General features: G+C 41.6%; 54 protein-coding genes and 1 other annotated feature (1 of these 55 only partly in view). Of the genes, 15 read left to right on the plus strand and 39 right to left on the minus strand.

Annotated features, from left to right (window positions below; all coding sequences use genetic code 11):
- Positions 1–29 precede the first annotated feature (29 nt).
- Entirely contained in the window at positions 30–515 is a 486-nt protein-coding gene (locus PV403_RS16525) for a YqhR family membrane protein (protein ID WP_213529748.1), read from the minus strand.
- A gap of 151 nt (positions 516–666) precedes the next feature.
- Between PV403_RS16525 and PV403_RS16530 the strand changes: the two genes are divergently transcribed.
- Positions 667–1671, plus strand: coding sequence for a DUF1385 domain-containing protein (locus PV403_RS16530; RefSeq protein WP_213530247.1), 1005 nt, complete (start codon positions 667–669; stop codon positions 1669–1671).
- 9 nt (positions 1672–1680) lie between these two features.
- The gene (locus tag PV403_RS16535; RefSeq protein WP_332085303.1) at positions 1681–2016 is read left to right on the plus strand and encodes a hypothetical protein; all 336 of its coding nucleotides are present in this window, start codon (positions 1681–1683) and stop codon (positions 2014–2016) included.
- A 99-nt stretch (positions 2017–2115) separates the two neighbouring features.
- Here PV403_RS16535 and PV403_RS16540 read toward each other — a convergent pair whose 3' ends face one another.
- Positions 2116–3696, minus strand: coding sequence for a family 10 glycosylhydrolase (locus PV403_RS16540; protein WP_332085305.1), 1581 nt, complete (start codon positions 3694–3696; stop codon positions 2116–2118).
- Positions 3697–3828: 132 nt separating this feature from the next.
- Positions 3829–4254, minus strand: coding sequence for a transcriptional regulator MntR (gene mntR, locus PV403_RS16545; protein ID WP_160033477.1), 426 nt, complete (start codon positions 4252–4254; stop codon positions 3829–3831).
- Positions 4255–4453: 199 nt separating this feature from the next.
- Here mntR and splB point away from each other — a divergent pair, with 199 nt between their 5' ends.
- Positions 4454–5524: a spore photoproduct lyase gene (splB, locus tag PV403_RS16550; protein WP_213529753.1), complete on the plus strand. Its 1071-nt coding sequence runs from the start codon at positions 4454–4456 to the stop codon at positions 5522–5524.
- A gap of 99 nt (positions 5525–5623) precedes the next feature.
- Here the strand turns inward: splB and PV403_RS16555 are convergent, their stop codons facing one another.
- The 16 genes from PV403_RS16555 to adhE all read right to left on the minus strand — a co-directional run bounded on the left by PV403_RS16555 (position 5624) and on the right by adhE (position 27976).
- Positions 5624–6337: a cytochrome c biogenesis CcdA family protein gene (locus tag PV403_RS16555; RefSeq protein ID WP_213529755.1), complete on the minus strand. Its 714-nt coding sequence runs from the start codon at positions 6335–6337 to the stop codon at positions 5624–5626.
- 45 nt (positions 6338–6382) lie between these two features.
- Positions 6383–7186, minus strand: coding sequence for a metal ABC transporter permease (locus PV403_RS16560; protein WP_213529756.1), 804 nt, complete (start codon positions 7184–7186; stop codon positions 6383–6385).
- Between the two features lie 21 nt (positions 7187–7207).
- On the minus strand, positions 7208–7957 hold the full coding sequence (locus tag PV403_RS16565; RefSeq protein WP_213529758.1) for a metal ABC transporter ATP-binding protein: 750 nt from the start codon (positions 7955–7957) through the stop codon (positions 7208–7210).
- A gap of 58 nt (positions 7958–8015) precedes the next feature.
- Entirely contained in the window at positions 8016–9032 is a 1017-nt protein-coding gene (locus PV403_RS16570) for a metal ABC transporter substrate-binding protein (RefSeq protein WP_442951769.1), read from the minus strand.
- Between the two features lie 230 nt (positions 9033–9262).
- Entirely contained in the window at positions 9263–11263 is a 2001-nt protein-coding gene (metG, locus tag PV403_RS16575) for a methionine--tRNA ligase (RefSeq protein ID WP_332085309.1), read from the minus strand.
- 81 nt (positions 11264–11344) lie between these two features.
- Positions 11345–11614, minus strand: a binding site (T-box leader).
- Between the two features lie 83 nt (positions 11615–11697).
- Positions 11698–11931 carry a membrane protein insertion efficiency factor YidD gene (yidD, locus tag PV403_RS16580; RefSeq protein WP_213529764.1) on the minus strand — a complete coding sequence of 78 codons (234 nt, stop codon included), beginning with the start codon at positions 11929–11931 and terminating at the stop codon, positions 11698–11700.
- Between the two features lie 2 nt (positions 11932–11933).
- Positions 11934–12401 (minus strand): Fur family transcriptional regulator, encoded by a 468-nt coding sequence (locus PV403_RS16585; RefSeq protein ID WP_213529766.1) that lies wholly within the window; start codon positions 12399–12401, stop codon positions 11934–11936.
- A 159-nt stretch (positions 12402–12560) separates the two neighbouring features.
- Positions 12561–14831: a stalk domain-containing protein gene (locus tag PV403_RS16590; protein WP_332085311.1), complete on the minus strand. Its 2271-nt coding sequence runs from the start codon at positions 14829–14831 to the stop codon at positions 12561–12563.
- Positions 14832–14998: 167 nt separating this feature from the next.
- Complete coding sequence (locus PV403_RS16595) at positions 14999–16606, minus strand: response regulator (RefSeq protein WP_332085313.1); 1608 nt, start codon at positions 16604–16606, stop codon at positions 14999–15001.
- Positions 16603–18429 carry a cache domain-containing sensor histidine kinase gene (locus PV403_RS16600; RefSeq protein WP_332085315.1) on the minus strand — a complete coding sequence of 609 codons (1827 nt, stop codon included), beginning with the start codon at positions 18427–18429 and terminating at the stop codon, positions 16603–16605. The genes PV403_RS16595 and PV403_RS16600 overlap by 4 nt, the downstream gene beginning before the upstream one ends.
- Positions 18430–18469: 40 nt before the next feature.
- Positions 18470–19297 (minus strand): carbohydrate ABC transporter permease, encoded by an 828-nt coding sequence (locus tag PV403_RS16605; RefSeq protein WP_332085316.1) that lies wholly within the window; start codon positions 19295–19297, stop codon positions 18470–18472.
- A gap of 1 nt (position 19298) precedes the next feature.
- Positions 19299–20183, minus strand: a complete 885-nt coding sequence (locus PV403_RS16610; protein ID WP_332085317.1) for a carbohydrate ABC transporter permease — start codon at positions 20181–20183, stop codon at positions 19299–19301.
- A 129-nt stretch (positions 20184–20312) separates the two neighbouring features.
- Positions 20313–21692, minus strand: coding sequence for an ABC transporter substrate-binding protein (locus tag PV403_RS16615; RefSeq protein ID WP_332085318.1), 1380 nt, complete (start codon positions 21690–21692; stop codon positions 20313–20315).
- A gap of 190 nt (positions 21693–21882) precedes the next feature.
- On the minus strand, positions 21883–22632 hold the full coding sequence (gene pflA / locus PV403_RS16620) for a pyruvate formate-lyase-activating protein (protein ID WP_213530249.1): 750 nt from the start codon (positions 22630–22632) through the stop codon (positions 21883–21885).
- 47 nt (positions 22633–22679) lie between these two features.
- Positions 22680–24941: a formate C-acetyltransferase gene (pflB, locus tag PV403_RS16625; protein ID WP_213530251.1), complete on the minus strand. Its 2262-nt coding sequence runs from the start codon at positions 24939–24941 to the stop codon at positions 22680–22682.
- A 422-nt stretch (positions 24942–25363) separates the two neighbouring features.
- Entirely contained in the window at positions 25364–27976 is a 2613-nt protein-coding gene (adhE, locus tag PV403_RS16630; RefSeq protein WP_332085320.1) for a bifunctional acetaldehyde-CoA/alcohol dehydrogenase, read from the minus strand.
- Between the two features lie 315 nt (positions 27977–28291).
- On the opposite strand from adhE, the gene PV403_RS16635 reads away from it, so the two are divergent.
- Positions 28292–29014: a Crp/Fnr family transcriptional regulator gene (locus PV403_RS16635; RefSeq protein ID WP_213529781.1), complete on the plus strand. Its 723-nt coding sequence runs from the start codon at positions 28292–28294 to the stop codon at positions 29012–29014.
- A 79-nt stretch (positions 29015–29093) separates the two neighbouring features.
- Here PV403_RS16635 and PV403_RS16640 read toward each other — a convergent pair whose 3' ends face one another.
- From PV403_RS16640 to PV403_RS16675, 8 genes are all read right to left on the minus strand, one after another.
- Complete coding sequence (locus PV403_RS16640) at positions 29094–29804, minus strand: hypothetical protein (protein WP_332085321.1); 711 nt, start codon at positions 29802–29804, stop codon at positions 29094–29096.
- A 178-nt stretch (positions 29805–29982) separates the two neighbouring features.
- Entirely contained in the window at positions 29983–30711 is a 729-nt protein-coding gene (locus tag PV403_RS16645; protein WP_332085323.1) for a hypothetical protein, read from the minus strand.
- Between the two features lie 178 nt (positions 30712–30889).
- Complete coding sequence (locus tag PV403_RS16650; RefSeq protein ID WP_191799125.1) at positions 30890–31207, minus strand: winged helix-turn-helix transcriptional regulator; 318 nt, start codon at positions 31205–31207, stop codon at positions 30890–30892.
- A 269-nt stretch (positions 31208–31476) separates the two neighbouring features.
- Positions 31477–32205 carry a ThuA domain-containing protein gene (locus PV403_RS16655; RefSeq protein WP_213529786.1) on the minus strand — a complete coding sequence of 243 codons (729 nt, stop codon included), beginning with the start codon at positions 32203–32205 and terminating at the stop codon, positions 31477–31479.
- Between the two features lie 21 nt (positions 32206–32226).
- Positions 32227–33195, minus strand: coding sequence for a sugar phosphate isomerase/epimerase family protein (locus PV403_RS16660; RefSeq protein WP_332085325.1), 969 nt, complete (start codon positions 33193–33195; stop codon positions 32227–32229).
- Between the two features lie 147 nt (positions 33196–33342).
- Complete coding sequence (locus PV403_RS16665) at positions 33343–34425, minus strand: Gfo/Idh/MocA family protein (RefSeq protein ID WP_332085326.1); 1083 nt, start codon at positions 34423–34425, stop codon at positions 33343–33345.
- On the minus strand, positions 34418–35185 hold the full coding sequence (locus PV403_RS16670) for a sugar phosphate isomerase/epimerase family protein (protein ID WP_332085327.1): 768 nt from the start codon (positions 35183–35185) through the stop codon (positions 34418–34420). Before PV403_RS16670 ends, PV403_RS16665 begins: the two co-directional genes overlap by 8 nt.
- Before the next feature lie 40 nt (positions 35186–35225).
- Entirely contained in the window at positions 35226–36341 is a 1116-nt protein-coding gene (locus PV403_RS16675) for a Gfo/Idh/MocA family protein (protein WP_332085394.1), read from the minus strand.
- 162 nt (positions 36342–36503) lie between these two features.
- On the opposite strand from PV403_RS16675, the gene PV403_RS16680 reads away from it, so the two are divergent.
- The gene (locus PV403_RS16680; protein WP_332085328.1) at positions 36504–37325 is read left to right on the plus strand and encodes an AraC family transcriptional regulator; all 822 of its coding nucleotides are present in this window, start codon (positions 36504–36506) and stop codon (positions 37323–37325) included.
- On the opposite strand, the gene PV403_RS16685 is transcribed toward PV403_RS16680, so the two are convergent.
- From PV403_RS16685 to PV403_RS25320, 3 genes are all read right to left on the minus strand, one after another.
- On the minus strand, positions 37322–37633 hold the full coding sequence (locus tag PV403_RS16685) for a hypothetical protein (protein ID WP_213529791.1): 312 nt from the start codon (positions 37631–37633) through the stop codon (positions 37322–37324). The two genes, PV403_RS16680 and PV403_RS16685, sit on opposite strands and share 4 nt — an antisense overlap.
- A gap of 33 nt (positions 37634–37666) precedes the next feature.
- Complete coding sequence (locus PV403_RS16690) at positions 37667–38617, minus strand: Gfo/Idh/MocA family protein (protein ID WP_332085329.1); 951 nt, start codon at positions 38615–38617, stop codon at positions 37667–37669.
- A 127-nt stretch (positions 38618–38744) separates the two neighbouring features.
- Positions 38745–38819, minus strand: coding sequence for a hypothetical protein (locus tag PV403_RS25320; protein WP_374705773.1), 75 nt, complete (start codon positions 38817–38819; stop codon positions 38745–38747).
- Positions 38820–38842: 23 nt separating this feature from the next.
- On the opposite strand from PV403_RS25320, the gene PV403_RS16695 reads away from it, so the two are divergent.
- Both PV403_RS16695 and msrA read left to right on the plus strand, forming a co-directional pair.
- Complete coding sequence (locus PV403_RS16695) at positions 38843–39394, plus strand: TVP38/TMEM64 family protein (RefSeq protein ID WP_374705774.1); 552 nt, start codon at positions 38843–38845, stop codon at positions 39392–39394.
- Positions 39395–39488: 94 nt separating this feature from the next.
- On the plus strand, positions 39489–40451 hold the full coding sequence (msrA, locus tag PV403_RS16700) for a peptide-methionine (S)-S-oxide reductase MsrA (protein ID WP_213529797.1): 963 nt from the start codon (positions 39489–39491) through the stop codon (positions 40449–40451).
- 56 nt (positions 40452–40507) lie between these two features.
- Here the strand turns inward: msrA and PV403_RS16705 are convergent, their stop codons facing one another.
- On the minus strand, positions 40508–41305 hold the full coding sequence (locus PV403_RS16705; protein ID WP_332085330.1) for a lipid II flippase family protein: 798 nt from the start codon (positions 41303–41305) through the stop codon (positions 40508–40510).
- A 147-nt stretch (positions 41306–41452) separates the two neighbouring features.
- Here PV403_RS16705 and PV403_RS16710 point away from each other — a divergent pair, with 147 nt between their 5' ends.
- On the plus strand, positions 41453–41902 hold the full coding sequence (locus tag PV403_RS16710; protein ID WP_213529801.1) for a DUF2188 domain-containing protein: 450 nt from the start codon (positions 41453–41455) through the stop codon (positions 41900–41902).
- Here PV403_RS16710 and PV403_RS16715 read toward each other — a convergent pair.
- The 6 genes from PV403_RS16715 to PV403_RS16740 form a co-directional block, all read right to left on the minus strand.
- Positions 41899–42834, minus strand: coding sequence for an ROK family protein (locus tag PV403_RS16715; protein WP_213529802.1), 936 nt, complete (start codon positions 42832–42834; stop codon positions 41899–41901). The genes PV403_RS16710 and PV403_RS16715 overlap by 4 nt on opposite strands.
- Before the next feature lie 270 nt (positions 42835–43104).
- Positions 43105–43968: a DUF421 domain-containing protein gene (locus tag PV403_RS16720; protein ID WP_332085331.1), complete on the minus strand. Its 864-nt coding sequence runs from the start codon at positions 43966–43968 to the stop codon at positions 43105–43107.
- Between the two features lie 185 nt (positions 43969–44153).
- Entirely contained in the window at positions 44154–45569 is a 1416-nt protein-coding gene (pyk, locus tag PV403_RS16725) for a pyruvate kinase (RefSeq protein WP_213529804.1), read from the minus strand.
- Positions 45570–45752: 183 nt separating this feature from the next.
- Positions 45753–46019: a CD3324 family protein gene (locus PV403_RS16730; protein WP_191799110.1), complete on the minus strand. Its 267-nt coding sequence runs from the start codon at positions 46017–46019 to the stop codon at positions 45753–45755.
- Positions 46020–46756: 737 nt separating this feature from the next.
- Positions 46757–47227, minus strand: coding sequence for a hypothetical protein (locus PV403_RS16735; RefSeq protein WP_213529805.1), 471 nt, complete (start codon positions 47225–47227; stop codon positions 46757–46759).
- 137 nt (positions 47228–47364) lie between these two features.
- Positions 47365–48201 carry a YitT family protein gene (locus PV403_RS16740; protein ID WP_249716840.1) on the minus strand — a complete coding sequence of 279 codons (837 nt, stop codon included), beginning with the start codon at positions 48199–48201 and terminating at the stop codon, positions 47365–47367.
- Between the two features lie 647 nt (positions 48202–48848).
- Between PV403_RS16740 and PV403_RS16745 the strand changes: the two genes are divergently transcribed.
- The 4 genes from PV403_RS16745 to cysK all read left to right on the plus strand — a co-directional run bounded on the left by PV403_RS16745 (position 48849) and on the right by cysK (position 51838).
- Complete coding sequence (locus PV403_RS16745; RefSeq protein WP_160033542.1) at positions 48849–49886, plus strand: nucleotide-binding protein; 1038 nt, start codon at positions 48849–48851, stop codon at positions 49884–49886.
- Entirely contained in the window at positions 49883–50113 is a 231-nt protein-coding gene (locus tag PV403_RS16750) for a hypothetical protein (RefSeq protein ID WP_213529808.1), read from the plus strand. The genes PV403_RS16745 and PV403_RS16750 overlap by 4 nt, the downstream gene beginning before the upstream one ends.
- A 255-nt stretch (positions 50114–50368) precedes the next feature.
- Positions 50369–50761: a hypothetical protein gene (locus tag PV403_RS16755; protein ID WP_213529810.1), complete on the plus strand. Its 393-nt coding sequence runs from the start codon at positions 50369–50371 to the stop codon at positions 50759–50761.
- A 156-nt stretch (positions 50762–50917) separates the two neighbouring features.
- Positions 50918–51838, plus strand: a complete 921-nt coding sequence (gene cysK / locus PV403_RS16760; RefSeq protein ID WP_213530256.1) for a cysteine synthase A — start codon at positions 50918–50920, stop codon at positions 51836–51838.
- A gap of 151 nt (positions 51839–51989) precedes the next feature.
- Here cysK and PV403_RS16765 read toward each other — a convergent pair whose 3' ends face one another.
- Positions 51990–53966 carry an ATP-dependent DNA helicase gene (locus tag PV403_RS16765; RefSeq protein ID WP_213529812.1) on the minus strand — a complete coding sequence of 659 codons (1977 nt, stop codon included), beginning with the start codon at positions 53964–53966 and terminating at the stop codon, positions 51990–51992.
- A 204-nt stretch (positions 53967–54170) separates the two neighbouring features.
- On the opposite strand from PV403_RS16765, the gene PV403_RS16770 reads away from it, so the two are divergent.
- Positions 54171–55142, plus strand: a complete 972-nt coding sequence (locus PV403_RS16770) for a GNAT family N-acetyltransferase (RefSeq protein ID WP_213529813.1) — start codon at positions 54171–54173, stop codon at positions 55140–55142.
- A gap of 93 nt (positions 55143–55235) precedes the next feature.
- Here PV403_RS16770 and PV403_RS16775 read toward each other — a convergent pair whose 3' ends face one another.
- A complete protein-coding gene (locus PV403_RS16775) occupies positions 55236–56180 on the minus strand; it encodes a substrate-binding domain-containing protein (protein WP_213529814.1) in 945 nt (314 codons plus the stop codon).
- 139 nt (positions 56181–56319) lie between these two features.
- Here PV403_RS16775 and modA point away from each other — a divergent pair, with 139 nt between their 5' ends.
- Positions 56320–57171: a molybdate ABC transporter substrate-binding protein gene (modA, locus tag PV403_RS16780; protein ID WP_332085336.1), complete on the plus strand. Its 852-nt coding sequence runs from the start codon at positions 56320–56322 to the stop codon at positions 57169–57171.
- Between the two features lie 12 nt (positions 57172–57183).
- Positions 57184–57671 carry the 5' portion of a molybdate ABC transporter permease subunit gene (gene modB, locus PV403_RS16785; RefSeq protein ID WP_213529816.1) on the plus strand. Its footprint extends 178 nt past the window's final position, so 488 of the gene's 666 nt are visible here — the first part of the coding sequence; the start codon lies at positions 57184–57186; its stop codon lies off the right edge, out of view.

A 57671-nucleotide genomic window follows, 5' to 3' on the forward strand; every position in this document is an offset into this window, starting at 1 on the left:
GGGATTGAGAAGTTTTTTTGATTGCAGCCTTATGCCATTTCTGGCTCCCGTTTCCTTTCGTTGGTATACTCGACGGCTATAGAATAACCGATAAATAATCCCCACAATAAAAACAAACAGAATTCTGCGTAAATCGTGTCCCAGGTCACTTCTGTAATTGGCTTTACCATACCGAGGTTTGGACCCGGCCAGATGAAAATAAGAAACCACCATACGATACCGTATAGTAATCCAGGAAGTGGTCCCCTAAGTTTACGCAAAATGAGGATGTACAATAAGGTGGCAAGGATCGAAAATCCGATAAAAAACACCCATCCCAGCCATTGTCCCGGTAGTGAATAAATAAAAGAGTGTTTGAAAAAAGGTTCTGCTATAAATCCGGTTGGAATCACCGTAAAATGAAAAATATAAAAAACCCACTGAATTCCTCCCCAAAATAATCCGGCAAAAAATCCAATTTCCAAACCGAAAAGCAGCGGATTGGTTCGTTTTGTTCTTTTCTGCTGATGGTTCACCCTAAGATCGTCTCCTTATTAATAATATCGTCATGTAAATTCATCCTATAGCATGTAGTATGTGCAAATTCCAAATCGTTACTCAAAACTAGAAATTGCTGGCTAAAAAAGATACAATAGAGGTAATGAAGAGAATAGGAAGGTGAAACTTTTGCCTCAAGAATCAAAACCAGTAGCTTACGGCGGCCAAGCAGTCATAGAAGGCGTAATGTTTGGCGGGAAGCATGTAAATGTTACAGCAGTAAGACGAAAAAACCAGGAAATTGCTTTTTTAGAAGTCCCGAAACAAGATAAATCCTGGGTTAAAAAACTAAGAAAAATCCCTTTTTTACGCGGGATTGTTAGTCTAATTGACTCGAGTGCCAAAGGAACCAAACATCTTAACTTTTCTGCTGATGCTTACGCAGATGACGAGTTAACAGAAGAAGAACGACAAGAACAGAAAGATAACGAAAATACCGGTTGGAGCCTGTCCATGGTCATTGGAGTAGCGGCTGTCGGTGTACTGTCTTTTGTATTTGGCAAGGTCGTTCTCACCGCTGTGCCTGTATTTATTGAAGATTTTCTATTTGGTAACACGGGGTTGAGTAAATTTAGTCACACCTTTATTGAAGGTATTATTAAAATATTGCTAGTATTTTTATACTTGTATGTCATATCGCTTACACCGACGATTAAGAGACTGTTCCAATATCATGGAGCAGAGCATAAAGTAATCAGTGCTTATGAAGCAGGGGTAGAGCTTACGCCTGCCAATGTACAGAAGTTCAGTCGTCTTCACTATCGCTGCGGCAGTAGTTTTCTTGTTCTGAGTGTTATTGTTGGGGTACTGGTCTATTCTTTATTCTCCATCCCTTTCCCATATGATAATGTGTGGGAACGTGTAGGTCAGCGTTTGATTCTCTTACCAGTCGTGCTAGGGCTGTCTTTCGAAGTTCTGAAGTTTACGAATGCAGTTCGTGATATTCCTGTCCTCCGTTATCTGGGATACCCTGGTCTATGGCTTCAGCTGTTAACTACAAAAGAACCAACAGATGATCAGGTGGAAGTGTCTATTGCCTCCTTCAATCGGATGCGTGAACTTGATGCAGAACTTGAGAATGCTACTGTAAACGTATCTTATGCAAGCGGAAATCTGGATCCTGTGAAAGGATGAGGGTGGAAGATGTTGAAACACGGTGTTATTTTCTTTTCAGTCATGGCCTTAGCCATTTTTCAGTTCATTGTATTTGCAGCGAGCGGCGCTTGGAATCAACTCATATTTCCTATCATTCTAGTCGGTTTGATGTTGTGGTTTTATCTGAAGCCACCGGCTGGTTATGCTAACAGCAGGAAGAAACATCCGAAAGTCAAACCGTCAGCGGCAACCATGGCAAAGCTTGGCCAATCCAAAAATGGAGCAAAGTCAACAACAACCAAAAAAAGAAAAGATTATCCTTTCCACGTAATCGAAGGAAATAAAAGAGATAAAGATGATCCCGATCTTCCTAAATATCATTAAAGATCACAAAAGAACCCCGCAGACTTAAGTTCTGCGGGGTTCTTTTGTATCCTTTTTAATTGTAATTCTCAGGAGTAAAGTCTGATCCGTTTCAATTTGCTATTTGGTATAGTATGAGGTTAATGATTGAATTAATCCAAGCGGATTTTTGGTGAGATACTGACTGCTGAAAAATATAGATCCTGTGATATCCTCATACTGCTCATTATATTTAAGTTGATTGATGATCTCTTGTGATGTCTGCCAGCCAACTTCTGCTGTTCCGAGCTTATATGGAGCATGACCGATAATAAGATCTACGTCTGTTCCTTTTACTTCGTTAGCCCACCAGTCTACCAGCACATCATATCTTGCAGCGGTATACGACATACTCCAATAGATCTGTGGAGCCACATAATCGATCCAGCCTTCTTTTATCCATGTTCTAACATCAGCATACATATCGTCATACGCGGCACTTGCTTTCGTGTTAGACCCTGTCGGATCTTTCGCTATGTTTCTCCATACACCAAAAGGACTGATACCATACTCTACTGACGGCTTAGACTGTTTAATACTTTGTCCCAAACTCTGAACAAAAAGATTAATGTTATCTCTTCTCCAGTCACCAATATTACTGATTTTTCCTGCGTTATATTGCTTATAAGCAGCATTGTCATTAAACGTCGTGTTTGATGGATAGAAATAATCATCAAGATGAACACCATCAATGTCGTAGTTATTTACCACTTCCATAATTGCATCAACAATATGCTGTCTTGCCTCCGGGATACCTGGGTTAATATACATTTGGTTTTTAGCGGTTACGATCCATTCCGGATGCTGTTTTATGACATGGTTTGCTGCCAGCGCACTTGTATTCGTTGTGGTATTTGCACGAAAAGGATTAAACCAAGCATGGAATTCCATTCCCCGTTTATGTACTTCCTCAACCATGAACGCAACGGGATCATATCCTGGATCCAGCCCTTGTGTCCCGGTCAGTACTTTATTCCATGGAACCAGAGTCGATGGATATATAGCATCGGAAGCTCCGCGAAGCTGAACATATACGCTGTTAATCCCCATAGACTGAAGAGAATCTAACTCTTTGATAAAATCTTGCTCTTGTTTTGCGATATTTTTAGTAGAGCCTGATTTAGGCCAATCTCCATTAATCGTAGATATCCAGGCCCCTCTTATTTCCGAACTTGGTTCACCTGGCACACTTGGAATCTCAGGGTCCGCAGGCCATAAATTGGTTGTGGTCAGTTTAATCGTTTTAGCTGATTGATTCCAGGTCACCTGTAAGCCTAGATGCTCACTTACAAACCGTAGAGGAACCATAACTCGTCCCTTAATAATTTCTACTGATGTTGTTAAATTTACGGACTTCCCGTCAACAATCCCGGTTGTCTTCCCATTCGTCAAGGAAATAGAAGTATATAGCCCTTGAATGTTTACCGTTTTTGTAGCCTGATTCCATTTAGTTGCAGCGCCGATTCCCTCACTGATTACTCGCAGCGGAACCATCGTTACATTATCTTTCGGTTTCAAATACGGTGCTACATCGGTCATGAGCTGACTTCCATCCAAATAAATCGTAATTTCACTCGAACTTGCCGCCGATATATTCGGGGCTCCTTGCAGTACAAGTAATACAACCAGTAACAAAGCAAGGCACTCTTTAACTTTCCTCATAAAACGTTGTCCTCCAAGCATATAAATTTAGAAAAATAACCCATTTGTTATAGTTATAGACGTTTTTATATGCTGAAAGTTGCGACTGAATGTAAAAACACCATCCTATGAAACTAGAATGGTGTTTTTTCTTTAAGATTCGTTTGTTAGTTCCTTATGGACGTTTCGAAGATCCTGCAGCCTTGCATCATCACGGCGGAAGTACTCCACGAGAGTCTCAATACAAGTTATGGAATCCCAACTAAGGTGATGCTCAATCCCTTCCACGTCTCTGTATATATTCTCGTCCTGTACCCCGATAATGGTCAAAAACTCTTCAAGCAGCTCATGGCGATCCATCAGTCTTTTTCCGATTTTTTTACCTTTTGGAGTAAGGATAAGGCCTCGATACTTCTCATAGATTAAATACTCGTCTTTATCCAGCTTCTGTATCATTTTCGTTACTGAGGATGGATGTACTTCGAGTCCTTCCGCAATATCGGATACACGCGCATACCCTTTTTCATCGATTAACTTATAAATTCGCTCCAAATAATCTTCCATACTGGGCGTTGGCATGTGCCTAACCTCATTTCATTAATGAACTAGCGTCCTTGCGGCCGAGTAAGTTTGCTCTTGTTATGATACATGTTATTCAATAGGATTTGCAAGTCCTGAAGGGCATAGCATCCCGTTTAATACGTAATGTTTCCATGCTTAAGAATACAGTTATCAAGGCAAAATACATAGTGAATTACAATGTGAGAGGAGCTTTTTCATGCCGACTCAAGTCTTAGAAAGACCTGAACGCAAAGTTAGGCCCACTAAAGCTTTTGTCCCTGATCTTGTTTATTTTGAACCAAGTTCCCTCGACTATCCAAAAGGACAGCGCATTCTGGAATGGGTAAAAGAAAAAAACATCGAATATCATATGACGACTTCCCATAACCGAATTACGAATTTGCCTGGAGAAACGGACTTGGAGAAGTATCGGATCGCCAAGCGAACACTCGTAGTCGGAATTCGCAGAACCTTAAAGTTTGATCAATCCAAGCCATCAGCTGAATATGCAATCCCCATCTCTACTGGCTGTATGGGCCATTGTCATTATTGTTACTTACAAACAACACTCGGGGCAAAACCCTATGTTCGCGTATATGTGAATACGGATGATATTCTTCTAGCAGCAAAAGACTATATTGAAGAACGTAAACCCGAGATTACTCGGTTTGAAGCTGCCTGTACTTCAGATCCGGTAGGTCTAGAGCATATTACAGGGAACCTAGCTGACCTGATTACCTTTATGGCTGACGAAGAGTTCGGCAGATTACGATTTGTAACCAAATACCACCATGTAGAACCTCTGCTTTCCTTGAAGCATGGTGGAAATACTCGCATTCGATTTAGCGTTAATGCAGATTATGTCATTAAAAATTTTGAACCTGCTACCTCTCGTTTTGAGGAGAGAATTGAAGCAGCCGGAAAAATTGCTCATGCGGGATATCCATTAGGGTTTATTATCGCTCCTATTATATGGCATGAGGGATGGGAAGAAGGATACGGCGATCTTTTAAAACGATTAGCGAACACCCTGCCTAAAGATGCTACCAAAGATTTAACTTTTGAAATGATCCAGCATCGTTTCACAAAGACAGCTAAAAATCTAATTGAACAACGTTATCCAAAATCTAAGCTGGAGATGGATATTGCTAAACGAGAGACCAAATGGGGCAAATATGGGCAATATAAATATGTGTATCCAAAAAACCAACAACAAGCCTTACGCGAATTTATTACGGAACGAATTTTTGAATATTTCCCTGAATCAAAAATTGAGTATTTCACGTAAGTACTTTTCACTTATATATAATAAAAAGGTGCTTTCCTATACTCCGTCAAAGCTGACAGCTATAGGGAAGCACCTCTCTAAATTTAAACGAATTCAATTCTAAATGATCATCCAATCGGGAGTAATTCGCTGCAGCCAAATCGTAATCTGGGTCATTCGATCAGTAAAGAGTAAAATTCCCATCAAGATCATGATACTGCCTCCGACTTTCATTAAAATCCCAGAGTATTTCGTAATCCATCTTGTTGTACCTACAAAGAAAGCAAGCACGAAAAATGGGACTGCAAATCCTGCCGTGTAACCTGTAATGAGACCAATCCAGGCGCCTGGCTCCGTTGCTGCCATAGCGATAATTGCGGTGAGTATAGGTCCGATGCAAGGAGACCATCCGGCAGAGAACCCAATACCAAAAATAAAAGATCCGAGATATCCCGCCGGTTTCCACTTCATCTCCATCTTACGTTCCTTCATCAGAAACTGAGGCTGAAAAAGCCCAATTAACATCAGTCCCATGACGATGATGAGTACAGCCGATAACATTCGAATCAAATCTTTATACTCATGAAAAAACTCTCCAAACACTCCTGCTCCAAACCCCAAAGTATAGAACACAACGGAAAAACCAAGGATAAAAGCAAGCGTGTGACTTAAGGTTCGTAAACGTATTTCTCTCTTATTTTGCTCATTCTTCAGCTGCTGTACAGACAAACCGGTTATGTATGACAAATACGAAGGATACAGCGGCAAGCTGCAAGGGGACAGAAACGAAGCAATACCTGCCCCAAAAGCAAGCCATACGTTTACATCAGGCATTGAAGGAACGCCTCCTCATGAGTTAGGGATTCGAACAGGTAAGTCTTAAGCCCGAACCCCTTTTTTCCCAAGCATAATGACAATAAGCAATCCAATCAGCAATAATACAATGGTTGCTCCTGGTGCCAGATTCCATATCCCTGCGATCACAAGCCCTGCTATTACAGCAATCTCCGAGATGATAACAGATAAAATAATGGATGCCCGAAAGCTTTTTGCTAGGAGTAAACTAATCGCTACCGGAATCGTTAATAAAGCAGATACGAGCAGCGCCCCAACAATTTTAATGGCGGTACTGATAACCAGAGCCGTCATAATGGTAAGCAGCATATTTAGAATTTTCACAGGAAGGCCGGTAACGGCTGCTGCATCCTCTTCAAAACTGAGCAAAAAGAATTCCTTGTGAAATAAAGCAACCACCAAGATGACTATCGCAGTAACAACACCCACAACCATAAGATCCGTACGATCAAGTGTGTAAATGCTGCCGAATAAGTAACTCATCACATCCGCGTTATAACCCCTGCCTAATGTGAAAAACAAGGAAGCCAGTGCTACCCCGCCTGACATTATAATCGCAATGGATAATTCCGCATAACTTTTATAAGCTTTTCGCAATTTCTCAATTCCAAACGATGCAATTACAGCAAAGACAAGCCCTGCCGCAATCGGATACACCCCGATCAGGAAACCAAAAGCCACACCTGCGATCGTAACGTGAGACAATGTATCCCCAATCATGGAGAGTCTACGCAGTACTAAGAACAAACCAATCAGCGGTGCGGTGACTCCGATAAGAATCCCCCCGACTAATGCCCGCTGAAAAAAATCACTCGTTAAAATTTCCAATCTTCACGACTCCTTTGACCCCTATAACACCGAATGTTGCAAATCTGTCTGAACACAGTTCTCCAGATCATGGGAATGACGAACATAGAAATTAATTTTACCGTTCACCTGCTGAGGTTCGTTTCCAAGATATCCTTTGATCATCTCAATATCATGCGATACCATCAGGAATGTCATATGATGATGTTTATGCATGTGAGTAATCAGTTCAAAGAAACTTGCCTGTGTCTCAGCATCAATTCCTACCGTAGGTTCATCTAAAATCAGCAGGTCAGGGTGATTGATCAGCGCCCGGGCCAAAAATGCACGCTGCTGCTGACCTCCGGATAGCTGTCCTATTCTTTTATCCGCCAAATCCTGGATCCGCATCACTTCGAGAGCATCATCACATTGCTGCTTATGCTTTTTCGTCATTTTACGGAAAATATGTTTGTTATTATAAAGCCCGGAAAGCACAACTTCCCGAACGGTTGCTGGAAAGAGCGGATTAAAAGCGTTCTTCTGCGGTACATATCCGATCCGTTCCCAGTCCTTAAATTTAGCGATGGGTTGACCGAATAAACGAATCTCGCCATCGCCTGGAGGTAACAATCCGACCAGCATGCGCATGAGCGTCGTTTTTCCCGCTCCGTTTGATCCAATAACGCCAACAAAATCTCTTTCCTTCACCGTAAGGTTCAGATTTTCGATGACCTGCTGCTCACCGTATGAAAAACAGAGATTCTTTATTTCAAGAACCGGATCATGACATAAATTAGTAGCTTTTTGCATGGTCTTCCTTCCTTCTTCTTAAGCTAACCTTGATAAAGTTATCAAGTATGATCACATTCTATTGTAAAGCTGTTACGAGATTTTGCAAATTTTTCTCCATCAGCGTGAAATAGTTATCTCCATTCTGCAATTGTTCTTCGGTAAGCCCTTCTACCGGGTTAAGAACCATCGTTTCTACGCCTGCCTCAGATGCAAGAGTTTTTGCCAATTTATCAGAGACCAACTCTTCAAAGAAAATATAGCGGATTCCTTCTTCTTTCACCAGCTTAGCAAGTTTCACAATATCTTGTCCTGTTGGTTCTGCATCAGGGGAAAGTCCCATAATTGAATGTTGTGTGAGTCCATAGTCACGTGCTAAATATCCAAATGCCTGATGAGAAACAACAATTTCTTTTTGAGATACGTTAGAAAGTTGTTCTGAAAACTTCGCATCCAGATCTTCTAGTTGTTGTTTAAGTTCACTATATCTCTCTTCGTAACCTGCCTTATGTTCTGGGTCGGCTTCGACAAGACTGTTCTTAATGTTCTCTGCCATAACAAGCGCTGACTTTGGACTTACCCATGTATGAGGATCAATAGAACCATGATTATGCCCATCGTCTTCGTGATCATGTGCATGATCATCATGCGCTTCACCTTCATGTGTATGGTCTTCCTCTTCCGAATCAATCAGATTAATACCTGCACTTACTTCCACAGCTTTCACATCGGAGTCTTTATCTAGAGCTTTCAGAAAATTTGGAACCCATGCTTCAAGCCCTGCACCATTATATAAGAACAAACCAGCTTTGGATGTATTCACAATATCTTGACTTCGTGGTGTCCAGTCATGCGGTTCAACACCCGTTGGCAGCAGATTAATCACATTAACATCATCTCCGCCAATCGCCTTCGTAAACTCATAAATCGGATAAAAACTAGTCACTACATTAAAATGGTCCTCCGAAATTTTCCCTTGAGAAGAACTACCCGAATTGCTTCCGCATGCGGATACAATCAACATCATGATACTGCATAAGGTAACCGTCATAAAAAAACGTGACCTTTTTGCTGAATTCGTAAGCCTGTTTTTCATTTCATCCACTCCATATTTACATTGTTTTATCCTGTCTTTAATCGTAATCGTAACGATTACTACTAAATAGTAGTATAGGTATCCGCCTATTGGTTGTCAATACTTTTTCAAATGGAAAAAAGCGCCCCCGAAAGGACGCCTCTTCCGCATATCGTATTCTGAAATGACATAAGCCCTTCATCCTACGAGTATGCTCTTTTTCATTTATTATATAAGTCTGTATAAAAAGCTTACTTCACAATAGCCCCGTTCGGCATATTTTCTGGAACGGTAGCAAGGGTCAGCTGATCCCCATGAGACGCAGCCAAAATCATCCCTTGGGATAATTCACCCCGAAGTTTCACTGGTTTTAGGTTCGTTACACAGATTACTTTACGGCCGACCATTTCCTCAGGAGTATAGAATTTAGCAATACCAGATACAACCTGGCGCTGTTCGTAACCAAGATCAAGCTGCAGTTTCAGCAGTTTATCCGCTTTTTTCACCGGCTCGCAAGCAATTACCTGTGCCACGCGAAGTTCCACTTTAGCAAAATCTTCAATTCCGATCTCAGGTAAGCCTTCAGGAGCAGGGACTTCTTTGGCTTCGGTTTCTTTCGCAGCTTCTGGTTTGGATCCACCTGTCATCGCATTCGCGATATACGCTACTTCCTGCTCTACATCCAGTCTAGGGAAGATCGGCTCTCCTTTACGAAGCTCATTGCCTTCCGGGATAAGCCCTGCTTGTTTTGTGCTGTCCCAAGCAGTCAGTTCGCCCTCTTCAATATTGAGCTGTTCCCAAATTTTACGCGGTGCTTGCGTTAAGAACGGCTGAAGTAAAATGGACGCTACACGAAGGGATTCCACAAGGTGAGCCATAACGGAAGCCAGTTCCTCTCTTTTCGCTTCATCTTTCGCCAGAACCCAAGGCTGAGTCTCATCAATATATTTATTGCAACGGCTAATAAATTGTCCAATAGAAGTAAGTGCTATAGAGAATTCTAAATTCTCCATCGCTTCTTCTACTTTTTGTACCGTCGTAAGTGCCAATTCTTCCAATGTTGCATCAAATGGCGTCACTCCTGAGCGGTATGCCGGCGTTTTTCCATCAAAATATTTATGAACCATGGCTACCGTTCGATTCAATAGGTTACCTAGATCGTTCGCCAAATCGGAATTCACACGTTCTACAAAACTTTCAGGAGTGAAGGTACCATCTGAACCAAATGGAACTTCGCGAAGCAGATAGTAACGCAAGGAATCCAGACCATAACGATCAATCAAAGTAACGGGATCTACTACGTTCCCTTTGGATTTGGACATTTTACCGTCTTTCATAAGCAGCCAGCCATGTGCAAATACTTTCTTCGGCAGTGGAAGATCCAGAGCCATCAGCATAATCGGCCAATAAATCGTATGGAAACGTACAATCTCTTTACTCATGAGATGAACATCAGCCGGCCAGAATTTATCATATAGTGATGTATCATCGGTACCATATCCGAGTGCTGTAATATAGTTAAGCAGCGCATCAATCCACACATAAATTACGTGTTTCGGATCGCTTTTCACTTTTACTCCCCAATCGTAACTTGTACGAGAGACAGCCAAATCTTCAAGTCCTGGTTTGATAAAGTTGTTTATCATCTCATTTTTACGAGACTTCGGCTGAATAAATTCTGGATTTTGTTCGTAGAAAGCTAAAAGACGATCTGCATATTTGCTCATTTTGAAGAAATAACATTCTTCTTTTACAAGTTCTACAGGATGTCCGCTATCTGGGCTTTTTCCTCCAATGATATTACCTTGGTCATCTTTGACTGTATCCACAAGCTGGGTTTCTGTGTAGTACGTTTCATCAGGAATACTGTACCATCCTTCATATTCCCCTTTATAAATATCACCTTGCGCTACTAAACGTTCAAATATATCTTGAACAACCTTTGTATGTCTTTTTTCACTTGTACGGATAAAGTCATCGTTAGAAATATCGAGTTTCTTCCATAGATCCTGGATACCTGCAACAATTTCGTCTACAAATTCAATCGGCGTTTTACCCGCTGCTTGCGCTTTTTGTTCGATTTTCTGTCCGTGTTCATCCGTACCTGTTAAATAACGAACATCGTAACCTCTTAATCTTTTGTACCTTGAAATCGCATCTCCTGCTACCGTTGTGTACGCATGCCCAATATGCAGTTTGTCACTTGGGTAGTAGATTGGTGTTGTGATGTAAAATGTTTTTTTCTCCGTCATTATAATACCTCCTGTAAAATAATTGGTGCCCTGTCATTCTGCAAAAAATACCAGAAGACAATACAAAAAGACCCTCATCCCCTATGGGACGAGAGTCTGTTATTCTCACGTGGTACCACCCAAATTCCCTGGATCCTCACGGATCACAGGCTCAACCGGTTATGTTGTGTCATCAACCGGACCCATTAACGCTGGAACACGCCACTCCCTTACCTCTTCCTTTGTATATAGAAGACGGCTCGAAAGTGGTTCCTCCAGGACCATTTTCCAGTGATCTACAGACCGGTTTGCAGCTTCCCCGGCTCTCTGTACTGCAGATGTTAACTGTACTTATCCCTTCATAAGAAACATATGAATTTATCAAAATAATACTAAACGAACGCAATCCATGTCAAGGTTATCACATGCCTATAAGCCTATGATGTGGAAGAATTCTAACTTCCTTTTTTGGGTGGAACCAAATCCACGCCTCCTGGATGAAAGGGATGACATTTCATAATCCGTTTAGCAGAGAGCAATGAACCTTTTACCGCACCATGAACTTCGATCGCTTCTAGTGCATAAGCCGAACAAGTCGGATAAAACCGACAACTCGGAGGTTTCAGTGGCGATATAAATTTCCGATAAAATGTAACAGGTGCTTTTGCAATCGTACGAGTAACCTTCATCTTTACTGACCCTTTGAAGAAGCTTGATTCTGATCTGTCTTAGGCGACACTTTGCCAGATACTTGACAGTCTTTACAATAACCAAAGATTTCAAACTTATGCTCCACCACTTGAAATTGATCTGGTGTATCCGTAAGCTGCATTGGACAAAACTCAATAGGAAGCGTCTTTTGACACTGAAGGCAGATCAGATGGTGATGGTGATGTCCCGAGCTGCAAGAAGCCTTGAATTTCACTCCATCCTCAAAGATGACTTGTTCAAGTACACCTAGTTCCTGCATGACCCTGAGATTTCGATAAACCGTATCAAAACTGAGCCCGCTGTATGTCCGGCCCATATATTCGTATACATCCTTTGGTGACAAATAACCTTCTGTTTCAGCAAAAAGTCTAGCGAGCGTCTTTCGTTGATCCGTAATACGAAGTCCTTGGCTAGACATGGCTTCAATAATCTGATTCGTTGACAGCATGACTTTTACCCTCCCGTCATACCAAATCTGTCTATATATCTATAATGCCTGAAATGGTGTACCACGTCAACGAACATAGAACGACCTTTTATCTCTGCAGAAAAAAAGAACTCTTTATGACTTAAAGAGTCCTTTTCCATCCTACTATTGTGTTAATCCTTAATTCTTACTTGGTAAAGGTGCAATCAGCAGGTTAACGGGAAGGCTGCTTGCCGGTGCTGCTGTGAGTAAAATTTCTACTTTACGTTCATATTCTCCCGTACGATATAATACGGCCTGTTCATTAGGAGCTCTAACCGCGCCATCTGTATAAAGAGGAGTTATCTCTCCATTTACCATGGCGTAACCCGTATACGTACCTCCTCTTGGATTAAAGGAAATCAAAGTATTAGGTGCAACGCGCTCCAGCGTTATTTTATAAAGCACCCCAAAGTTACCAGAGTTAGAAGCTTCCACGCCGACCATCGGGTCCATTCCCGTTACATTCGGGTCATCCTTATTATCCCCTATCACGAGTCGTTCTGGCTTTTCTCCAAGTCGGTCACTGTAAGTAATCTCCCGGGTTGCATTTGGATAGGTGCCCCGATTATGCACTCCATCCCGATCCAGAATAGGAAGTCGATAAAGTACCTTCAGCGGATTTAAATTTTCGTCAATAATAACAACGTTATACTCAATCGGATAATCACTATACACATCGGATAGTAAAGAAACGATCTCCTGCTGCTTCATGCTTGTTTTGCTCATATCCGTCAAGATTAGCTTGCTTTCCCCTGGTTTCAATGTAGTCGTTGTACGTTTTGAATCATCCTGAATCGTGGTAAAGTAACGCTCAACCGCTTTTTTTCCAGCTGCTTGTGCGATTGTGCTTGGTCCAGCAAATCCTAGATTCTCTGTACGCAGGATCGCTGTTGCAGAATTCTTGTTTGTCGCTACAACGTACATTTTCACTCTTTTTCCCGTATTATTCTTATGGTGAATTAAGAAACGAGTGTTGCCTACTGCTGTATCTTTGTATACGATACCTTCCTTATACACCGTTTCCGGGCTGTTACTGCGAAGTAACGTACTCGGATAATCCGTATACGTATAATTCACTTTTGCCCACGTGGGCACGGCCGATCCGTCAAAGGAGAACTTTTCTCCGATGGGCGTAAATAGCTGATTAAACTCGGTTAACGAATAGAGCGTTTCATTCGTAATGATAATCGTTTTTTGGTAGGTATTTGTTAATCCTTTATTATCCTTCACTGTCAGGCTGATTGTTTTTGGACCTGGCGTAAAAAAGGCAAGTGCATTATTATTCCATTCTGTTTTCACAATGGCTTCATCATCTGAACTTTGATCTGTGTACGTAATGAGTTCGCCCATTTTATATTCTTCTTTATCCGTTACAAACAAAGCTGCCGGCGGCTGATTAGGACGCAGGACATTGACCGTGAGTGAATAAGGGTCACTCCAAGAACCACTAGAGTCTTGTACATAGTATTTGATCGTATATCTCCCTGGAGCATCAAATACGTCTTTTTTTCCTTCCCAACGTTCATTTATGATGGAAAGACCTTTTGGAGAAACCCCTTCTGCCTTGTATGTAACAGCTTGTCCTGCATACACTTCAGAAGGTGATATGCTGAAGCTAGCAATTGGTTTTGTAGATAAATTCATAACGATGCTTTTATTCACTAAACTATACTTGATCCCAAGTGCTCCAGTGATCGCTGTTAGAGGCACCATAAAAGTATTTTGAGTCTGATAGGAGGTTCCTTTCATTGTTTTTGAAACTCCGTTGACCTTGTATTTATTGCTGTTCGTTTTGAACTTCAGTTCATTATTCCCTTGAATGATACTCGTTTCTTTTGTGGTGTTGTTATATGAAACCCGGTACCCGACCCGGTCAACCAAAGCGCGAATCGGTACATAAGATACACCGCTTTTCACTTGCATCGGCTGCGGCGCATAATAAGTTACACCGTCTTGCACCATTTTTTTACTATTATAATAGAGGATCAACTGACTGCTGCTGCTTAGCGGCTGTACCTCTGGAACTTCGGGAACTTCTGGAACCACTGGAGCTTCGGGAACCACTGGATTTTCTTCTGTTTGAACAGGAGTCTTATGATCCTCTGGATTAGATGTAACATCTTCTACAGTACCCGTAACCGTTCCTCCTGTGATCACAGTAGCTTCTTCTGTAGTGGCCTCTTTCGTTCCACTGATGGTGTCTTCTTCTTGTTCTGTTACACCAGATACATCCGTTTTTCCTTCCACTTTCACTTCTTCGTTAGCTGTTTCTTCAAGCTGTGATTTTTCCTGAACAATCGTATTTGAAACGGGTTCATTCATGGCCATTTCTGCGCTTGCCGTGTATGCTGGTACCACTTGTGAAAATAGAGCTAATATGGTGAGCAGCGTTAATTTCTTGAATTTCATTCTCCGACTCCCTCTGTATCTATTTTGTATAAATTCCTTATCATGTCATTGTATTAGACGCACCTAGTCCTGAAAAGTTGCTCTCTACTTTACGAGAAACAACAAAAAACAGCATCCTTTGACAGTTAACCGGCATCAAAGAAATGCTGTTTATACGTTTTTTTAAATTATTGATTATTACGATCAGCAGTGACCGGTGGATTCGAAGCTGCCATCTCACGATACTCTGATGGTTTCATCCCATAATATTTGTGGAATACCTTGGAGAAATAGCGTCTTTCTCGGTATCCAACCGAAGCGCCAATCGATGCGATACTGCGATCTGTTCTGGCAAGCAGTTTTTGGGCTGATTCCATTCTTTCTTTTGTAATATATTCAACAAATGTCACTCCAAAATGGCTTTTGAACAACTGACAAAAATAGCTGGGGCTAATATTCAATTGATCTGCCATTTCTTCTATGCCCAAATCCTGATCAAGGCGCGAGGCAATATAATCTTTAGCAGAAGCTACCAGTAAACCTGCTGACTTTTTGGGCTGCTCTTCACCACATCTTTCTGTCAACGTAAGGGCGAGTTCATATAATTCTCTGAGTGTTAGAGGTTGAAGCATCACATTCCAGAACTTCTCTTCATCCTCTGGCTTTAATATACGCATTTCATGCATTTCACGCAGCATATGAACAACCACATAGTGAAAATATTTCACTGCCTTGCCTGGTATCTCTTCGGGTTGAAGACAGATTTTATTATATAACTGATGTAAAATATTCGAAATCTCGTCCTTGTTCTGATGCCTTATTCCTAAAGTGAGTCGATCTGACCAAGCACGGGACATCCAATCATTCTCTTCATCTAATAAATCCTTACGCATCGTAAGGAGCTCCGAATGTTCCATGTGTATCACCGCCTGTTGCGCTTTTCGGTACTGCTCGGCTAGCAATGAGAAGACAACCTCTTCTCCCTCGGAGTATAAACGTACGGACATCCCTGCTACTTCTTCGAAAGTTTGTTTTAATTCACTCAGTCCCTCTTGATTGAGACCTGATCTATTAAAAACAGAGCTTTGCTCAATAACAATGCACCATTCGCCTTCTCTTGTTTGAATGACAATGCCAGGGGGGACAAGCTTCTCCAGTTTCCTTTCTAAAGCTTCTCGCACCTCTTCATGCCAGGTCTTACGCTCCTGGTCGCTCCAAAACATTGCTCTGCGAAAATAATCCTGAGCATCCAGAAGGATGAGGGTATACCGATTCTTCTCTTCATGTACTTCAGACTGAGGAACAAGAGGATATGAACTTTTTGACTCGCCAAGAAGTAATTCCAGCAACCATCTTCTCCGAATCCAGTTACTCATTTGTTCTTGCTGTAAACTTCCTTCCTTTTCCTTCCTCCTTTTCTTCATAATATAATCAGCTAACTGGCTGATTGTCTGTTCCAGCTCTATATAATCGATAGGCTTGCATATGTACTCTCTCACTCCCTGCTGAAGGGCAAACCTTGCATATTCAAATTCCTGATACCCGGTAAGCAGCAAAATTTCAGCTTTTCCATCCCGTTCACGATACTGCTTAATAAAAGAAAGACCATCCATGATCGGCATACGAATATCGCATAAAATTAAATCAGGGTCAAATTCAGCAATCTGCTCAAGCGCTTCACGGCCTGTTCGTGCAGTTCCAGCAACTTCAATTCCTATTGTTTCCCAGGAAATAAATTCAGTCAGGTTATCCAGAATCGGTTGTTCGTCATCTACAAGCAGCACCTTCAGATTCAAGGCCGATCCCCCCAATCGTTTTTAGGCAGTATGCACCGGATCACCGTTCCATGACCTTTTGAAGAGCAGATAAAAATCCCATAGTGATCCCCATATTGAATTCGAATTCGATCTGCTACACTTCTTACCCCAAGACCACGTCTTTCGGACATAACCGGACTTTTTAAAATCGCTTTATGATCAGGCCAGTTGGAAGATTCTTTTAACATATATTCAAACCTGCTGAGAACTTCATTATCCATGCCGAGTCCATTATCCTCTACTTGTAGGATCACTTTCCCCATATCTTCCCATGCACTAACTTTAATCTTACCTTTGTAATCAATTCCTTCAAATCCGTGCTGAATGCTATTTTCCACTAATGGCTGGAGGGTAAGCTTGAGCATTGGAAAAGATTCGAGCCCAGAGGGAATATCCATTTCATATTCAAAAAGATCTGGAAAACGGTACTTCTGAATTTCAAGATAGCTTTTCAGATGTTTAACTTCTTCTTGAATCGTTATTTCTTCTTTATCCTGAATACTAATCCGCAAAATGCTGCCGAGTCTCGTTACCATCTCACTCACTTTACGGCCTTCTCCTCGAAGGGCAAGACCATTAATCGATTCGAGTGTATTAAATAGAAAATGCGGCTTAATCTGTGCTTGAAGAACCCTTAGCTCTGCACTTGTTTTTTGCATTTGTTCAGCCTTCACCCTGGAGAATAAACTGCTTATTTTATCCATCAGATCATTAAATCCCTGAGCTAACAGCTGCATCTCATCATAACCTTTACCTTCCACTCTAGCGCTAAAATCACCTCGTTCCACTCTGCGCATAAACCGAACAAGTACAGCAATCGTACCTGTAATTCGGTTCATAAACAGAATATTGAACATGAGGGCTGCGAGCAGACAAGCCATGATAATAATGACATACCACTTCGCCAGTACCGTCGTTTCCTGTGATAAAGACTTCCACGAAGTAACCGATATTAAATGCCAAGGAGAATCCTTCATCTGATAGGACGAAACGATACTCTCCCTGCCATTAAATCCTACTTTTAAACTTTCATACCCTTTCGAAAAAGGCTTTTCTTGTTCCACCAGTTCTGACATATACTGCCCTTGGTAGGTACTCGAAGGATCATAGACAATGAGTCCATCCTCATTTACCATCATGAAATGCGTATCTTGCGCACCGCTTATACTGAGATTTCGAAAAATACGATCGATCTCCCAGTTCTTAATTTGCACAACAAGAATACCGATGTTTTGAAAAAAGCTCAGTTCCTTTATTAATCTGATCTGTGTAAATACAGGTTCGCTTCCTGTAAACTCCGGGTATTCAAATGGTGCAATCCACCGGGGAACTCCGTTCAACTCCATCACTTCATTGTATAAGGAATGCCTTTTAAACTTGTCAAAGGGTAAGGCATTAAAATTTTCTTTAGTAAAAATAGATACAATCCGGTTACTAGGCGCTGGTTGAAGGTTATATAGGAATGCATAGCTGATTGCCGGGTAATTATATAGAAGACTGCGGAAGTTCCGCTGACTTGCATTCAGAGATAATTGATCTCCTTCTCCAAGATTCACTGGATTATCTGCGATAAGAGCCATATGAAAGACGGAGGATGCAACTCCACTATCCGTTACATTATTCATCTCGCGAAACACATTTTCTATACTGTAGCTGATGGATTTAAGGGAATACTCGGCCTGCTCGCTATACTTTTTCTCAATGGTATGAGATGTAACGAGAAAAGTTCCGATCCCCATCGCACACATGGGAATGACAATGAGAGAAAGAAACGCCATATATAGTTTCATCCTTAGATTCATTCGGCATTTCTCCCTATATCATCTTTGCGAATGTTACCCTTCAGCCTTTTACGCTGCCTGCTGTTACGCCCTCAATAATTTGTTCTTGTAAGATAGCATAAATAATAATGACAGGCACTACACTGTACACAATACCTGCAGACATTTGAGCATAGTTCATCTGATACTGATCTCGGAACTGAACCATACCTACTGGAAGCGTGCGGAGCGTGTCTGTAGATAAGAAATAGTTAGCCAGCAAAAACTCATTCCAATTACCAAGAAAGTTAACAATAAAAACGGTAACAATGGCAGGAATAGTAAGAGGTAACACTATCCTAGCAAAAATACCAGGCGCTCTCAACCCATCCATAACCGCTGCTTCTTCAATTTCACTCGGAAGTGATCGCATGAATGCCGCTAGGATAATAATTGTAAAAGGCAGAGCATTTGCGATGTAAGGAATGATGAGCGCTAAGTGCGTATCCAGAATGTTCATTTTTCGTACAAGTAAATAGATAGGCAGCATAAGTGAGTTGTTCGGAATCAGCATGCCTACGAGAATAAGACTGAAAAGGGCAACATTCCATTTGCCATGTTTCATCCGTGTTACTGCGAAAGCAAACATAGCACCAAGCAGAATGGATATAACCGAAGCTAAGATGGAGATATACATACTATTGAAAAAATACGTTCCAATCTTGGCATTCACCCAAGTTTCTACATAGTTGGTAAATACGAATTCTTTTGGAATTCCAAACGGATTCAGTGCAATCTCATTATTATCTTTCTTAACAGAAGAGAAAATAACGAACAAAAATGGAAATAGAATAACTAGTAAATAACTTAATAAAAAGAGATGAGGGATTGATTTTTTTAGTTGGGTCATCTTAGTATTCAATCCTTTCACTACGGCGAGCGATGAGCAACTGATAAAGTGCCGTCAGAATCAATGTAAAGATAAAGATGAGCACTGCAATCGTGTTACCATAACCGTATTTAAAGTTTGTGATTGCATACTTGATCATATAAGTTGCCAGGACATCGGTGGAGCCTGCCGGGCCGCCTTTGGTCATAACGATAACGATATCCGCAGCTTTCATTGCCCCTGCAATAGATAACATAATCACCACTGATATAATAGGTTTAATTAAGGGAAGAGTTATAGAGAGCGCACGTTGCAGCCGCGTTGCACCATCAATTTCTGCAGCTTCATCCAAATCACGCGGTATCGACAAAATGGCCGCGAGTACCATAATGATATAAAAACCCGTCCACTGCCAAGCATTCGTTAACAGAATAGAGAACATGGCGTACTTTTCATCAGATAGCCAGTACAAAGGTTCGATCCCAAAAAGGCCAAGCAGCTTGTTTAAGAGGCCAATATTCGGTTCGTATATAAATCCCCACAGGATTCCAATGACGGCAGTAGACATAATGGAAGGCAGAAAAACGGCTGTTTTATACAAACCTTTTAGTTTCTTGACGTTTGCAATTAACAGGGAGAAAAAAATAATTAGCGGTACTTGGATAAAGCAGGAGAATACGATAAACCACCCATTATTCTTCGCTGACTCCCAGAACCGTTCATCACCGAGGGCTTTCAGATAATTAGAAAAACCGATAAACTTCGGATTTGCGGAAACCCCGTTCCAGCTTGTGAAGCTGTAATAAATGGAGCTAAAAATGGGATATATGAAAAACATGAAAAATAAGAGTAGCGCCGGAAAAATAAATAAGATATATACTAGCGGATTACGAAGTGATTTGTTCATGCTGGACCTCCAATAAATAGAGCCTTTATTCAGATTCTACTTGATGACCTTTATGTCACTACATTCTACATACTAAATAAAAAAATACCCCGGACGCCGTCCGGGGTACGTAGCCCTTTGTTTTATCCTTTATTCAACTGCTGAGTTTGCTTCTTCCTGAACTTTTTGCAGATCCTCTGCCATTTTTTCAGGAGTCGTTTGACCACCAATCAGTTTTTGAATTTGAATATTACTGATCTCCGTCGTCACATCAGCCTGAACAAGAGAATCAAATGCCGGGAAAGAGGTTTCCGATGCATTGAGTACGGCTACGATTTCTTTCATCAGATCATCCGTAATGTTTTTCGTTAATACCTCTTCATCAAACTTCATAGCAGGCAGTACGCCATCCTCTACCAGACCTCTGATTTGCATCTCTTCATTGTAAAGATTTTTGATAAAGGATTTTACGGCTGCGAGTTTTTGCGGATCTTCTGCTACAGAAGCGGCAAAACCATATCCGTTGTTCACATCACGCATTAATGATGTTTGGTCCCCTGCTCCACCATCAACAGCAGGTAAGTTAAAGAACCCTACTTTTCCGATCAGTCCTTCACCGGATTGACCTTCTTTAAATACGGAGGATTTCCAAGTACCGTCGTACATTAGAATCGCTTCACCGCTAGTGAACTGAGTCGTGTATTCAGCATATTCAAATCCAAGCTCACCTTTTTTGAAATATCCGTTGTTAACCCATTCCTGATACTTTCCAAATGCTTCGACAACCGCCGGATCTGTCCATTTTGCTTCTCCTGTTGCGAACTTGTTTGTCACATCAGAACCCGCATAACGGGACCAGAGATGGTTAGTCAGCATAAGCGGGACCCATCCTGCTTTGGATGCACCAGCAAGAGGTACTTTTCCGTCTGCTTTGATATCTGCAAGCTGTTGTTCCAACTCAGCGAACGTTGAAGGCGCTTTCCAACCTTTTGATTCATAGTACTCTTTGTTATAGAAGAATCCTTCACCGGAACCCCCGATAGGAAGTCCGTATACGTTTCCTTCATATATAAACGGTTCTAGCGATGAAAACTTATCTGAGATGCCTAGCTCATCTAAAATTGGTGTCAGGTTAAGCAGCATTCCTTCTTTAGCGTATACTTTCGCATCCGGGCTTCCAAAAAGGTCGAAAATATCTGGCGGGTTTCCTGCAGCCATTTCGCCGCGAAGCTTCTCTTTACGGTTTACATCAGAGTCAACTCCATCGAGTGTAAAGGATGCCCCCTCAACTTCTTCTTCTACCTTTTTAATCACATCTTGCAGAATGGCGAGACGTCTTTGCTTGTCAGCCCCAACTTGCGTATGACGCAGTGTCATTTCAAAAGGTTCCGTAGAAGCAGCCGGCGGTGTTTCCCCCGAAGTACCTGGGTCGGCAGCTGGTGGTGTTTCTTTACCACTACTACACGCTGCCAGAGTTAGTGATGCAGCAAGCATAATAGACATCATCGAACCAAATTTTTTCTTCAACATTTTGTGACCCTCCCCCTAAGTCCCTCTGTCCTGGATGAAATTTACATCCGCTTTACAATTTTCATTATAAAACTTTTTATTTCGAACGTAAGGACGACATTTTAGTAATGGAGGGATAAAATCTTCGAATAACAAAAAAAGATCTCCCTACGAGTTAAAGTAAGGAGATCTTTTAAATATCTTAAGTTTTTTAGTAAGAAAAATGAAGATTCTGTGATTCCGTACGTCCTTCTTCAATAATGCGGTATGCACGATCCACTTCTTCCTGTGTTGGAGATGGTACTCCTTCTAGCGGGTACTCTTTGCCTAGAAGTTCCCATTTATAAATACCCATTTGGTGATAAGGCAGAATCTCGAACTTTTCGACGCCTTTCAGTGTCCCGATAAATCGTCCCAAGTTACGCAAATCTTCTTCATCATCATGAATACCAGGTACATATACATGTCTAATCCACATTTTCTTACCATGATCTGATAACCAGCGTGCTGTCTCCAGCATCCGTTCATTGGATTTTCCAGTCAGCACTTTATGCTTTTCATCATTGAAATGCTTTAAATCAAGAAGAACCAAATCCGTTGCATTAATTAATTCTTCTATACGGTTCATATCATTGAATCCATTGCTATCCAGTGTGGTATGAAGGTTCCAACGTTTTTTCACTTCTTGAAAAAGGCTTGCTACAAACCCTGCTTGAAGTGTCGGTTCTCCACCAGAGACCGTCAGACCACCACCAGAACTTTTATAGTAATTCAAGTAAGGCTCAATTTCACTTAGAACTTCTTCCAGTGTCATTGTCTTCCCGCCGTCAAGTGCCCAGGTATCTGGGTTATGACAATACTGGCATTTGAGATGACAGCCTTGCATAAAGAGCACAAAGCGGATGCCTGGCCCATCGACAGTGCCGAAAGTTTCCAATGAATGAATATGTCCTTTTATCATCATTTCATCATCCTTCCACGCACCCGCTTGTGCGTACTTATTTTTACTTACATGCTGCCGTGGAACGTACGGTTGATAACATCAAGTTGCTGCTCTTTCGTCAGTTTGATGAAGTTAACCGCATAACCGGATACACGAACTGTAAGCTGCGGATAATCTTCTGGGTGTTCCATTGCGTCAATCAATTGTTCGCGGTTAAATACGTTAACGTTCAAGTGATGCGCGCCACTTCCAAAATAACCGTCCATCATGGAAGTCAGGTTTGTTTTTTGGATTTCTTCTTCTTTACCCAGCGCTTTTGGAACAATGGAGAACGTGTTAGAGATTCCATCTAAGCTGTGCTCATATGGCAGTTTCGCTACCGAGCTAAGACTTGCGAGTGCACCTTTTTTATCGCGTCCATGCATTGGGTTCGCACCTGGTGCAAATGGTTCGCCTGCTTTACGTCCATCTGGTGTAGTTCCTGTTTTCTTACCATATACAACGTTAGAAGTAATCGTAAGAATGGATTGCGTAGGCATCGCATTACGATAAGCTTTGTGCTTACGAATCATCGTCATGAACGATTCAACCAGTTCAACAGCGATTTGGTCTACACGATCATCGTTGTTACCGTAGCAAGGGAAGTCGCCTTCGATTTCAAAATCAACTGCAATACCGCGCTCGTCACGGATTGGACGTACTTTTGCGTATTTAATTGCACTCAAGGAGTCAGCTGCTACAGACAGACCAGCGATACCGCAAGCCATTGTACGCAGAATGTCGCGATCATGCAGCGCCATTTCAATACGCTCGTAGCTGTATTTATCATGCATATAGTGAATCACATTCAGTGTGTTCATGTAAAGTTTAGCCAGCCATTCCATCATTGGTTTGAAGCGTTTCATGACTTCGTCATAGTTCAATACTTCAGATGTAATTGCAGGATACTCAGGGCCAACTTGCATACCCAGTTTTTCATCCACACCACCGTTGATTGCATACAGAAGTGCTTTTGCTAAGTTTGCACGTGCGCCGAAGAACTGCATTTGTTTACCAATACGCATTGCGGATACGCAGCATGCGATACCATAATCGTCACCGTAGATTGGACGCATCAGATCATCATTTTCATATTGAATGGAACTTGTTTCAATCGAAACTTTCGCACAATACTTTTTGAATCCTTCTGGCAGTTGTTCAGACCAAAGTACAGTTAAGTTTGGCTCTGGAGCTGCACCAAGGTTATACAAAGTATGAAGGAAGCGGAAGCTGTTTTTCGTTACACGAGTTCTTCCGTCCATACCCATACCACCGATGGATTCAGTAACCCATGTTGGGTCTCCACTGAACAGTTCGTTGTAATCTGGTGTGCGAAGGAATTTAACAATTCTGAGTTTCATTACAAAATGGTCTACAAGCTCTTGAGCTTCTTGCTCAGTAAGTGTTCCTTCTTCCAGGTCACGTTCAATGTAGATATCAAGGAAGGAAGATACACGACCAAGAGACATTGCCGCACCATTTTGTTCTTTAATTGCTGCAAGGTAAGCGAAGTATACCCATTGGAAAGCTTCTTTCGCATTACGTGCTGGGCCAGAGATATCAAAACCGTGCATTTCACCCAGTTGTTTCAGTTCTTGCAGTGCACGAATTTGTTCTGAAAGTTCTTCACGAAGACGGATGATATCTTCATCAATCACATCAACTTCAAGTTCATTTAATTCTCTCTTTTTATCTTTAATCAGGAAATCCACACCGTAAAGTGCTGCTCTGCGGTAGTCACCAATGATACGACCGCGGCCATAAGCATCTGGCAAACCTGTGATAATCCCTGCTTTACGAGCATTTCTCATCTCTTGGGTATAAGCGTCAAATACCCCTTGGTTATGCGTTTTACGGATGGTCGTAAACATATCAATAATTTCTTGTGGAAGTTCGAAACCATATGCTTTACAAGCGTCTACCATCATGCGAATACCGCCGAAAGGTTGGATAGAACGTTTGAACGGAGCATCCGTTTGAACCCCTACAATTTGTTCTTTCTCTTTATCAAGATAACCTGGTTTGTGAGAAACGATAGTAGAAGGTGTATTTACATCTACATCGAGAACTCCACCATTTTCTCTTTCTTTTTTGGTAAGATCCATTACGATCTCCCAAAGTGCTTTTGTATTTTCAGTTGCCCCTGCCAGGAAACTTTCATTTCCTTCATAAGGTTTCAAGTTTTTTTGTAGAAAGTCATTTACATTTACTTCTTTTGTCCATTTGCCTTTTTGAAAGTTTCTCCAACCGGACTGTACACTTTGCACATCTTTTTCGGTTACCGCCATGGTAATCCCTCCAATAACTTTTGGTTTAATCTGGACTGATTGAGAGGACAAGGCGTGAAGGAAGGGCCTGGTCCGAACAAAATCCATGAAAACTGTACTCCTACTAACTGTAAAACTGTTACTACAGCTGTCACACTATGTGACTATTTTCACTTCCTTGCTAGTTATAACCCCTTCTCTTCACTTTTCAAGGGAAGCGACTGTTTCATGGAACTGCTTTACACCTTGAATTATAGAACATATCTCACACCTACTCTGTGATATAAATCACATGGTTTAAACTGTTATTCTATTTTTATTTCTCTGTTATAGTCGGTCGGCAGATCGGTAAGCAACATGAATTCATCCCCTTCCTCCCTTTTATAAAAAAAACCGAGCTAACCAGGATTATTCCCTCTCAGCTCGGCTATTTTTATCATTACTTATTTATCAAAATTACCATAGAAAGCATTACGGTACACATCAGCGAGTTCTGTTACCAGAGGTAACTTCGGATTAGCTGTTGTACATTGATCTTCGAATGCGCGGTCTGCCAAATAATCTACACGGGATTCGAAATCTTTAGCATCAAAACCTAGTGCTTGGAACGATTCTGGGATGCCAAGTTTTCTGTTCAGATCACGAATAGCTTGAATTAAGCTGTTTACCCCTTCTTCTGTTGTGCTTGCAGGGAGTCCCAGAATTCTTGCAATTTCAGCATAACGTTGATCAGCTACAAAGTGTGCATATTTAGGGAAAGATGCAAATTTTGTTGGTTTTTTCGCGTTATAACGAATAACATGCGGCATCAAGATTGCATTCGTACGTCCATGAGCAGTATGGTACTGTCCTCCCCATTTATGGGCAAGGGAATGGTTAATTCCAAGGAATGCATTTGCAAACGCCATACCTGCAATGGTCGACGCATTATGCATTTTTTCTCTAGCCAGTTTATCCCCGGTAAGTGCAGATGCTTCGAGATATTCAAATACAAGCTGGATGGCTTTAATTGCAAGTCCGTCTGTATAGTCATTCGCCATTACTGATACATATGCTTCAATTGCATGGGTAAGTACATCCATTCCTGTATCAGCAACTGCTGTTTTAGGCAAACTATAAACGAACTCAGGATCTACAATTGCTACATCAGGCGTAAGCTCATAATCAGCCAGCGGATATTTCGTGTTGCCATTGTTCTTGTCGGTAATAACCGCAAACGAAGTAACTTCAGAACCCGTACCCGAAGTGGTTGGGATTGCAACAAATTGTGCTTTTTGTCCCAGACGCGGATATTTGTAAATCCGTTTACGAATATCCATGAATTTTTGTTTTAAGTTGTGGAAACTTGTATCTGGGTACTCGTAGAACAGCCACATTGCTTTAGCAGCATCCATTGGCGAACCTCCGCCAAGAGCAATAATACAGTCAGGTTGGAATTGATTCATTAGCTCCGTACCGCGTTCTACTGTTGTTGTCGATGGATCTGGCTCTACATCAGAGAATACTTCAATGGCAACAGGCACACGGCGCTGACGAAGGTAATGTTCTACTTTTTCCACATAACCGAGTTTTACCATCATTGGGTCAGTAACGATGAGAATACGGGAAATGTCCGGCATTTTGGCAAGATATTGAGTAGCACCTTTTTCAAAGTACACTTTGTTTGGAACTTTAAACCATTGCATATTCACAGTTCTCCGCGCCACCCTTTTTACGTTAATTAGATTGACTGCTGTCACATTAGAAGAGGTCGAGTTACGACCATACGATCCGCAGCCGAGGGTAAGGGAAGGAATATTAGAATTGTAAATATCACCAATGGCCCCATGCGTCGAAGGCGAATTTACCAGAATACGGCATGTTGGCAGACGATCTGCAAAACGATTAATCACATCATCATTATTGGAATGAATAACCGAAGAGTGACCCATTCCGCCAAAAGCAACGATTTCAGCTGCACGTTCAATCCCTTGTTCTGCTGTTTTTACTTTGTAGCAAGCAAGTACCGGGCTAAGTTTTTCTGCGGAAAGCGGGAATTTCGGACCTACACCGTCAATTTCTGCAATCAGGATTTTTGTTCCTTCTGGTACATGGATTCCACACATTTGAGCAATCTTCACAGCAGACTGTCCTACAATTTTTGGATTGACAGCGCATTTGTCAGCCATAATAGCTCCTGCTGTAAGTTTCGCTGTTTCTTCTTTAGATACAAAATAACATCCATTGTCGATTAACAATTTTTTCACTTCATTATATACCGGCTCTTCAATGATGACAGCTTGTTCAGATGCACAGATCATTCCGTTATCAAAAGATTTAGACAAGATCAGATCATTCACCGCTTGTTTCAGGTCAGCTGTTTTTTCAATGAAGCAAGGAACGTTACCAGGTCCTACACCAAGTGCTGGTTTACCACAGCTATATGCTGCTTTTACCATAGCACCGCCGCCTGTAGCAAGAATGAGCGCAATATCTGGGTGATTCATCAGTTCGTTTGTTTTTTCCATAGAAGGTGCTTCAATCCACTGGATACAATCTGCTGGTGCTCCTTCTTTGATCGCTGCGTCTCTTAAGATGCGTGCTGCTTCACGGCTGCAATTTTGTGCAGATGGATGGAAACCAAAAATAATCGGATTACGTGTTTTGATAGCAATAAGTGCTTTAAACATCGTAGTGGAAGTCGGATTTGTTACAGGTGTAATCCCCATAATTACGCCGACAGGTTCAGCAATCTTTTGGCAGTTTTCAAATTCGTTGTCTTCAATGACACCGACTGTTTTATCGTATTTAATTCCGTTATAGATATATTCTGTAGCGAAAATATTTTTAATAATTTTGTCTTCATAAACACCGCGTCCTGTTTCTTCTACAGCGAGTTTAGCCAGGTGCATGTGTTTGTCTAAACCTGCAAGTGCCATTGCCTGAACAATGCGGTCGATTGCAGCTTGATCTAGTTCCATAAATGATTCGAGAGCTTTCTTTCCTTTTAGTACGATTTCATTAATGTAATCCTTGGCAGTTACTCCCTTTGTTACTTCTTCTTTATTAACAGCCATGTGATTCATCCTCCTACCAAAATGTCTATATATTTTGTTTCTCTCTTTCTACGAGATCATAGTATCATAATAAAAATATAAAGTTTGTGATTATTTTCACATATTTTGTGAATGTCTTCACAAAGTTTACGGGTACGCCTTTCAGTAGTGAAATGAATCACAAAGTTTAGAATTTCGTCACAGTTTCCCTCTCTTCAAGGCCCAAAAATCATATTCATAAGTATATACTTGAGGTATTCAAAGACTTAAATCACATTAACAAATGACTGTTCTCATGTTAAGGAACTTATTTACGATAAAAGCTAGGGGGAAATCATGATGACTTATACAAATGTATTAGAAAAGACCGAAGGAAATACCAGTTGTTTTTCCAAGGAAAATTTGAACCGCCTTTTTGACTCCATGAAGGAACGAACTTTCCCCCAAGGATCTCATCTTTTCTGGGAAGGAGACACTGCAGATAAACTCTTCTATATAAAGAAGGGTCGGATTAAAGTCACTAAATCAACAGATGAAGGTAAAGAACTCATCATGTACATCCATCAAGATGGAGATATGACAGGTCATGCAGATCCCTTCTTCTCAAGTCGACACAGTTTCTCTGCAGAAGCGCTTGAGGAAAGTGAAGTTGGCATTATTGAAACCGCTGATCTTGAATTGTTAATTGGGTTATACGGTGACTTCGCAATTGACTTTATGAAATGGATGGGAATTTACCACCGTATTACACAGACTAAATTCCGTGATCTTATGATGTATGGTAAGCAAGGAGCTCTATGTTCTACACTGATTCGCCTCGGCAATACTTACGGTGAGCAACAAGCCGATGGAAGTATTCGCATTAATAAGAAATTGACGCACACTGACCTCTCTAACATGATTGGAGCTACAAGAGAAAGCGTAAACCGAATGCTCGGGGAGCTTCGAAAAAAAGGTTCTCTTGCTTATGAAGGTGGCTACATTATCATTAAAGAACTAAATTCTCTTCGTGAAATTTGCAGATGTGAACAATGCCCCATCGAAATTTGCCGTATTTAGAATAGAAAGAAGCCGGTTCCTCCCAGAGGAATCGGCTTCTTTCATTCTTCACACATTCTTTACGCGATTCTGTGTTTTACTAGATTTTCTCTACGATTTCAATCCGCACTTCATCACCTGGATCTAAAACCATATCAAGTCCATGTTCAGCAAGTTCCTTGTTATTCACCTTCATCATCCACTTCTCCGATATTCGAGGGGTATAACCACTTATAGATTGAAGATGCTTCTTATTATCGGACAACTGCACAGAATCTGTACTCATTAGTAGATCTCTAACCGTGAGCGTGGGATCATACAGCCTTGCTATTGTAAATCGTAATTCCGGATTATTTGATCCGCCACTTAACTCCAGAGTAACCCCTGATCCACCCGTTTGGCTCATATCTATAGGTGTCGCAGGTACTACGGACAGTTTGAGTGAATCTTTGTCTTTTATGGATTGTCCCCACATATCAGCACTGATTTCTTTATTGTTTTTCTCCACCTTCCACTGTAACGTATCATCAAGTACAGTAGATCCGACCGAAATAATCTGATTTGACTCCTTCGATAGATTCGCTACACGGTCCAGCGCTTCATAAACCGTCATACCTTCATCATAACGTAAATGCAAGGATTGATTCATAGACGGTATAAAAAATCCACCTTCCACAATCATGTTCACCTCACCTGGTGTTCCTTCCTCGGCTCCACCTACGTCTTCATTCCATGCACTGCAACCCGAAACCAACATAACGAGCACGACCAGAATGATAGATGGGATTGTAATTGGATTTCGCACTTTCATGCTATCACCACCTTACTTTTTTTGGCCTCAGTCTATGAGCAATTGTGTGGTTCATTTAATGATTGCTAAAATTAGACAATATCCGTCAATCACATAACTCTAGCATACTATTATCTATACCTTGAGAGCAACTAATGACAAAAAAAGCCCTAGGAAGGGCTTCATATTATTAATGAGATTATTCTACTGCAGCTTGCATAAAGATCCGCGTTCCAGACCTGTTCTTTATGTAAGGTCCAAGCCCTTTAAACTGCCGATCCGATATATATACTCCCGTCGTTAAGTGCTCCTCTACCATTTCAGATTCAGCGGAATAAACAACCGAAGAAGTGCGTAAATTCTCCTGATAGATGGGAATAGACAGATTTCGTTTGCGATACGCTTTACCACATGTACGTAACGGTCTCTCTGAAAAATAAGTAGGCACAAAATAGGCTGCTATAATATCAAGTTCTTCCTCTGAATAAAAGCTATCTTCCCCGAGAAAAGGATGCAACAGCCTTATTTCTTCATATTGTGACCAGATCAGTGCTTGTAAACATAGACTAATTAACGAAGTAATGGTATTTTCACTTGTGCTAGAAGATAGATCGCTGGAAGGGTGAAACTCCAAGAGATTAAGACTTGTTTTCATATCTGTAATTGTCGTGGGATTCTCTGTACTTTCTGGCGTATACTCACTTCCAAGAAACTTCCATCCTTTTATTGTATATATCCATTTTTGAAAATAAGTACGTGGAACCTGTTGGAAAGCGGTGGGATAACTGAGGTCTATAGAGAGATAATACTGTTTAGCCATCGTGGCTGCTCTGTCATAGATCGACTGAACTTGTAAGGATGCACGTTCGAGCACGTCAACTTCGTGTTTTGGGTAACCCACTTTTCGGGACACGATATTTTTATTCATGTGATCAGCCTCCCTACGCCAAATTCATTTCTTCGAAATTATACTCGAAAATCCGCCTAGAGGTGCATGGACTACTTCTATTTGAAGAAAAACTCCTTATTTTCGGTTTAGGAAAATAAAGAGTCTTAGGAGCAAAAACTTACCCTATTGTGCTTTGTTTTTACTGCAATTCTTTGTGCTAGTCAATCCATTCTTCAGCCCAGTTTTGAATCTGGGACATGACTGGATTTAACGCCTTTCCCTTCTCTGTAAGTTCATATTCAATACGAACTGGAGTCTCGGGATAAACATGACGTGTTAGTATACCTTCTGCTTCTAAATCTTTCATTCGCTCAGAAAGCATTTTGTCACTCATCTGTGGAATTAGATTGGAAATATCTTTAAACCGTTTAGGCCCGTCTAACAATGTTTTAATAATTAGTCCGTTCCACCTTTTACCTAAAAAAGAAAAAGCAGTTTCGAACCTTGGACACATCTTAAGATGTGGATTTTCCATTATTTTCACCTCTTTAGTAATTCCATGAAAAACAACTTACTATAAGTTAGTATATTTCATATTAACATATTTTAACCCGAAAGAAAACGAAATATTAAAAATAGGCAGAAAATAATTTATTACAATTATTACCCATTATGGGACGCTATGACTCTTTTCTAAGTAATCAATAAAAAGGACCGTCCTAAGACGGCCCTCCACCCGTGGCGCTACAAAACTTATGATCGTATCCCGCGCCTCCATTAGTGTCTATATTACTTAGTTAAACATTAAACAAGAATATCTCCTAACGGTCTCACTGGTTCGCTATAACCATACACCGGTTTGGTGTGCGGAGTAGGATAAGCCCATCTGATGGAATTGCTGATGACCTTCATCACTTGCGGATTGTAATAGGTTGGATATGTCTCATGACCCGGACGGAAGTAAAAGATTTTCCCTTCGCCCCGCTTAAAAGTACATCCACTTCTAAATACTTCGCCACCTGCAAAGTTACTCAGGAAAATAAGTTCATCTGGCGTAGGAATATCAAAAAATTCACCATACATTTCTTCATGTTCCAGTAGGATGTGACTTTCAATTCCTTCTGCAATCGGGTGATTCGGATTCACACACCAAATAATTTCTTGTTCTTTTGCTTCCCGCCACTTGAGATCGCAAGAAGTACCCATCAAGGCTTTAAAAGGCTTAGAGAAATGACCAGAATGAAGTACGATAAATCCCATGCCGTCTAATACCCGTTTCACTACCTTACTTACAACCTGATCATTTACTCGATCATGTGCCATGTGTCCCCACCAGATCAGTACATCTGTCGTATTTAGGACATCATCGGATAATCCATGATCAGGTTGATCGAGCGTAGCCGTGCGAATGGCGTATCCCTCACCCTCTAGACCATCAGCAAGCACTTTATGAATTCCTTCCGGATAAACTTCTTTAGCCTCATCATGAATTTTCTCATGGACAAATTCATTCCAAATCGTGACGTTAACCATGTTTATTGCCCCCTAAAATATTTACACCCACCACATATCGCCAATAGGCTCTTCAATTAGAACCTGTTTGAGATTGTGGACGGCTTTTGAAAAACCTTCTTCAATAGACATTAAGCCATCTTCATGCTCAATGCTGACAACATAATCGTAACCTACAAGTCTAAGGGCGCTTATGATATCTGCCCACGTTTTTATATCATGACCGTATCCAACCGTACGGAACTGCCAAGCACGAGTCTGCATATTCGTATAAGACTGCATATCAGTCAGACCATACATATTTACGTTTACTGGATCTATTGTTGTATCCTTCGCATGGAAATGGTGAATGGCGCCCTCGCGTCCAAGAATCTTGATCGCCTCTACAGGATCAATTCCTTGCCACCACATGTGAGACGGATCAAGGTTTGCTCCGATCGCTTCTCCAGCTGCTTCACGCAAACGCAGCAAAGTGGCTGGTGTGTGTACTGAAAATCCGCCATGCAGTTCTAAACCAACTTTAACATCATGATCAGTTGCGAATTTTCCCCATTCCGTCCAGTAAGGTATCAGTTTGTTCTCCCACTGCCATTTCAATACTTCTTGGAAATCATTTGGCCAAGGAGCTACAGGCCAGTTCGGATATTTAGCATCTTCATGATCACCCGGTAATCCAGAGAAGGTGTTGACGACGGGTACTTCGAGTTTTTCAGCAAGTTTTACTGAATTCACAAAATCATCATGAAATTTCTTAGCGATATCTTTTTGAGGATGAAGCGGATTTCCATGACAGCTTAGTGCACTGATGGTTAAACCACGAGATTCAACGGCCTTTTTAAATTCTTTTAATTTCGTCTCGTTCTCTAGAAGTTCTGCTGGTTTACAATGTGCATCCCCTGGGTTTCCGCCTGTGCCGATTTCAATTGCACCGAGTCCCTGAGAAGCGATATAGTCGAGCGCTTCTTCCAAACTTCTGTCACCAAATAGTACAGCGAATACGCCTAATTTCATAATAAATTCCCTCCTAGTTCTATAATAAGTAGGTTTTAAGCCGGGTATTGAAAAACCCGAAGCGAGCTTACAACTAGATTCTTACCTGCTTACTTCGGGATCTACTTTCTATTACCCAATAATTGATTGCATCTATGTTAGTTTGTATTAGTCGAAATACACTGCTTTACCTGTACGTGCAGATTCGTAAATGGCTTCCAGTATTTGAGTAACAACCAGTGCCTGCTCTGGTTTTACCAGCGGTTCTTTGTCCTCAGTAACCGCTTCGATCCACATTCTTGCTTCACGATCCGACTCTGTTTCACTTGAACCTTCGAAGAAAGCAACGCCACCTGCGTTAAGGTTAATATTTTGATCATATAATCTGCTTCGTTTCTCTCCATTCAAACGAAGACCATTTTTCATGTCCGCTCCGCCTTCTGTACCCGCGAGAAGGGTTTGAGCTTCGCCTTGTTCTACGATATTTAGTGCCCAGCTTGCTTCCACTTGAATTGTTGCTCCGTTCTCCATCGTTACAAAACCAAAAGCAGAATCTTCTACTTTAAATTCTTCTGGATCCCAAGGACCAAAGTCATTTGCCGCATTTTCACGGTTACTTAGTTTATGGAACACAGATCCCATCACACTCTTCGGCTTATAGTTATCCATGAGCCATAAGGTTAAGTCGAGTGCATGTGTACCAATATCAATCAGCGGCCCGCCGCCTTGTTTCTCTTCATCCAGGAATACTCCCCAAGTAGGAACGCCGCGGCGGCGAAGAGCGATCGCTTTACCATAGTAAATATCCCCTAAATCTCCTTCTTCTATGAGTTGTTTCAAATACAAGCTATCATTACGGAAACGGTTTTGATAGGCGATCGACAGCTTTTTGCCCGTACGTTTTGCGGCATCGATCATTTCTTGTGCTTGTTCTGTCGTTTTCGCCATTGGCTTTTCACACATGACGTGTTTATCTGCTTCAAGCGCTGCTACGGTAATAACCGAGTGAGAATCGTTAGGTGTACAAACATGAACAATATCAATAGATTGATCTTTTAATAGCTCATTATAATCTGTATATACTTTTGCACCTTCTACACCAAACTTTTCAGCTGCTTCCTCTGCACGAGATTTTTCAATGTCACAGAATGCAATCATTTCTACATTTTTCTGTTTGGATAGAGCTGGCATGTGTTTACCGTTTGCAATACCTCCGCAACCGATAATAGCTACTTTTACTGTTTTAGACATTTACTTTTCCTCCGTTATTCACATATTGTTTGATCCAATTTAGGCTGGTTTCAATGCTTTGTAATGGGGGATTCGTACAAAGGTCCTGCTCGACAACAATCCACTCTACCCCTGCTTTATCCGCTGCATCACCTACTGCTGCTACATCTACTTCACCTTGACCAAGCTCGACAGTCAGCGGACTTCCATCTGGATTACGTTTTAGATCTTTCCAGTGAACAATCGGGAGACGTCCTTCGTAAGCTGCGATATATTCGACTGGATCGTAACCAGCATAGTGTATCCAACAAGTATCAAGCTCAGCTAACACCTCTTCAGGGAGTGTAGAGAATAATGTATCCAGCGCTGTTTTTTCATTAATTTTCTCTGTCAGTTCAAAATCATGATTATGATATAAAAGCACCATATCGTGTTGTTTCAATTTATTACTAATCTCCTTGAGATTCGCAAAGATTGAGCTCCAGTCGCTGCGCTGTTCTTCAGATAAATGAGGTACGATAATGTTGCGATTCCCGATCGCTTTGTGATAAGAAACCACTTGATCAAAGTCGTTTACCAAACTATCATACTGTACATGCGTACCTACCATTTCGAGACCAAGCTCATCAAGCAATGACTTAACTTCTTCCGCTGAGTATCCATAAAAGTGATGGAACTCCACTCCTTGATATCCGAGTTCTGCGACTTTAGCTAGAGTTCCTTTAAAATCTTGTTCCAATAAATCACGTAGTGTGTACAATTGAAGACCGAGTTTTAACATGGGGAGCCACCTCTGCTGATTGGATTAGTTATTACATAGGCTATGAAACGATCTCATTTACAAAGTTTAGCTTCATTACTTGCTGATCTACTGTAGATTCTGGCAAAGTACTTTCTAGAAGAACATGTCTTCCTTCCAGGGAAGAGCGCTCAAAAGCATGCATTGCTTCAAGAATATGATAACCAAGCTGTCCGCTTGCTTCGGCAGGTGTCTGACTTTGAATAGCCTCTGCCATTTGATTCAGTCCTGCTCCGCGTTCATTCTGCTCACTCACAAACACAGGCTCGAGCGTCTCCCATACGGCTGACCCATATTTTCTTAGTTTGACTTCTCCATTAAAAAAGTTTGGGTCTGGAACTTGCAGTGTACCTTTCGTACCATGAATTTCAATCAACGGCAAACTGGACCCTGCGGGAATATCAAAGCTCGCAATCATAGTTCCAATGACTCCATTCATGAAATCAATGGTTCCTGCTAAATGTGTTGGAGTCTGTACCTGCAGCTTCTGTCCTTGTTTTGGCCCGGAACCGACAACACGATCTGGGATCTGAATTCCTGTTGACGCGCTGACTCTTCTAATCGGGCCAAGCAATTTGACGAGTGCCGTTAAATAATACGGTCCCATATCAAGCATCGGTCCACCGCCGTAAGCGTAGAAAAATTCTGGATCCGGATGCCAGGATTCAGGTCCGCCTCCCATAAAAAATGCAGTAGCGGATACCGGGGTGCCGATCAGACCATTTTGAATAGCTTGAATCGAAGTCTGAATACCAGAACCCATAAACGTATCCGGAGCACATCCAACATAGAGCCCCTTTTCTTCCGCAAGTTCTATTACCTTACGACCATCTTCAAGAGAAATCGCAAAAGGCTTCTCGCCATAAACATGCTTTCCTGCTTGCAGAGCCGCAATATTGGTTAAGGCATGACTGCCGGGTACCGTCAAATTTAAAATCAGTTCAATTTCGTTATTATTTAGCATTTCATCTACTGTGTAAACGTTTTCCACACTGAATTCAGCTGCCCGCGCCTCGGCGCGTTCCATGATCAGATCCGCTAACGCCACGACTTCAATTACAGGGCTATTCTTCAGGTTGGTAAGGTAGATACTGCTGATATTGCCACAACCGATGATGCCTGTTTTCATTTTTTTCACTTCCACGAGTTGTGTCACTCCTCTGACGTAAGTAGCCTTTGGAAAAATATAACTCATTAAATCCTGGTTCTATAGTATTCGATTTGGTTTTAAATTAAAATGAAGTATATGATAAAAACATGAACAATCTGGTCATAATTTTAATTCAAGGAGATCTCTCATATGACAGCTGATCAAATCTGCCAAGTTCTTACAGCAGGTTTCTCATTTCACCGTAAACCTTACTATTTTTCACAGTCAGACGGAGTTAAGAATTACTTATTACGACTCCAAACGGATGGTCGCTGCCGTGCCAAAGTAAATGGGAAACTAACGTATATCGAATCAGGGGATCTTCTTTTATATCATCCTACCGAGCCATATGAATTAAAAATCGACAATGAAGAGAATAAATTAGGAGAGGTCCTTGTAGAAAGTGGGGATTATCATATTTTTTTTAGCGGGCAGTGGGTTGATGAATGGTGGAATAAAAAAAAGCGTCCGACGCTGATCAAGGTTGATTTAACGGAAAACTTACTAACTTTATTCCGACAAATCGTACTTGAACAGCGGCGGATCGCCAATCCTTACCCGGAAATCCCAAGTTACTATATGCGTATCTTATGTCTTGAAATCGATCGACTTCTCTCAGAGCAGCCTACATCCACACAAAACGGATATCTTGCCTTTCAGATCAAAAATTATATTGTGGAAAACGCCTCTACTCTCTTCAAACTAGAAGATGTAGCATCCAGTGTAGGGATTAGTGTGTCTAGAGCCGTTCACTTATTTAAAGAAGCTTTTGATACCAGCATTATGCAGTACACGATGGATGTTCGGCTGAATATGGCCCGGGAACGCATTATATTTAGTCCTATGCCGCTTGAACATATTGCTGATTCCTGCGGATTCAACAGCTATACTTATTTCCACCGAGTATTTCGCTCAAAATATGGCATGGCACCTAGAGAGTTCCGCACCATTCACCGAGAACAACTGCTTTAATTTTTCTGTTTGTTCAACTGGTTTGCAATAACCTCAGATACTACCATCGCAAGATCTTCATTACCATATAAAGATAAGACTCCGAAGAGTGTATCATTAGGAATCTCTCCTGCTTCTTCCTTAGGAACAACAAGACTCAGCACATGCTGGAGTCTCTCGTTATGTTTTTGATCAGGATACGCTTGTTGATATAACTCCTCGGGGTTTAGTCCATGGTTTACACACCACTGTGCAAACACCAGAATCATCATATCTTCATCCTGTCTGTAGCTTTCAATGATTTGTTCTTCTCTTGTTTTATAATCCATAACAATTTCCTCCTGTATTTCCTTTTAATGAAGTTACGTTTTACTTAGTATTTGCTCTGCCAGTTCATGACTTGCCAGTACATGTGCAGCATGCAGTTCGCACTGTTCTGGCTCTTTACCTATATGATCCAAAAAATGCTGCACTGCAAAAGTGAATCCTCTTCGATCAAGAATGGAATCCCAACTTCCAAACGTCCGAATGCTTTCACCGGAATTTGGTTCCCATCTTCTCGCAGTTTCCATCTGTTCGACCACGATTGAACGATGATGCCCGTGCAGCTCCACTCTCTCAAGATCAGTCCCTGCCAAGCGATGAGTAGATATCATTCCGAAATTTTCTTTGTTCTTACCATAACGGATATGACCATAACCTTGCAGCAGACTTCCGCTTGAATTCATATGCAGCCCGTGCGATATCCATTCAACATCTTCACCACTAAGCCACAATAAAGTATCGATCATATGAATAAAATCATCATATACGGTTATCCGAGCTGAATCGGTACTTAGTTTACTACGGTGTTTGCTTAGAGACATATTTTCTATGCTTCCCTTTTCAGCAATCCAATCCCTTGCGTCTCTATAAAGGGGCGCAAATCTACGGTTAAAGCCAACAGCTAAGAGTACATTCATGGATTCTGCAAAAGCAACCATTTCTATCGATTCTTTCAGATGATAGGATAAAGGCTTGTCTACGTAAATAGCAATCCCTTGTTCAATACAAGCCATAACGATCTCAAAATGCGATTCAGTAGAACTATGTATAAACACAGCATCCAGTTCCCAGCTAAGCAGTTCCTTCATTGAAGATGTCCCTTTCGGAATCCGGTACAGATGCATTACTTCTTCGACTTTGGTAAAGGATCGATTCATCACACCTACAATTTCAACACCCCGATGTACTGATAATATAGGCAAATATACTTTCCTTGCAATATCACCTAGTCCGATGATGGCAACCTTGATTCGTTTCGAAGCACTCATCCCGTATCCCTCACTTCATCTTTATTCTGCAACTAAGTGTATCAAGCAAGCAAAAAACAATCAAAACGCATCTAATATCAAATCAGATTATCCATTCACCCTTCGTTAGACTATAATGGAGATCATACTACCTGTAAGGAATGATTTGGTTTGAAAAAATGGCTTCTTTTTTGTTTATTGTATATTCCTTTACTCGGGGTATTGTTTATTTATCGTAATGAGATTATGGATTGGTCACAAACTAATGCATCATATACAAATCTCACAATCCTTACCACCGTTTTTGCCCTATTCCCCGTCCTGCCGTTTAAGCTCATCATCGCTTTACTAGGGTATGCATTCGGTCCTATTATGGGAGGCATTGTAAGCTGGCTGGGTACCATGATTTCGTCCCTCATTACGTACGGCGTATTTCGCTGGCTGCTCAGAGATACGGGCGACAGTTATTTAAAACAGATTCCTGGAGTGAAAAACCTGACGATCATGATGCAGCAGCAAACATTCAGCGCTGTGCTTCTAGCAAGAATGATTCCGATTATTCCTCAAATGGCAGTGAATGTTTATGCGGGTACGGCTGCTCTCCCTTTCTGGAGTTATATGATTGCTTCAGGACTTGGAAGATTGCCGAGTATCGCCCTATATGCGTATGCAGGTAAAAATGCTGCAGAACATCCGCTTGCCACGCTTACGATTTTTATCATTTATCTCCTGCTCCTGATCCTTGCGTTTGTATCGTATCGAATAAGGTTAAAGCAAATACAAGAGGACGGGTCGTAACCAAAGATTGGTTTACCGGCCAAGTTTGGGATATAATACATCTACGCAAAACCTTAAGTTCGATTATCTCATCAAGATTGGAGTGAATTATATTATGGAACCATTATATACAGAAAAAGCAACATTCGCCGGAGGATGTTTTTGGTGCATGGTGTCACCTTTTGAAGAACTTCCAGGCATCCTTCAAGTAAAATCAGGTTACACAGGCGGTCACACGGAAAACCCAACCTACGAGGAAGTATGTTCGGATACAACGGGTCACGTAGAAGCTGTACAAATCACTTTTGATCCAAAAGTATTTCCTTATGAGAAGTTACTAACCCTGTTCTGGCAACAAATCGATCCTACGGATGCAGGGGGTCAATTCCATGACCGCGGTACTTCTTACCAAACTGCTATCTTCTATCATACAGAAGAGCAGAAAGTAAAAGCTGAAGCTTCGAAGCAAGCTCTTGAGGCAAGCGGACGTTTTGATAAACCAATCTTCACTCCCATTCTTCCGGCATCTACATTCTATGAAGCTGAAGAACATCATCAAGATTATCATAAAAAGAATCCTGCTCATTACAAACGATATCGCAAAGGTTCAGGACGTGAAGACTTCATAGAGCAATACTGGTCTTCGAACAAGAAACAAGATAATCTAAGAGAACGCCTGACTCCTATACAGTACGAAGTAACACAAAACAGTGCAACAGAACCTCCTTTCCAAAACGAGTATTGGGATCACGAGGGTGAAGGCATATACGTTGATATCGTGTCGGGTGAGCCGCTCTTCAGCTCACAAGATAAATATGATGCAGGCTGCGGCTGGCCAAGCTTTACTCGTCCCTTACGCAGCTACAGCATCAAAGAAAAAACGGATCTCAGCCACTTTATGATTCGTACAGAGGTAAGAAGCCGGGAATCAGACTCCCATCTTGGTCATGTATTCGATGATGGCCCTGGTGAGAATGGATTACGGTACTGCATTAACTCTGCCGCACTTCGTTTTGTACCGAAAGAGGATATGGAAAAAGAAGGGTATGGGGAATATCTTTCTCTCTTCGAAAAGTAATATTTAAATCTAATAAAAGCGCACACTCCTTGATTATGGAGTGTGCGCTTTTTGATTTATAGAAAACCGACAATCCAGCTGATCCATAAAGCAAAAGGAATCAAAAGAAATTGGGCTACCATCGTTCCAGCCAGCCGGGATACCAGCATATAACCATAAATTTTATTCATATGGGCGACAGTAATCTCTCCACGTAACGTACGGTCGCTTAACAGAGCTAATTTGGGATCTATCAACATGGCGAGAAGAATAGTCGCGATCCCATTGATAAGTCCTGTTGATTGTGAAGCAGTTACCGCTTGTTCAGGATTCATATAAGCAGCATATAGAGTAGCAAGTACACCGCAAGTATAGATCGCAGTTACGATCATATTAAGCAACATGAGTCTGCGGGGGACTCTCCCTATCATCAGCTGTTTAAACATGGATAACCGAGGCAGGCACACATAAAACCACGCATTTTTCAATTTTGAAAGATGAAATAATGACTTCATCATTGCCGGGATTGAGCCCGCCTTCTCTAAATGGACCACCATCCTGGCTGACCAGCGTACCGTTGTCGGAAAGAAAAAGATAGCGATCATCGTGCCCACGGCAGCAGCCAGAATAATGATATGTAGTCCCATCTGAATGGAACCTCCACCGCTTACTCTAGCGGAATCAATCATAGAACCGAGCAACGGACCTTGTGCCATATTAGACGTGCGGGATAATAATAAGAGCATGCCGGACAATGAGATGGCTATTGTTATTCTTCGTGTCCTCATTCCACCGAGCCGCAGTGCATAAGACATACTGTCTGCTGCATGAATAATCATCGTAAATAAAAAAGGCAATGCCAGTTGATAGATCATCTATGGTTACTCCTTTGTCTTATCCAAGTAGTTCAGAAGTCCAGTTCATTTCTCTTCTGTTTTTGTTACCTGCGAAAAGGGTAATTCATTATAACGTAATATTAAGATCTAACTTCTAACTAAATTCCGATTACAGGAGGAACCTATATGCCTTGGAATAAAACAGATTATCCCCCATCCATGAAAAACCTAGAGCCCCGTGTACGCAATAAAGCGATTGAAATTGCTAATGCCCTGCTCGGAGAAGGTTATGAAGAAGGTCGTTCGATAGCTATTGCTACCGCACAAGCAGAAGAATGGAATGAGAATCATCCTGAAGGAGAAACGAAAACTCAAACCAAAAGCGGTAAATCCGATCATTCTTCTTCAAAAAAAGCAGACTCGTCAGGTCACGCTAGTGATCACCGAAATATCCATGTAGTACCTCGCGAAGACGGATGGGCTGTGAAAAAAGAAGGAAAAGAGAAACCCGAACAGATCTATGATGTGAAAGATGAAGCTGTAAAAGCGGCGAAAGAAATCGTTTCATCCAAAAACATTCGTCTCATCATCCATGATAAGCAGGGTAAGATCCAAACATCAAAAATTTACAATTAAGCTTCGCTTCTTGCAATCGCAAGCTTTGCTGCACCCATGATTCCTGCTCTATTCCCAAGCCTAGCAGGAAGGATAGGCACATCCGGACGATTTGCAAAACCGTCCATTGTAAACTTTTGAACAAAGGTTCGAATCGGTTTGAATAAAATATCCCCCTGTTCTGTTACAGCACCGCCAATGATAACAGCAGGCGGATTAAAATGATGGATCAGATTGGAAAGGCCGACTGCAATATATTCCGTATATTGCAGTATGAGGTCTTGTGCTTTTTTATTACCTGTTCTCACTTCATCAAATATCAGTCTGGGATGTTCAGCCCAGGCTGTTTCCCCTGCTTCTGCTGCTTGCCTTTTCAGTGCAGTGACTGATGCATATTGTTCCCAGCATCCTGCTGATCCGCATGTACAGGATACACCTTTCATTTGAATCACTTGGTGTCCATAGGCTCCTGCAAAGCCGCTTCTTCCTCGGTAAGGAAGTCCGTTCAAGATCAAACATCCCCCAATACCTGTCCCAAGACTTACGCATAGGAAGTGATCCAGATCTTTTCCTGCACCTTGCCACAGTTCCCCTAACGCAAGCATGTTGACATCGTTATCCACATAAACGGAGATCCCGATTCTTTTTTCTAATTCTGCTCGCAGCGGAGTTCCTTTCCAATCGGGTAAATTGGCTGTAGCGCTTCCAATCTCTCCCTCCAGGTTTATAAACCCTGCGGTTCCTATTCCAAGAGCAAGGATATCCAAATTACTATATAACGCCTCTTCCAAACAACTTGTAGCTATCTCTTCTATTTTGTTTAGTAAGGCTTCCTTGCCATTTTCCGAGTATGTAGGAAGGGTACGGTCAACAATCAATTCACCCTTAAGAGTGACTACCCCCGCCTTTATGTTCGTTCCTCCGATGTCTATACCGATGACTGCCTGCTGCATTCCAGAAACCCTCCTCCAAATGTAGAAAGATCTTTTGCATTACAGTATACCTTTTTATGGTTGGTAAGAGTATATTTTACTTTTCCTTCATTAGGTAAGAATAGTATGATAGCGCTCAAGAACAGCCAAGTTTTTTGACATGTAGGAAATGCTTTGATGATTCGTTCCATAACGAACAAACATCGCACAAATCCCCCTTGCTATCCATAGAACCAAATAATCATCCAGTGTGTATACAACAAAAGGAAAAAGCCGTCACATATCGCTATGTTACGGCCTTTTTGTACTCTGATAAGAGCTCATTGCATGATTCAATGTATCCAGTGCTTCTTGATACTGTAATTGATCCTTATCATTCTGCGCCAGCTTCTTGCGCATCTTTAATTCATCTTGAAACTGTGCTATAAGATCAGATATTTGAGCACTGGGCTGAGGTTGAGCTGAATTAGGTAACGCCCTGCTCCCGGTTTGGACCGTCAATTCGCCTTTACTGTCCACTTGTCCTATAAAAACATGTTTGAGAGGAAGATGTAAATCTCTGAGCTGCTTGTGAACCCAGCTTTCGCTAAATCCTGTTTCCTTCAGAGAATCAGGCAGAATACGTCCATCAATAATAATGGTTTTAGGCTCTTGTTCTTTCATTAGTCGATAACCAAGTGCATCTGCGGTGAGTGGTTGAAATTCTTTTTTGAGCATCACATTAATTTCACCGCTTTGCTCCATAATAGCAAACTCTACATCCGCTACTCGGAAAACATCCTTCTTACGCAGCTGTTCTAAAAATTCATCAACCGTTAGTTTTTCTTTGCGTAAATTATCAGCAATTAGTGCACCATTTTCTACGAGGATCGTTGACTTTCCATCAACTATATCTCGGAATTTTTTGCTTTTCATAGTGAAATACTCAGCTCCGACAGACACTACAATCCATACTGCCAAAGCTACAAATCCCAAGTACCAGGTGCTGTCCAAGTCAAGTGAGATATATCCAACCAAGTTACCGAGTGTAATCCCTGTAATGTACTCAAAAAGAGACAGTTGGGATATTTGTCGCTTACCCAATATTTTAGTGATAATAAAAAGTACGGTAACGGCTGAAAGCGTCCTTAGCGCAACTTCAATCCAATCGGGCATGTAACTATACCTCCAGCTGATTTCATTCTCTTACCCATCTTGATTTAAAATCCCCTAAGGCAGATAAAATATTCTCACCTTACATTTATTGTTCAGTAAAAATAAGAAAGTAACGAAAGGTAGAGCTATAAGCTGCACAGCCTCTAAACCTTTCGTTACTGAGTCCTATTTATTTGCTTTAAATCTTACACTTGTACAATTTTAATTAGATTCGTTGTGCCTGAAATCCCGATCGGTACACCTGCAGAGAGAACTACGGTATCTCCAGATGAGATAAATCCTTTAGTAGCCGCATTCCGGGTAATCGATTCAAACATCTCATCTGTCGAGTTTACTTTTTCCCCAAGGTACGGGAAAACTCCAGAGAAGAGGCATATTTGAGACAGCACCTTCTCATTAGAAGTGATCGCCAAGATTGGAGCTTTCGGACGATATTTGGAAATGATTTTTGCCGTAAATCCACTTCCGGTGGAAGCGATGATCACTTTGGCATTCAATTCAAGAGAAGCACTTACGGCACTTTGACTAATCACTTCTGTAATATTGGTTGCATGTTGTTCCCGCTTTTTGAAGAAGTTATCGCGGTAATCAATTAAAGACTCTGCTTTTTGGGCAACAGCTGCCATGGTCTTCACTGATTCGAGCGGATATTTACCGGCTGCCGATTCACCGGATAACATGACAACGTCTGCACCCTGAAGTACCGCGTTCGATACATCACTTACTTCTGCGCGGGTTGGACGTGGATTGACCTGCATTGAATCCAGCATATGAGTAGCTACAATCACCGGTTTACCTGCCAGATTACATTGCTTGATAATATCAATCTGCATCATCGGGACATCTTCAATCGGAACTTCCACACCAAGATCGCCGCGGGCAATCATCACTCCATCAGAGGCTTCAATGATTTCTTTAATATTGTCAACGCCTTCTTGGTTTTCAATCTTGGAATAGATCTGAACATGTTCTGCCTGGTTTTTTTTCAATATGGCTCGGATCTCTTCCACATCTGCTGCTTTACGTACAAACGATGCTGCAATCATCTCAATGTTATTTTCAAGACCAAAAGCGATATGTTTTTTATCACGCTCGGTTACACCCGGAAGCGTCGTTTTGATACCTGGCAGATTCACCCCTTTTCTTGGCTTAAGAACGCCTCCGTTTAAGATTTGGCAATAAATTTCCGTACCCTCTACCTTCTTTACGTTTAAAGCAACGAGTCCATCATCAATAAGAATGGTATCTCCCGGATTTACAACCTCATTCATTTCCGCGTAATTGACGCCGATCCGGTGAACTTCTCCTAAAATCTCTTCAGTCGTCAAGATCAGCTCTTTCCCTGTTTCCAAAGTGACGGAAGCCTCTTTGAGTTTACCAATCCGTATTTCCGGTCCTTTAATATCCAGCATAATGGGTATAAAAGTTCCGAGATCTTTCGCTGCTGTTCTAACGCGTTCCATACGATTCACATGCTCTTCCAGCTCTCCATGAGCCATATTTATCCGAGCTACGGTCATTCCTGACTGTATCATCTGTTTCAGTAAGTCGATGGAATCGCAAGCGGGTCCCATTGTACATATGATTTTTGTTTTCAACATTTTACTTCTCCTCACAATGTTTTGATTATCAAGCAAATTATGAACTTAGGCATCCTATTCATACCAAGTATGTGTACTCATCCAGTAAATCATGTAAAAGCAAACTTCCTTTTATTGTGTATGAACATAATAAAAAAACCGGCACAAAGGTAAGGAACCTTCATACCGGTAAATAGTATGTCACTACCATGTTTTCACAACAATTTTACGAATGCTTTCGCTTGAAAGATGATATTTCTGAACAAGTTCAGGTACGGTCCATCCCTTGGTATAATGAAGGGTGATTTCTGCGTTACGCTGAGCCAGCTCTTTGCGGGCTCCGCTTTTCTCACCCCATCTTGCTCGTTCTTCGGTAGCTTTAGGTATATAGATCAGATCACCCTGAATATATTTTTGAATCTCTTTTAACAGGCTAGGGGGAAGCGCTTCTCTTCCATTTTTGTACCTCACGATAAAGGTCCTCCTCGAATACGGATATTGTTGATCTCAAACTTTGTTTCCATGCGCCATATAAATTTTGCATGTTTACGCCTCCTTTCGATTAGTTGGTTTTAGAATCCACTGCGAACTATGCCGCGTAAAACAAAAAAAACCTTGGGTCTGTTTTGCTCCAAAGGTAGTTCATTCCGTATAAACATATGTGTAGTGCTGCTTTGACTTGACTCAGAAGTTAAAATAAACTGTTCAAATCCGAGTAACTCAGCTGCATTACAGATGATCATTCATCTATGACACCTTGGTTTTTTCGTATGAAATTGTGGTGTTTGAACGTACTGATATGTCAACATGTCGCTTCCCCCTCTCTTTGTTTTTAGATATGTAATCGAATTAATTGAACCATTTCCATCTAGATCATCCTGATTAAAAGCAACGAAAGATATTATGAAATGGATTCAATCTACATTTATTATAATTTTGGAAGTTTAGATATACAACCATTATATTTTATAATTCCCTTATTTTTCAAATCAGATGGTTATAAAGAGAGGAGAGACATATGTCCTCCCCTCTTATCAATGCTTCTTTCGCCTAAGCGAAAGTCACCTCACGGTTTTTGATCAAATGGATCATCTCCTTTCAGAAAGAATTTCGTCGGCCCGACAACCACATTATAACTCCCTTCTGCAGACAAGAGGCAGTGAAAGAAAAGTTATAATTAATCTTTACCTGACTGATCCTATATTGACTCAAGGCACCGTGTTTAGCACAATTTCGTGATCTTGGTTATATGTAATTTTATAGGCAATAACACCAGGCAGTAATTTGCTCATTTCTTCTTCCGTCAGCTGACTCGTATCAAGTAGAAATTCTCCATTTACATGAAGACTCTCTTTTTTCTTTAGAACCCGATCATATATAAGAATTTGTTTCTCTGGGTGAATTAACAGGTTAGATGCATCAACTGATAGAATCGGTTCTATGGAATGAATGGTTAGAGACTGATTGGCATGATTCTCTACTGTCCCTGAATAAGACAAGGTCACTTCGCGCTGAGGTTGATCAGGAATAGATTCTCCGAATCCACTTATGAGGAGCAACTTATCATTCACGTGATCAGCCCCTGTAATTTGTATCATTTTAGATAATAAAATAAGAATTCCAAGCAACATTAATACTACTCCGCCGAACGTTCTCTTGTTAGATAGCATAGTGCTCACATTCCCCCACACCCCTCTTATCCCCTAATATTTTCCTGTTATTGAAGTTACACTATCTTAACATGCTTTCGCAACGAAAAAACGCCTGGATTTCTCCAGACGCTAGTCTTCATTTCTATTTACTTGTAGCCCTTTAACTAGGAACCTCCTGTACTTGATGGATGCACTTTTACTCCCGCTAAGCTCCGCTGGCTATTCGTAAGAATCACCTTTGAAGGTTTAGAGGCAGGCTGTACAACCTGTACGGCGGATGAAATTTTCACTTTATCTTGTATTACTTGTTTGTATGGTACACTTGGCACTGTTTCTGTTTTAGGATGAGACTGATTAGACACTTGTGTAACCAAAGTAATCAATTTCCCTGATATCCAAACAGCAAGTATGGTATATAGGGTCTCTTTCAGCGGCATAAAAGCAAGAGATACTACCAAAACCACTGCATCCATCATAAAGAATACAGTACCTATCTTAAACCGGCTCCGCTGACTTATGAGTACCGCTAGAATATCGTCTCCACCGGTCGCACTGCCGCTTCGAATGACGAGTCCTGCACCGATCCCCGTTAAAATACCAGAGAAAATGGCTGCAGCAAGCAAGCTTCCGTGCAAATCAATGACAAGCGGAGAATATCTCTCGCACCATTCATAAAACAAGGAGAATGATATGGCTCCTAATAATGCTTTGTACATATATTTACGTCCCATCAAATACCAAGCAATCAGAATAATTGGCAGATCAAGCAGTAAAGAAGTGAGCGCAGCCGGCCATCCAGCTATATAACTTCCAAGCAGGGCAAGCCCTACAAATCCACCTTCTGATAAATGATTGACATAGTTAATATGATAAAACGCAAATGCCATCAGCATTGTTCCTAACATCATCATACCTGTGCTTTTCAAAAAAGCAGGCAGTGCAGGAACTTTATTACCATACCTCTCAGTTTCTTTCTTTACTTGTTGTTCTATTGTCCTCATACAGATTCCCTCGCATTATTAGTAGTATGGTCGATAGACCGTACCTATGCGGGAGGAGCTCTATTGAGGAATTCATCCTTCGAATTTTCATTTATAACCTCTCCTTACGCATAAGTACCGTCATCATTCATGGGTGACTTGTTCTACTTTACGTAAGGGAAGCTAAGTATAGGAGGAATCGTTGCGTTTCCAAATCGTCCTTTGGGGCTCTGTCCTTCGGGGACTCATGGTATCCAGATCCTTTCTTGTTTAACCATATATTTTGCTCGCACGAGCAGTTCTTATACATATGATTACCCTTATTATAACATGCTTTAAACATAGAGAAAAAGTGAAAAACACCTGTCCCTTATAATTTATGTGGTGCATCCTGCGTTTAGGAACGGCAAATTGTAATGATTTTTATTTTTGTTAAAAAGATGCCAAATTTCTCTTTCATAAGATACAAGGTTTCCTTCATATATTGATCTATGAAATTTGTAGCATATTCTCTTTATCTTCATGTTGCTTCAGACATAGGGAACTAGTACTAATGACTCGTTCTTTGCCATGTGATGTTTTTGGGTTCGTCAAAAAAGGGTAAATGGTATAATATAGAAAAAGATCTAAATAAAAACTGAATCCCGTTAAGCGAGGCGGAGCGGACTATGATGACTAAAAAGCCTAGAGCGTTCATTGGATGTTCTCTTGAAGCGAAGCCTATAGCCGCAGCGGTGCATGAAAACCTTAGATATGCGGCTGAAGTGACTCCTTGGTATACCGGTGTATTTAATCCGGGGAATTATACGATTGAGGATCTTGAAAAAGAAGTACAAAATAATGACTTCGCCATTTTTATTTTTCATCCAGATGACGTCGCGAAAATTCGTGGCAAAGTGGTAGCAACGGTACGGGATAACACACTATTCGAGATGGGTCTTTTTATGAGCAAGTTGGGTAGAAAACGCATATTCTTTATATTACCAGAGCATGTAAAAGAACTCGAAGATACAGCACAAGTGGAAGGCATGCGAATGCCATCCGATCTGCTTGGGCTCGGGTCATTACATTATGAAATCCGCTCAGATGGCAAATGGGCTCCCGCCGTGGCAGTAGCCTGTAATAAAATTACAGAAGTTATGGAAATGCTAGGCCCATGGACGGACCTTTCGGTTCAAAAGGAAATAAACAAGGTCCGCCAAGAAGAAGACAGTAAACGAATTCAACTTCTCAAGCTGCTTCGTTTCTTTCGCGAACTGCTGCGTTCCCGTAAGGCAGATGACCAGATGCTTCACCGAATGAGTGATACGCTGAGAACCACATTTGTTTCCCGCCCTCATTTTCTTGTCCGAGGAACTACCGTTCATCGGACAACAGAATCCGGATATCTTCAGCAAGTGGCAGGAAATGTGGGAGAGATTGGACGGAAATATTCACTGGATGTGAACGATGGGAAATCCCCAGATGATCCAAGCCGCATCCTTACCGTAGATGCTTTTAAGGAGAATAAAATCAAGGTCAACCTATATGACGATTATCTTGAGAAAGAGTATATGCTGTGCTATCCTGTAGCAAGTAATTATGTATTCACCGTGCATCTTGTGGGACATCTCGAGGCGGGTGACGAATTATTTCAGCAGATTGACCATGATAATCGCCAATTATTTAGTGCAATTCATGACCTGTTAGGAGGAGAAATGGGATGAAACCGATCAGACAAAGGCTCACAAAGAAAAGAGGAGCCCCCAAGGTGCGTCTGAGCGCTGCCCCGGATTCCACTGGACCTGCACCCGAAAGTGACAGCGGCGACCTTTTCAAAAAACCAGAACAGCCTATTACTACGTTAGGTCCGTCACTAAAGGGCAAAGAGCGTCCGTACAAGGTCATTTTGGAAAAAGAAGCTCTCTATGACAAACCGCAATATATGGCTTAAGTAGGAACCATCTGCGTATCACATCTAAACTAGGTTAGGACGGCTCACTCTTCTAATAGGTGATGCTCGTCCTTTTTCTATATATCGATCTACACTTGTTTATTCCACCAGTGCCATGAGCCCCAGCTCACTCCTAGAATATCCACTTGCCAAAAAGCATAATGAAATCTTATATTGGATAGTATAGAATAAGAACGTATGTTCTGTTAATTGCTAATAACCAATTATTCTATCCATAGCTAGGAAGTGAAAAGGATGACGGTGCCATCCACCCCTCCCGCTCCATCTGAAGCGGATCATTTGCTAATTAAAAAGTATCTCATCTACACATTAATGCTAGACGTTCTCGAACAAGATATTGATTCGATAAGGCAGGTTTCTCTGTACATGCCTGAGGTATACATAATGCGTCTCTCCAAGCTTCAATCCGAGGTTACCGTGTCCCTGACGAACCTTCGTTCAGACATGCGCACCCGCGGGATCCGGGTATATGAAGAGTCGAAACAAAAGGAAGGCATGGAAGCACTTTATTTATGCAGAGGATATCGGCGGCGCCTGTTTCTTCTATGGACCTTTGCTAAAACAGAGGTAAAAAAAGAAATGAGTGCGTATCTTGGTATAGATCTGTCTACATGTTCAGAAAGTTAAAGAGAGAGTTCATTCCGCCTTTTTTATGTCCTTCACAAAGAACTCACTTTATTACATATCATTACACTTTATAGAATTTCATGTCATAATAATAGGAACATGATAGTAAAGGGGATGATAGGCATGAATTCTAGACAGACAACACCCTCGAAACATATGAATCGGTTAGTTGCTCAGCATGTTACAGATCTCATCGGAGATACGCCGGCTGTAAAGTTACAGCGTATTCCAAGTTCCGAACATGCTGAAGTTTATGTAAAGCTCGAGTATTTTAACCCCAGTGGAAGTGTGAAAGACCGTGCTGCCTTCAATCTGATCAGACAAGCAGAGCTTGACGGACTACTTCTGCCTGGCTCAACCATTATTGAACCGACGAGTGGAAATACGGGGATTGGCCTAGCGATGAATGCGGCAGCCAAAGGATACAAAGCCATCCTTGTCATGCCCGATAATATGAGCAAGGAACGCATTCAAATACTGAAAGCATATGGCGCAGATGTGGTGCTCACTCCGGCTTCAGAACGGATGCCTGGCGCAATTCGTAAAGCACATGAGCTAAAAAAAAGCATTCCTCACAGCTTTATCCCGCAGCAATTTGAGAACAGTGCAAACCCTGATGCACACCGGACTACGACTGCACTTGAAATCCTTACCCAAATGGAAGGAAGACTCGATGCCTTTGTTGCCACTTCTGGCACAGGAGGAACGATTACAGGGACAGGTGAGGTTCTGCGTGAACATCTTCCGAGTATAAAAATCTATGCGGTAGAACCCGCAGGTTCTCCCGTTCTATCCGGCGGTAAACCAGGTCCCCATCAGCTAGTTGGCACAAGTCCAGGCTTTATTCCTCCGATCGTGAATACAGACGTTTGGAATGAAATCATCCAGGTGAAGGATGAGGAGGCTCTCCACACGATGCGGCAACTGGCCTCGCAGGAAGGGTTGCTATTGGGACCATCTTCAGGAGCATCCGCGTGGGCCGCTTTGCAAATTGCAAAACGTCTAGGACCTGGGCATAAAGTGCTTTGTATCGCTCCAGATACAGGCGAAAGATATTTAAGTATGGGCATGTTCTAACGTTTCGTCTGTATCTCTTCCTATTCATCACAAGAATAAGGATAATAAAAGACCTGTTATGATCCGGTTCAAGTCTACGTTATGACTTGAACTGGGTACAAAACAGGTCTTTTTTAGGTTATTTCTATTTTCTTTAGAATAAGATCTCGAACTACAGTGATTCTACTGAGAGTTTAGCTCCAGGTGGCAAGACGGCTTCCACTCGCTCTCTCACATTGGAATTAGACAGAATTTCCGCATCTAGTATAGCAGCAATCCCTTCATCTGTTGAAGAACGAATGAGTCTTCCGAGTCCTTGACGCAGACGAAGCAGCATGTACGGCAGGTCTACTTCTTCATATGCTGAATCAGCAGCTTCCCGTTTAGCCATAAATACAGGATCCTCCGGCGGGTAAGGAAGTGACCAAATCATAACATTAGAGAGCGAAGGTCCTGGCACATCCAGTCCTTCCCATAGACTAGCCGCACAAAGCACGCTTTCCTCGGTATTCTGGAATTCCGCAATCAAGCTGCTGATCTCCCGGTCGCCTTCATAAAGCATCTTATAGGATGCAAAGTAAGGATGATGGGAAGCTGCTTTTTTAAACTCACGAAGTTCATTCATGGTTTTAAACAACAATAAAGCTCGTCCATCGGTACGCTTGATCAGCTTGGCAGCCATCGCCAGTTTCTTCGCTGCAGCAACTTCCATTCGCATATCTTCTTCTCCAAGGAGTTCACTTGGGGCGATCAGTTTCATCTGCTTCTCGTAATCGTATGGAGAATTTACAGAGAAAGATAAATAATCACTGATACCAAGGCTGCTTGCTACATAATCAAACGACCCATCGACCGAAAGGGTTGCGGAAGAAAATACGATCGGCATTTGTAGTCCAAATACCCGTTCCTCTAATACTTCTTTGACCGTTTGCGGCATAATGGCAAGTGTCGCTGCCCCGTCCTCATTTTCTTCTGCCCAGCAAATATAATGAGCTGGATCGCGGAACAGATGGAGTGCCGTTTGAATCATTTCCAAATGTTCTTCGACAATACGCAATTTATATTCATCTAGTGTATGAAGTCCACTTTCAAATACAAGCTCTTCATCAATCGCTTCAATCGTACTCTTCCAGCGATTCAGTTCACTAAGCAGTTTATCATCGATGCGGACGCGTTTTCGGTCGGAACCAGGTATGGCTGTACTTTGCTCTGCAACCAGTTCAAAGACAAGCTGACTCTGGTCAATAGAATCTTCAATCCGCAGTGCGAGTGTCTCCCGAATCTCTCCATCCAACAGCCGAGTAACAATCTCTTCATAAGCACTATGTTTCAGCTTATAACTAAGAGCATGCTGTGCAGCAGATTCAAGTAGATGTCCTTCGTCGAATACAACCGAACTATGTTCAGGAAGCAGCGGAAGCTGACCCTCTCTTTTTCTTCCTTCATAGGTCCATACATGCTCCATGTAATAATCGTGGGAACAGATAATAATGTCTGTCGCCTTGCGGTAATAATCACGAGATAGTGTCATGCCGCAGCGATGTCTTTTATCACATACAAAACAGTCCTGAAAAGTATCCCAGTTGATCTTATTCCACTGTTCATCATTTAGATTCGGGTATTCCTTACGATCTCCATAGGGGTAAAAAGATTGCATGGTGCCCGGTGAATGGACAAAATCAGGAAGTGTTTCATATACGTCTTCAATGACAGCTGCATCTTCATCCTGAAGACGGACACTGTCTATTTTTTTGAGACAGAGGTATTGGTCCGGAGATTTTCCAAGCCGCGCATCAATCTGTAGATCCAAATAACGGGCAAGCTTAGCAATATCCCCTTCTTGCTTAACAAGCTGCTCAATGAGCGACTCATCTGCACAGGCAATGACTGCCGGTTTGCGTGTATACCTTGCATAGTTTACTGCATACAGCAGATACACGAGTGTTTTCCCCGTACCTACTCCTGCTTCAGCAAAAATGGTTTTCTTATTGGCATAGGCTCTTTCCAGTTGGTAAGCCATAAATATTTGTTCATCACGGATATCAAATCCATGTTCAGGTAATACATCATAAAAAACGTCCGCTACCCAGTCGCCGACCTGCTTGACGAATGGTTCTGACGGATCATAGGAGAAAGGATATCGCTCCATGGTTACGCCTCCAACACTATCAAATTCTTATTAGGCAAACTCCAATTATCTCACGAATAAAAAGTTTTAGCAACCTCTCCTTTCTTACCAAGTCTATCTTATTTCAGTCCTTTCTCATGCATAAAAAAACCATGGTAACGCCATTCTACATTTATGAGAATTATCAGATTCCACCTTTTTATTAAAAGAAATGAGGTGTACATCATGACTTCCTGGATCATTCGTTCCGAACTCCCTTCAGATTTCCATGCGATTGCGGAACTGCATGCCCTAGCTTTTGCCTATAACTTTGGGATGGGAGAAGCCGCTCTTGTCAGTGCCCTTCGTACACGGAAAACTTTCGATTCCGAACTCTCCCTAGTCTGCATAAAGAACGATCAAGTCATCGGTCATATTCTGTTTACCCCGCAAGAAGTACAAATAGAAGGAAACAAGGTAAAAAATCTAATCCTGGCTCCTTTATCCGTTCATCCTGATTATCAAAAACTTGGTATTGGTTCAGCTTTAATTACAGAAGGATTACATCGTGCTCAGCAGAAGGGATATGAATTATCCATTGTACTGGGCCACCCGCATTTCTATAGCCGATTTGGCTTTAGAAGCAACGCATGGATGGACGAAAAAGTAAAAATCCCGCTGGAAACGATCTTTGTAACCGAAACAGAACCCTTCCTTCGGGAGCGGCGTGTAGAGTCTAGTGATCTTCCTAAACTATATGACATGTGGGAAACCACTTATGGCCATTCTTCTTTTTCAATCCTTCCGGGACATTCACTGCTCGATTGGATTAGCCCGTCTAACACAATACGCGCATCCTCCATTCTGATCGGTGAAGAACTAGCAGGTTATATACGCTATAGCGAGAGAGACCCTAATTCTATTATTATGTTACTTGCGCGTGACAGAGAAGCTTTTGTCTATATAACATGCTATTTAAAAGGGAAGCTAAACCCGCTTCAGAACACCCACCTGCTTCTTCCTGTTTCTTCTTTATCTTCGCTTCTTAGGCAGCTGGATTGGGTTTATGATATTACACAGAAAACATATGCCGAATATATGGTCTTCGTACTGAATGGACCGTCACGTTCTAGTTTACTTTCCTACTTTAAAGACATTCATAAAGGGATTAAAACTAGAGGATCTCTGATCTGGCCAACTGAATTTGAGCTTTGTTAAAACGCCGTGTATGTGAAAGGCGGGTCTTTTTGGCAGACGAAAAAACCCGGTTATTAAAGCCAGGCTTTTTAAAAGCTTCTATATATAGCACATTTACATTCTCAGCATAATCTTCCCTGTCTCCGAAAGATCATATCCAGAAATCATACTAAGCTCATGACGAAATGCATCCGAACGAAGGATATCAAGCACGGTTTGGATGAGTACCGTATTCTCCGGTTGATCCAATAAGACAAGATCATAACGTTCTTTAATAAGCGGAATAAATTCAACTCCCGCTACAACAGATGCTGCTTTCATAGATCCTACCCCAACATCTGCTTCACCAGAGGCAACTTTTGCTGCTACAGCGAAATGACTGGTTTCTTCATTCTCATATCCTTGAATCGTCCCTCTATCCAAACCATGGATACGAAGTTGTTCATCTACAAGAACTCTAGCCCCTGCCCCTTTCTCGCGGTTTACGAATCGAAGCCCCGGTTTAGTAAGATCAGTCCATCCCTGTAACTGATGCGGATTGCCTGGTGCTACATATAATCCAGCCCACCGGCTCATCAGATTAACAACAAGATAGGAAGACCCAACTAAGAGCTTACGAATATAGGGAATATTGTATTCTCCTGTATCTCCATCAAGTAAATGAGTGCTGACGATATCCGACTTCCCTTGATACATAGAGATAAGACTGTCCAGACTTCCCACATAGGAACGCAGTGGTCTTAAAAAGGGTGAATGTTTCTCCAGATAGCTCGACAGAATATCCAGACTCAAGTCTTGGCCCGTAATAACCACTTGTCTTACTCCGCTATTCTCGGAGGCTACATAGAGTTCCCGTTTCCCCATATCATGAGCTGGCTTCGCAACAAAATCTTTGGAAGCCTGTTTGTAAGCCTCCAGATCGGCATGGTCTATTCGCATTTGTTTGCCGACTTTATAAGCGGGTAACTTTCCTTTTTTTATTAAATCATACACGGTCAGTTTGGATATTTTTAAAAGCTTCGCTATTTCCTCTGTTGTATAAGATACATTATCATTCACCTGCAATACCCCCATACAAATCTATACCCGTCATTGTATCATAATCTATTCACAATTTAGCATTGCCATCCTATCTATCATCAATATAATATATTAATTATATCTATATATAATCAATTATAACGAAAAGGTGGTTGTTATGTTCAAATTGAATAAGGTTAGTTATGTTTGTTTTAGTTTTCTCTTCATGATGTTTCTAGCAGCATGCGGTAGTACAAGCAGTACACCGGGCTCTACTTTTACGCCTACAGAGCAAGAATCACAGCAATCTACTCCAGAATCATCCTCTACACAGGCTGAGGTCACTGAGCTTACCATTTCAGCTGCAGCGAGCTTAACGGATGCGCTCGAAGAAATACAGCCGATCTTTGAGGCAAATCATCCGGAAATCCAGCTTACTTTTAATTTTGGTAGTTCCGGCGCGCTGCAGCAGCAAATTGAACAAGGTGCTCCCGTTGATCTCTTTCTGTCAGCTGCGGAGAAGAATATGCAAGCACTGATTGACAACAATCAGATCATGGAAGGATACTCTGAAACTTTGCTGACAAACGAACTTGTGCTTGTATCCGCAAATGACAGTGAGATCGATATAACATCTGAGGTTGATCTAACGAAACCGGAAGTAAAGATTGTAGCCATCGGTATTCCGGAAAGCGTTCCTGCGGGCAGTTATGCCAAAGAAGCACTCGAAGGACTTGGGCTATATGATAAACTGCTTCCAAAGGTTATACAGGCCAAGGATGTCCGTCAAGTATTACAGTACGTTGAAACTGGTAATGCTGACGCAGGTTTCGTATATAAAACGGATGCCATTCTTTCTAAAGTCAACATTGTACATACGGTTGATCCAGAGCTTTACACACCTATCCATTATCCAGTCGGCATTACTGGGGCAAGTAAACATAAAGAGGAGGCCAAAGTATTCTATGAATTCCTCAAATCTGATGAGGCCAAGACCATATTTCAGAAGTACGGGTTTAAAGGCCTTTAGTTTGCGGTGCCTATGATTGACTGGAATTTATTTTGGGCACCCGTACGATTGTCACTGATTATCGCATTGCTCTCAAGCATGGTAACGATCATTGTAGGAAGCTTACTCGCAAAATGGATGTCCAGGAAAACATTCCGCGGTAAGCTTTTTCTCGAGACTGCATTCATGCTGCCCATTGTACTGCCCCCTACCGTTGTTGGATTTTTGTTACTTGTTCTTTTTGGCAGAAACAGCTTCGTCGGTTCAGTAATTGAGCGTATATTTAATGCTCCACTTCTATTTACATGGTGGGCAGCCGTTATTGCTTCGATTGTTGTTTCTTTTCCTCTTGTCTATCAGACGATGAAAGTTGGATTTTCGTCCGTTGATAGGGAGCTTGAAGCAGCTGGACGTTCCATCGGTGCAAATGAATGGCAAGTCTTTCGTTATATTACACTTCCTCTTGTATGGCCTTCTCTTATGACCGCCTATATACTTGGATTCGCCCGTTCACTTGGGGA

Origin of the sequence: Paenibacillus sp. GYB006 (genome assembly GCF_036577645.1) — a bacterium.
Classification (GTDB): domain Bacteria; phylum Bacillota; class Bacilli; order Paenibacillales; family Paenibacillaceae; genus Paenibacillus.

Excerpts from the sequence above, each read along its gene's own strand:
- PV403_RS16535 (WP_332085303.1), top strand. The coding sequence starts at position 1,681 with ATGTTGAAACACGGTGTTATTTTCTTTTCAGTCATGGCCTTAGCCATT.
- PV403_RS16540 (WP_332085305.1), bottom strand. The coding sequence starts at position 3,696 with ATGAGGAAAGTTAAAGAGTGCCTTGCTTTGTTACTGGTTGTATTACTT.
- mntR (WP_160033477.1), bottom strand. The coding sequence starts at position 4,254 with ATGCCAACGCCCAGTATGGAAGATTATTTGGAGCGAATTTATAAGTTA.
- splB (WP_213529753.1), top strand. The coding sequence starts at position 4,454 with ATGCCGACTCAAGTCTTAGAAAGACCTGAACGCAAAGTTAGGCCCACT.
- PV403_RS16555 (WP_213529755.1), bottom strand. The coding sequence starts at position 6,337 with ATGCCTGATGTAAACGTATGGCTTGCTTTTGGGGCAGGTATTGCTTCG.
- PV403_RS16565 (WP_213529758.1), bottom strand. The coding sequence starts at position 7,957 with ATGCAAAAAGCTACTAATTTATGTCATGATCCGGTTCTTGAAATAAAG.
- PV403_RS16570 (WP_442951769.1), bottom strand. The coding sequence starts at position 9,032 with ATGAAAAACAGGCTTACGAATTCAGCAAAAAGGTCACGTTTTTTTATG.
- metG (WP_332085309.1), bottom strand. The coding sequence starts at position 11,263 with ATGACGGAGAAAAAAACATTTTACATCACAACACCAATCTACTACCCA.
- yidD (WP_213529764.1), bottom strand. The coding sequence starts at position 11,931 with ATGAAGGTTACTCGTACGATTGCAAAAGCACCTGTTACATTTTATCGG.
- PV403_RS16585 (WP_213529766.1), bottom strand. The coding sequence starts at position 12,401 with ATGCTGTCAACGAATCAGATTATTGAAGCCATGTCTAGCCAAGGACTT.
- PV403_RS16590 (WP_332085311.1), bottom strand. The coding sequence starts at position 14,831 with ATGAAATTCAAGAAATTAACGCTGCTCACCATATTAGCTCTATTTTCA.
- PV403_RS16600 (WP_332085315.1), bottom strand. The coding sequence starts at position 18,429 with ATGAATCTAAGGATGAAACTATATATGGCGTTTCTTTCTCTCATTGTC.
- PV403_RS16605 (WP_332085316.1), bottom strand. The coding sequence starts at position 19,297 with ATGACCCAACTAAAAAAATCAATCCCTCATCTCTTTTTATTAAGTTAT.
- PV403_RS16610 (WP_332085317.1), bottom strand. The coding sequence starts at position 20,183 with ATGAACAAATCACTTCGTAATCCGCTAGTATATATCTTATTTATTTTT.
- PV403_RS16615 (WP_332085318.1), bottom strand. The coding sequence starts at position 21,692 with ATGTTGAAGAAAAAATTTGGTTCGATGATGTCTATTATGCTTGCTGCA.
- pflA (WP_213530249.1), bottom strand. The coding sequence starts at position 22,632 with ATGATAAAAGGACATATTCATTCATTGGAAACTTTCGGCACTGTCGAT.
- pflB (WP_213530251.1), bottom strand. The coding sequence starts at position 24,941 with ATGGCGGTAACCGAAAAAGATGTGCAAAGTGTACAGTCCGGTTGGAGA.
- adhE (WP_332085320.1), bottom strand. The coding sequence starts at position 27,976 with ATGGCTGTTAATAAAGAAGAAGTAACAAAGGGAGTAACTGCCAAGGAT.
- PV403_RS16635 (WP_213529781.1), top strand. The coding sequence starts at position 28,292 with ATGATGACTTATACAAATGTATTAGAAAAGACCGAAGGAAATACCAGT.
- PV403_RS16640 (WP_332085321.1), bottom strand. The coding sequence starts at position 29,804 with ATGAAAGTGCGAAATCCAATTACAATCCCATCTATCATTCTGGTCGTG.
- PV403_RS16645 (WP_332085323.1), bottom strand. The coding sequence starts at position 30,711 with ATGAATAAAAATATCGTGTCCCGAAAAGTGGGTTACCCAAAACACGAA.
- PV403_RS16650 (WP_191799125.1), bottom strand. The coding sequence starts at position 31,207 with ATGGAAAATCCACATCTTAAGATGTGTCCAAGGTTCGAAACTGCTTTT.
- PV403_RS16655 (WP_213529786.1), bottom strand. The coding sequence starts at position 32,205 with ATGGTTAACGTCACGATTTGGAATGAATTTGTCCATGAGAAAATTCAT.
- PV403_RS16660 (WP_332085325.1), bottom strand. The coding sequence starts at position 33,195 with ATGAAATTAGGCGTATTCGCTGTACTATTTGGTGACAGAAGTTTGGAA.
- PV403_RS16665 (WP_332085326.1), bottom strand. The coding sequence starts at position 34,425 with ATGTCTAAAACAGTAAAAGTAGCTATTATCGGTTGCGGAGGTATTGCA.
- PV403_RS16670 (WP_332085327.1), bottom strand. The coding sequence starts at position 35,185 with ATGTTAAAACTCGGTCTTCAATTGTACACACTACGTGATTTATTGGAA.
- PV403_RS16680 (WP_332085328.1), top strand. The coding sequence starts at position 36,504 with ATGACAGCTGATCAAATCTGCCAAGTTCTTACAGCAGGTTTCTCATTT.
- PV403_RS16685 (WP_213529791.1), bottom strand. The coding sequence starts at position 37,633 with ATGGATTATAAAACAAGAGAAGAACAAATCATTGAAAGCTACAGACAG.
- PV403_RS16690 (WP_332085329.1), bottom strand. The coding sequence starts at position 38,617 with ATGAGTGCTTCGAAACGAATCAAGGTTGCCATCATCGGACTAGGTGAT.
- PV403_RS16695 (WP_374705774.1), top strand. The coding sequence starts at position 38,843 with ATGGATTGGTCACAAACTAATGCATCATATACAAATCTCACAATCCTT.
- msrA (WP_213529797.1), top strand. The coding sequence starts at position 39,489 with ATGGAACCATTATATACAGAAAAAGCAACATTCGCCGGAGGATGTTTT.
- PV403_RS16705 (WP_332085330.1), bottom strand. The coding sequence starts at position 41,305 with ATGATCTATCAACTGGCATTGCCTTTTTTATTTACGATGATTATTCAT.
- PV403_RS16710 (WP_213529801.1), top strand. The coding sequence starts at position 41,453 with ATGCCTTGGAATAAAACAGATTATCCCCCATCCATGAAAAACCTAGAG.
- PV403_RS16715 (WP_213529802.1), bottom strand. The coding sequence starts at position 42,834 with ATGCAGCAGGCAGTCATCGGTATAGACATCGGAGGAACGAACATAAAG.
- PV403_RS16720 (WP_332085331.1), bottom strand. The coding sequence starts at position 43,968 with ATGCCCGATTGGATTGAAGTTGCGCTAAGGACGCTTTCAGCCGTTACC.
- pyk (WP_213529804.1), bottom strand. The coding sequence starts at position 45,569 with ATGTTGAAAACAAAAATCATATGTACAATGGGACCCGCTTGCGATTCC.
- PV403_RS16740 (WP_249716840.1), bottom strand. The coding sequence starts at position 48,201 with ATGAGGACAATAGAACAACAAGTAAAGAAAGAAACTGAGAGGTATGGT.
- PV403_RS16745 (WP_160033542.1), top strand. The coding sequence starts at position 48,849 with ATGATGACTAAAAAGCCTAGAGCGTTCATTGGATGTTCTCTTGAAGCG.
- PV403_RS16750 (WP_213529808.1), top strand. The coding sequence starts at position 49,883 with ATGAAACCGATCAGACAAAGGCTCACAAAGAAAAGAGGAGCCCCCAAG.
- PV403_RS16755 (WP_213529810.1), top strand. The coding sequence starts at position 50,369 with ATGACGGTGCCATCCACCCCTCCCGCTCCATCTGAAGCGGATCATTTG.
- cysK (WP_213530256.1), top strand. The coding sequence starts at position 50,918 with ATGAATCGGTTAGTTGCTCAGCATGTTACAGATCTCATCGGAGATACG.
- PV403_RS16765 (WP_213529812.1), bottom strand. The coding sequence starts at position 53,966 with ATGGAGCGATATCCTTTCTCCTATGATCCGTCAGAACCATTCGTCAAG.
- PV403_RS16770 (WP_213529813.1), top strand. The coding sequence starts at position 54,171 with ATGACTTCCTGGATCATTCGTTCCGAACTCCCTTCAGATTTCCATGCG.
- modA (WP_332085336.1), top strand. The coding sequence starts at position 56,320 with ATGTTCAAATTGAATAAGGTTAGTTATGTTTGTTTTAGTTTTCTCTTC.